Annotated in this window: 57 protein-coding genes, 2 tRNA genes and 1 riboswitch (1 of these 60 only partly in view); of the genes, 35 read left to right on the top strand and 24 right to left on the bottom strand. The window is 60.8% G+C overall.

What is annotated here, in order from left to right:
• Positions 1-40, top strand: the end of a protein-coding gene (locus FFM53_RS10310; protein ID WP_011650365.1) for a carboxymuconolactone decarboxylase family protein. It extends 422 nt beyond the left edge of the window; only the last 40 of its 462 coding nucleotides appear in the window; its start codon lies beyond the left edge, outside the window; it ends in the stop codon at positions 38-40.
• A 68-nt stretch (positions 41-108) separates the two neighbouring features.
• Here FFM53_RS10310 and FFM53_RS10315 read toward each other — a convergent pair whose 3' ends face one another.
• The 3 genes from FFM53_RS10315 to FFM53_RS10325 form a co-directional block, all read right to left on the bottom strand.
• On the bottom strand, positions 109-276 hold the full coding sequence (locus tag FFM53_RS10315; RefSeq protein ID WP_173883515.1) for a hypothetical protein: 168 nt from the start codon (positions 274-276) through the stop codon (positions 109-111).
• A gap of 153 nt (positions 277-429) precedes the next feature.
• Positions 430-1,065, bottom strand: coding sequence for a YitT family protein (locus FFM53_RS10320; protein WP_138388175.1), 636 nt, complete (start codon positions 1,063-1,065; stop codon positions 430-432).
• Positions 1,066-1,277: 212 nt separating this feature from the next.
• Positions 1,278-2,210 (bottom strand): class I SAM-dependent DNA methyltransferase, encoded by a 933-nt coding sequence (locus FFM53_RS10325; protein WP_138388562.1) that lies wholly within the window; start codon positions 2,208-2,210, stop codon positions 1,278-1,280.
• A gap of 201 nt (positions 2,211-2,411) precedes the next feature.
• Between FFM53_RS10325 and FFM53_RS10330 the strand changes: the two genes are divergently transcribed.
• From FFM53_RS10330 to FFM53_RS10340, 3 genes are all read left to right on the top strand, one after another.
• The gene (locus tag FFM53_RS10330) at positions 2,412-2,678 is read left to right on the top strand and encodes a DUF6460 domain-containing protein (RefSeq protein ID WP_012755952.1); all 267 of its coding nucleotides are present in this window, start codon (positions 2,412-2,414) and stop codon (positions 2,676-2,678) included.
• Between the two features lies 1 nt (position 2,679).
• The gene (locus FFM53_RS10335; RefSeq protein WP_128400926.1) at positions 2,680-3,177 is read left to right on the top strand and encodes a CAP domain-containing protein; all 498 of its coding nucleotides are present in this window, start codon (positions 2,680-2,682) and stop codon (positions 3,175-3,177) included.
• 85 nt (positions 3,178-3,262) lie between these two features.
• Entirely contained in the window at positions 3,263-4,609 is a 1,347-nt protein-coding gene (locus FFM53_RS10340; protein WP_138388176.1) for an MATE family efflux transporter, read from the top strand.
• On the opposite strand, the gene FFM53_RS10345 is transcribed toward FFM53_RS10340, so the two are convergent.
• Positions 4,585-5,673: a quinone-dependent dihydroorotate dehydrogenase gene (locus tag FFM53_RS10345; RefSeq protein ID WP_138388177.1), complete on the bottom strand. Its 1,089-nt coding sequence runs from the start codon at positions 5,671-5,673 to the stop codon at positions 4,585-4,587. The genes FFM53_RS10340 and FFM53_RS10345 overlap by 25 nt on opposite strands.
• The gene (locus FFM53_RS10350; RefSeq protein WP_138388178.1) at positions 5,670-6,023 is read right to left on the bottom strand and encodes a DUF952 domain-containing protein; all 354 of its coding nucleotides are present in this window, start codon (positions 6,021-6,023) and stop codon (positions 5,670-5,672) included. Before FFM53_RS10350 ends, FFM53_RS10345 begins: the two co-directional genes overlap by 4 nt.
• Positions 6,024-6,199: 176 nt before the next feature.
• Between FFM53_RS10350 and FFM53_RS10355 the strand changes: the two genes are divergently transcribed.
• The 5 genes from FFM53_RS10355 to FFM53_RS10375 all read left to right on the top strand — a co-directional run bounded on the left by FFM53_RS10355 (position 6,200) and on the right by FFM53_RS10375 (position 9,370).
• Entirely contained in the window at positions 6,200-6,598 is a 399-nt protein-coding gene (locus FFM53_RS10355; RefSeq protein WP_138334510.1) for a hypothetical protein, read from the top strand.
• A gap of 91 nt (positions 6,599-6,689) precedes the next feature.
• Positions 6,690-7,337 carry a response regulator gene (locus FFM53_RS10360; protein WP_003545225.1) on the top strand — a complete coding sequence of 216 codons (648 nt, stop codon included), beginning with the start codon at positions 6,690-6,692 and terminating at the stop codon, positions 7,335-7,337.
• Positions 7,338-7,460: 123 nt separating this feature from the next.
• Positions 7,461-8,138: a S24 family peptidase gene (locus FFM53_RS10365; RefSeq protein WP_138388179.1), complete on the top strand. Its 678-nt coding sequence runs from the start codon at positions 7,461-7,463 to the stop codon at positions 8,136-8,138.
• An 11-nt stretch (positions 8,139-8,149) separates the two neighbouring features.
• Positions 8,150-8,860 carry a thermonuclease family protein gene (locus FFM53_RS10370; RefSeq protein WP_138388180.1) on the top strand — a complete coding sequence of 237 codons (711 nt, stop codon included), beginning with the start codon at positions 8,150-8,152 and terminating at the stop codon, positions 8,858-8,860.
• A gap of 96 nt (positions 8,861-8,956) precedes the next feature.
• The gene (locus tag FFM53_RS10375; protein ID WP_003545221.1) at positions 8,957-9,370 is read left to right on the top strand and encodes a tellurite resistance TerB family protein; all 414 of its coding nucleotides are present in this window, start codon (positions 8,957-8,959) and stop codon (positions 9,368-9,370) included.
• A 22-nt stretch (positions 9,371-9,392) separates the two neighbouring features.
• Here FFM53_RS10375 and FFM53_RS10380 read toward each other — a convergent pair whose 3' ends face one another.
• Positions 9,393-10,268, bottom strand: a complete 876-nt coding sequence (locus tag FFM53_RS10380; RefSeq protein WP_138388181.1) for a transporter substrate-binding domain-containing protein — start codon at positions 10,266-10,268, stop codon at positions 9,393-9,395.
• 575 nt (positions 10,269-10,843) lie between these two features.
• Here FFM53_RS10380 and FFM53_RS10385 point away from each other — a divergent pair.
• Positions 10,844-12,832 carry a methyl-accepting chemotaxis protein gene (locus FFM53_RS10385; protein ID WP_138388182.1) on the top strand — a complete coding sequence of 663 codons (1,989 nt, stop codon included), beginning with the start codon at positions 10,844-10,846 and terminating at the stop codon, positions 12,830-12,832.
• Positions 12,833-12,889: 57 nt separating this feature from the next.
• Here FFM53_RS10385 and FFM53_RS10390 read toward each other — a convergent pair whose 3' ends face one another.
• On the bottom strand, positions 12,890-13,270 hold the full coding sequence (locus FFM53_RS10390) for a VOC family protein (RefSeq protein WP_138388183.1): 381 nt from the start codon (positions 13,268-13,270) through the stop codon (positions 12,890-12,892).
• A gap of 422 nt (positions 13,271-13,692) precedes the next feature.
• Here FFM53_RS10390 and FFM53_RS10395 point away from each other — a divergent pair, with 422 nt between their 5' ends.
• Positions 13,693-13,971, top strand: coding sequence for a hypothetical protein (locus FFM53_RS10395; RefSeq protein ID WP_138388185.1), 279 nt, complete (start codon positions 13,693-13,695; stop codon positions 13,969-13,971).
• A 115-nt stretch (positions 13,972-14,086) separates the two neighbouring features.
• On the opposite strand, the gene FFM53_RS10400 is transcribed toward FFM53_RS10395, so the two are convergent.
• Positions 14,087-15,235, bottom strand: a complete 1,149-nt coding sequence (locus tag FFM53_RS10400; protein WP_138388563.1) for a helix-turn-helix domain-containing protein — start codon at positions 15,233-15,235, stop codon at positions 14,087-14,089.
• Between the two features lie 354 nt (positions 15,236-15,589).
• Between FFM53_RS10400 and FFM53_RS10405 the strand changes: the two genes are divergently transcribed.
• Genes FFM53_RS10405 through FFM53_RS10425 form a run of 5 tightly spaced genes read left to right on the top strand, consistent with a single transcriptional unit; the run spans position 15,590 to position 21,012 of the window.
• A complete protein-coding gene (locus tag FFM53_RS10405) occupies positions 15,590-16,636 on the top strand; it encodes a UDP-glucuronic acid decarboxylase family protein (RefSeq protein WP_138388186.1) in 1,047 nt (348 codons plus the stop codon).
• Entirely contained in the window at positions 16,636-17,622 is a 987-nt protein-coding gene (galE, locus tag FFM53_RS10410; protein WP_138388187.1) for a UDP-glucose 4-epimerase GalE, read from the top strand. Before FFM53_RS10405 ends, galE begins: the two co-directional genes overlap by 1 nt.
• Positions 17,619-19,526, top strand: a complete 1,908-nt coding sequence (locus tag FFM53_RS10415) for a glycosyltransferase family 2 protein (RefSeq protein ID WP_138388188.1) — start codon at positions 17,619-17,621, stop codon at positions 19,524-19,526. Before galE ends, FFM53_RS10415 begins: the two co-directional genes overlap by 4 nt.
• Positions 19,527-19,545: 19 nt before the next feature.
• Complete coding sequence (locus FFM53_RS10420; RefSeq protein ID WP_138388564.1) at positions 19,546-20,484, top strand: glycoside hydrolase family 26 protein; 939 nt, start codon at positions 19,546-19,548, stop codon at positions 20,482-20,484.
• 18 nt (positions 20,485-20,502) lie between these two features.
• Positions 20,503-21,012, top strand: coding sequence for a DUF995 domain-containing protein (locus tag FFM53_RS10425; RefSeq protein ID WP_138388189.1), 510 nt, complete (start codon positions 20,503-20,505; stop codon positions 21,010-21,012).
• 130 nt (positions 21,013-21,142) lie between these two features.
• Here the strand turns inward: FFM53_RS10425 and FFM53_RS10430 are convergent.
• Both FFM53_RS10430 and FFM53_RS10435 read right to left on the bottom strand, forming a co-directional pair.
• Positions 21,143-21,216 (bottom strand) — tRNA-Gly (locus FFM53_RS10430).
• 59 nt (positions 21,217-21,275) lie between these two features.
• Positions 21,276-22,370, bottom strand: coding sequence for a 2'-deoxycytidine 5'-triphosphate deaminase (locus FFM53_RS10435; RefSeq protein ID WP_173883571.1), 1,095 nt, complete (start codon positions 22,368-22,370; stop codon positions 21,276-21,278).
• Positions 22,371-22,443: 73 nt separating this feature from the next.
• Positions 22,444-22,522: riboswitch (SAM riboswitch) on the top strand.
• Between the two features lie 42 nt (positions 22,523-22,564).
• On the opposite strand from FFM53_RS10435, the gene FFM53_RS10440 reads away from it, so the two are divergent.
• Positions 22,565-23,749: an O-succinylhomoserine sulfhydrylase gene (locus FFM53_RS10440; protein WP_138388193.1), complete on the top strand. Its 1,185-nt coding sequence runs from the start codon at positions 22,565-22,567 to the stop codon at positions 23,747-23,749.
• 359 nt (positions 23,750-24,108) lie between these two features.
• The gene (gene apaG, locus FFM53_RS10445; RefSeq protein ID WP_003545191.1) at positions 24,109-24,501 is read left to right on the top strand and encodes a Co2+/Mg2+ efflux protein ApaG; all 393 of its coding nucleotides are present in this window, start codon (positions 24,109-24,111) and stop codon (positions 24,499-24,501) included.
• A gap of 213 nt (positions 24,502-24,714) precedes the next feature.
• Here apaG and FFM53_RS10450 read toward each other — a convergent pair whose 3' ends face one another.
• The 3 genes from FFM53_RS10450 to FFM53_RS10460 all read right to left on the bottom strand — a co-directional run bounded on the left by FFM53_RS10450 (position 24,715) and on the right by FFM53_RS10460 (position 27,954).
• Positions 24,715-25,707, bottom strand: coding sequence for an Hsp33 family molecular chaperone (locus FFM53_RS10450; RefSeq protein WP_138388195.1), 993 nt, complete (start codon positions 25,705-25,707; stop codon positions 24,715-24,717).
• Between the two features lie 90 nt (positions 25,708-25,797).
• Positions 25,798-26,712 carry an ornithine carbamoyltransferase gene (argF, locus tag FFM53_RS10455; RefSeq protein WP_138388196.1) on the bottom strand — a complete coding sequence of 305 codons (915 nt, stop codon included), beginning with the start codon at positions 26,710-26,712 and terminating at the stop codon, positions 25,798-25,800.
• Between the two features lie 42 nt (positions 26,713-26,754).
• Positions 26,755-27,954: an aspartate aminotransferase family protein gene (locus FFM53_RS10460; protein ID WP_138388198.1), complete on the bottom strand. Its 1,200-nt coding sequence runs from the start codon at positions 27,952-27,954 to the stop codon at positions 26,755-26,757.
• A 420-nt stretch (positions 27,955-28,374) separates the two neighbouring features.
• Here FFM53_RS10460 and FFM53_RS10465 point away from each other — a divergent pair, with 420 nt between their 5' ends.
• Entirely contained in the window at positions 28,375-28,914 is a 540-nt protein-coding gene (locus FFM53_RS10465; protein WP_138388200.1) for a GcrA family cell cycle regulator, read from the top strand.
• Positions 28,915-29,488: 574 nt separating this feature from the next.
• On the opposite strand, the gene phoB is transcribed toward FFM53_RS10465, so the two are convergent.
• The 7 genes from phoB to phoR all read right to left on the bottom strand — a co-directional run bounded on the left by phoB (position 29,489) and on the right by phoR (position 37,318).
• Entirely contained in the window at positions 29,489-30,172 is a 684-nt protein-coding gene (phoB, locus tag FFM53_RS10470) for a phosphate regulon transcriptional regulator PhoB (RefSeq protein WP_003545181.1), read from the bottom strand.
• Between the two features lie 132 nt (positions 30,173-30,304).
• Positions 30,305-31,018 (bottom strand): phosphate signaling complex protein PhoU, encoded by a 714-nt coding sequence (gene phoU, locus FFM53_RS10475; protein ID WP_003545180.1) that lies wholly within the window; start codon positions 31,016-31,018, stop codon positions 30,305-30,307.
• A gap of 44 nt (positions 31,019-31,062) precedes the next feature.
• Positions 31,063-31,878: a phosphate ABC transporter ATP-binding protein PstB gene (gene pstB / locus FFM53_RS10480; RefSeq protein WP_003545178.1), complete on the bottom strand. Its 816-nt coding sequence runs from the start codon at positions 31,876-31,878 to the stop codon at positions 31,063-31,065.
• Between the two features lie 15 nt (positions 31,879-31,893).
• Positions 31,894-33,216, bottom strand: coding sequence for a phosphate ABC transporter permease PstA (gene pstA, locus FFM53_RS10485; RefSeq protein ID WP_138388202.1), 1,323 nt, complete (start codon positions 33,214-33,216; stop codon positions 31,894-31,896).
• Complete coding sequence (gene pstC, locus FFM53_RS10490) at positions 33,213-34,694, bottom strand: phosphate ABC transporter permease subunit PstC (RefSeq protein WP_138388204.1); 1,482 nt, start codon at positions 34,692-34,694, stop codon at positions 33,213-33,215. Before pstC ends, pstA begins: the two co-directional genes overlap by 4 nt.
• Positions 34,695-34,864: 170 nt before the next feature.
• Complete coding sequence (locus tag FFM53_RS10495; RefSeq protein ID WP_029875432.1) at positions 34,865-35,899, bottom strand: substrate-binding domain-containing protein; 1,035 nt, start codon at positions 35,897-35,899, stop codon at positions 34,865-34,867.
• Between the two features lie 195 nt (positions 35,900-36,094).
• Complete coding sequence (gene phoR, locus FFM53_RS10500; protein WP_138332412.1) at positions 36,095-37,318, bottom strand: phosphate regulon sensor histidine kinase PhoR; 1,224 nt, start codon at positions 37,316-37,318, stop codon at positions 36,095-36,097.
• 241 nt (positions 37,319-37,559) lie between these two features.
• Between phoR and ppk2 the strand changes: the two genes are divergently transcribed.
• Positions 37,560-38,441 carry a polyphosphate kinase 2 gene (ppk2, locus tag FFM53_RS10505; protein WP_138388205.1) on the top strand — a complete coding sequence of 294 codons (882 nt, stop codon included), beginning with the start codon at positions 37,560-37,562 and terminating at the stop codon, positions 38,439-38,441.
• A 113-nt stretch (positions 38,442-38,554) separates the two neighbouring features.
• On the opposite strand, the gene FFM53_RS10510 is transcribed toward ppk2, so the two are convergent.
• On the bottom strand, positions 38,555-39,739 hold the full coding sequence (locus FFM53_RS10510; RefSeq protein ID WP_138388207.1) for a regulator: 1,185 nt from the start codon (positions 39,737-39,739) through the stop codon (positions 38,555-38,557).
• Positions 39,740-40,025: 286 nt separating this feature from the next.
• Between FFM53_RS10510 and FFM53_RS10515 the strand changes: the two genes are divergently transcribed.
• The 10 genes from FFM53_RS10515 (at position 40,026) to FFM53_RS10560 (ending at position 48,324) form a co-directional block, all read left to right on the top strand.
• The gene (locus FFM53_RS10515; protein ID WP_138388208.1) at positions 40,026-40,985 is read left to right on the top strand and encodes an NAD(P)H-dependent flavin oxidoreductase; all 960 of its coding nucleotides are present in this window, start codon (positions 40,026-40,028) and stop codon (positions 40,983-40,985) included.
• Between the two features lie 120 nt (positions 40,986-41,105).
• Positions 41,106-41,181, top strand: a tRNA-Thr gene (locus FFM53_RS10520).
• Between the two features lie 406 nt (positions 41,182-41,587).
• Complete coding sequence (locus tag FFM53_RS10525) at positions 41,588-42,241, top strand: hypothetical protein (protein ID WP_138388210.1); 654 nt, start codon at positions 41,588-41,590, stop codon at positions 42,239-42,241.
• Between the two features lie 30 nt (positions 42,242-42,271).
• On the top strand, positions 42,272-43,177 hold the full coding sequence (locus FFM53_RS10530) for an HAD family hydrolase (protein WP_138388212.1): 906 nt from the start codon (positions 42,272-42,274) through the stop codon (positions 43,175-43,177).
• A gap of 592 nt (positions 43,178-43,769) precedes the next feature.
• Entirely contained in the window at positions 43,770-44,414 is a 645-nt protein-coding gene (locus FFM53_RS10535) for a DUF433 domain-containing protein (RefSeq protein WP_138388213.1), read from the top strand.
• A gap of 18 nt (positions 44,415-44,432) precedes the next feature.
• On the top strand, positions 44,433-44,813 hold the full coding sequence (locus FFM53_RS10540) for a DUF5615 family PIN-like protein (RefSeq protein ID WP_138388215.1): 381 nt from the start codon (positions 44,433-44,435) through the stop codon (positions 44,811-44,813).
• A gap of 130 nt (positions 44,814-44,943) precedes the next feature.
• Positions 44,944-45,324 carry a hypothetical protein gene (locus FFM53_RS10545; RefSeq protein WP_138388217.1) on the top strand — a complete coding sequence of 127 codons (381 nt, stop codon included), beginning with the start codon at positions 44,944-44,946 and terminating at the stop codon, positions 45,322-45,324.
• A gap of 261 nt (positions 45,325-45,585) precedes the next feature.
• Positions 45,586-47,082, top strand: coding sequence for an MDR family MFS transporter (locus tag FFM53_RS10550; RefSeq protein ID WP_138388219.1), 1,497 nt, complete (start codon positions 45,586-45,588; stop codon positions 47,080-47,082).
• Between the two features lie 47 nt (positions 47,083-47,129).
• On the top strand, positions 47,130-47,696 hold the full coding sequence (locus FFM53_RS10555; RefSeq protein WP_138388221.1) for a phosphotransferase-like protein: 567 nt from the start codon (positions 47,130-47,132) through the stop codon (positions 47,694-47,696).
• Between the two features lie 85 nt (positions 47,697-47,781).
• On the top strand, positions 47,782-48,324 hold the full coding sequence (locus tag FFM53_RS10560; protein WP_138388223.1) for an AAA family ATPase: 543 nt from the start codon (positions 47,782-47,784) through the stop codon (positions 48,322-48,324).
• Here the strand turns inward: FFM53_RS10560 and FFM53_RS10565 are convergent.
• Positions 48,292-49,137 carry a class I SAM-dependent methyltransferase gene (locus FFM53_RS10565; protein WP_138388225.1) on the bottom strand — a complete coding sequence of 282 codons (846 nt, stop codon included), beginning with the start codon at positions 49,135-49,137 and terminating at the stop codon, positions 48,292-48,294. The genes FFM53_RS10560 and FFM53_RS10565 overlap by 33 nt on opposite strands.
• 328 nt (positions 49,138-49,465) lie before the next feature.
• Between FFM53_RS10565 and FFM53_RS10570 the strand changes: the two genes are divergently transcribed.
• Positions 49,466-49,666: a hypothetical protein gene (locus tag FFM53_RS10570; protein WP_017990167.1), complete on the top strand. Its 201-nt coding sequence runs from the start codon at positions 49,466-49,468 to the stop codon at positions 49,664-49,666.
• Positions 49,667-49,787: 121 nt separating this feature from the next.
• Here FFM53_RS10570 and FFM53_RS10575 read toward each other — a convergent pair whose 3' ends face one another.
• Positions 49,788-50,165, bottom strand: a complete 378-nt coding sequence (locus FFM53_RS10575; RefSeq protein WP_138388227.1) for a nuclear transport factor 2 family protein — start codon at positions 50,163-50,165, stop codon at positions 49,788-49,790.
• Positions 50,166-50,293: 128 nt separating this feature from the next.
• On the opposite strand from FFM53_RS10575, the gene FFM53_RS10580 reads away from it, so the two are divergent.
• Complete coding sequence (locus FFM53_RS10580; protein WP_138388229.1) at positions 50,294-50,752, top strand: MarR family winged helix-turn-helix transcriptional regulator; 459 nt, start codon at positions 50,294-50,296, stop codon at positions 50,750-50,752.
• 31 nt (positions 50,753-50,783) lie between these two features.
• Positions 50,784-51,164 (top strand): GFA family protein, encoded by a 381-nt coding sequence (locus FFM53_RS10585; protein WP_138388230.1) that lies wholly within the window; start codon positions 50,784-50,786, stop codon positions 51,162-51,164.
• Between the two features lie 34 nt (positions 51,165-51,198).
• Here the strand turns inward: FFM53_RS10585 and FFM53_RS10590 are convergent, their stop codons facing one another.
• Entirely contained in the window at positions 51,199-53,199 is a 2,001-nt protein-coding gene (locus tag FFM53_RS10590; RefSeq protein ID WP_138388232.1) for an ABC transporter ATP-binding protein/permease, read from the bottom strand.
• Between the two features lie 146 nt (positions 53,200-53,345).
• Here FFM53_RS10590 and FFM53_RS10595 point away from each other — a divergent pair, with 146 nt between their 5' ends.
• Both FFM53_RS10595 and FFM53_RS10600 read left to right on the top strand, forming a co-directional pair.
• Positions 53,346-53,555 carry a hypothetical protein gene (locus FFM53_RS10595; protein WP_130664005.1) on the top strand — a complete coding sequence of 70 codons (210 nt, stop codon included), beginning with the start codon at positions 53,346-53,348 and terminating at the stop codon, positions 53,553-53,555.
• Between the two features lie 292 nt (positions 53,556-53,847).
• Positions 53,848-54,723 (top strand): hypothetical protein, encoded by an 876-nt coding sequence (locus FFM53_RS10600; RefSeq protein WP_138388236.1) that lies wholly within the window; start codon positions 53,848-53,850, stop codon positions 54,721-54,723.
• The last annotated feature ends 102 nt before the right edge of the window (positions 54,724-54,825 follow it).

The following is a 54,825-nucleotide window of genomic DNA, read 5'->3' on the forward strand; positions in this document are numbered from 1 at the left end:
CTCACAGCATCCGCTCGATGCGGCGCAGAAGGCAGCGTGATCGAAATCTGCCTACAGGAATTCATCCTGGCAACCGACCCGAAAATCTCGGGTCGGTCGAATATCGGGTCACTCGTGATCCCTGGTGGCCCGTACGGCAACGGCGTCAAACCGATTGCCCGAGAGGTCGATGCTGTTGAATAGGTCGCGGACGACTTTCGCAATTTCTTCTGCGGAAGTGCCCTTGGCGTATTCTTCCTGCATACGGCGTCTGACAAGTTTTTCCAAATCTGACATAGTTCACCTCATCAAATCCGGCGCGAGAAGAGTTTGGCGCCGCGACCGATCACAGGCAAGTTACGTTTTATTTAGAATGGCTTACCGATTGGTAATGTTAGAGCATGTCGCGCAAAAGTGTGCGGCGGTTTTGCGATAACGACATGCTTAAAACTAAAGCGCGATGTAGCGATCAGCGCGGTGATTGATGGCGACGAAGAGGTTGAGGACGACGGCACCGAGCACCGAATAGAAGACGACGGGCGGCGTGGTGACGAAGAAGGCGGCGGCGAGCACGCATATGTCGATGGCAAGCTGGACGAGGCCGGCACGGATGCCGAAACGCTCCTGCAGGTAGATGCCGAGAATGCCGACGCCGCCGAGGCTGGCGCGGTGGCGATAGAGCGCCAGCAGGCCGAAGCCGAGCAGCAGGCCGCCGAGAAGGGCCGCCCAGGCGGGATGAATGCTCGAAATGGACAAGAAGCGCGACTGCACATCGGCAATCACCGAGGTCAGGCCGATGGCGATGAAGGTCTTGATGGTGAAGGCCATGCCGAGGCGCTTCCAGGAGAGATAGAAGAACGGCAGGTTGAGCAGGAAGAAGGCAAGGCCGAAATTGACGCCGAAGGCATAATGCAGGAGGAAAGCCACGCCGGCGGTGCTGCCGGTGAGAAGGCCGGCGCTGGCGAGCACGTAGAGGCCGAGCGCCGCAACGAGGCTGCCGGAGAATATGCCCTGCACGTCTTCGATCGGCGTGTGGCGCGTCGCGGTCGTATTCCAGAAGCCAAGGGCATTGATGAGCTGTGTCATGTCGCCAGTCTCCACGGCAGACGAGTTCAAAGAACGCGCCTGGGAAGACCCGGGCGCGACGGAATTTTAGATCATGAAAGGAGCTCGAGCGCCTCGGCGAAATATTGCCGGGCTCTCTGCCGATATGGTGCAGTATCGGGTTTTTCGGTCTTCCAATCAAGCGAAATAGGTAAGTAATACTGACCTATTGTAAAATCGCAAGAAGTGTTCGCTCACGCGGGCTTCTGCGCAAGGAACAGAATGCCAGAAACAGGTTTGCCGCCATCTTTGCGAATGACCGACTTGACGGTCCTCAGGGTCTCCAGCCTGTGACGGGCAAGAAGCGTCCTGACATAGCTTTCCGAATGGGCATAACGCAGCGACGGAGCGAGATGGAAGCCGTCGCCCTCCCCCGCATCCTCGACGGAAAAGGCGATATCGGCGCCTGATGCGGCGAGTTCTCCGACGATGGCAAAGACGCTTTCGAGATTGCCGAGATACATCAGCACATCGGCCGCCGTCACCAGGTCGGCGCGATGGCTGGCCGCATCCGCGAAAAGGCCGGAGAGCTCCGGCGCGAGCGAGAGATCGGCCTGGGCGAGACTGTCATAGACATGTTTCTCGGCAGCCTTTGCCAGCATGTTCTGCGAGAGATCGAAGCCTTCGAGGCGGCCGACACGGCCGCGGATTTCAGGGCCGAGCAGGCCGGTGCCGCAGCCGAGATCGACGGCGCGTTCGTAGCGCCTGCCGGTGGAGGCGATAAGCGCTGCCAGTTTCTGCGGGACGCTGTAGTCGAGCTTTTCGACAAGGGCTGATTCGAAACGGTCGGCATAGTCGTCGAAGAGGCGCTCGACATAGCGGCTCGGCGGTTGGTCGGGCATGGCCGCGCCGCCGAGAAGGGCGAGCTTGAGGGTTGCGCCGAAAATGTCATCGGGATCGAGGGCAAGCGTCCGGCGATAGGCCTCGATCGCAGCCTCGCCCCTGCCCGCCTTTTCGCAATAGGTGGCGAGGCGATACCAGCCGGCGGCCCAGGCAGGCACGAGCTCGAGGGCCTGTTCCATCAACTCGGCGGCCGCTTCCGGCTCGCCGCCTTCTTCGAGCATCCTGGCATAGTCGGCGCGGCGGTCGGCGATGACATCGCCGGAGGAAAGCTGGTGGGGTAGCATCAATGGGCCTGTAGCTCTTTGTTTTATGCATGTCGTTTTCCCGGAACCGCTGCACACTTCCGGGCGACATGCATTGGCCCGCATTTGGCGGCGGCCACAAAAAAACTCAAGTCCTATTTCAGAGGCGAAGCGGCCAATTCCGGAAAGGGCTTGCGGGCGTCGCGCCGCGACCTTATTCCAAGGGCAAACAGGAGATGGCTTATGTCCGATCAGGCGAACAGGTTCCTCGGCGATTCAATCGGCCGCACATTGATAAAGCTTATCGTGGTGTCGCTGATCGTCGGTTTCGTCATGACCGTCTTCGGCCTGACGCCGTGGGGCATCATCTACGGCATACGCGATTTCATCCAGGAGATCTGGTACCGGGGCTTCTCGGCGCTTGGGCGCGTCGGCGACTATCTCCTCCTCGGCGCGACGATCGTCATCCCGCTCTTCATCATCCTCCGTCTTTTCAGCTACCGCCGGTAACATGACATCCATCGATCTTTCCAGGCGCGGCCTGCTGCGCCTTTCCGGACTTGCGCTCGCCGCCGGCATCGCCGGCTGCACCACGACCCCGCGGATGGCAGGCACGCCTTCCGACGGCGAGGACGAGACGGCGAGCGTGTTGCCGCTCGTCAACCAGCTGCGGGCCAAAAACGGCCTGCCGCCGCTTGCCGTCGATCCGGCGGCGAGTACTGCCGCCTTGTTCCAGGCGAAACGCATGGCGAGTGCCGGCAAGATGGCGCATCTGATGGGCATGACCGATAGTTTCGGCGCGCGCGTCAAGGCGAGCGGCGTGCGGCTGCCGGCGGCCGAAAACATCGCCTCCGGCCAGCAGAGCGTCGATGCCGTGGTGACGGCCTGGATCAACTCGCCGCATCACCTGGAAAACATGCTCGGTCGTTATGGCGGCCTTGGCGTTGCCGTCGCCCATAATACATCTTCCAGGAACCTGCCCTATTGGGCCATGGTGCTTTCCAGCTGAGGTGATTCCGCCTGCAGCAGTTCAAGTGATGCAGCGCCTTTTGCGCGTCTGAAACGACGCGTGGCGCTGCCGCGACGAGGCCGGCATGGATACACGCAGCAATCACAACGCGCTTGCATTCGACGTGACGCACCTGATGGTGCTGTCGATCGCCCTTCCGATGACGCTCGGCTTCATGACGACGCCGCTGCTCGGGCTGACGAACACCGCCGTCGTCGGCCGCATGGGCAATGCGGAAGCGCTGGCCGGGCTGGCGATCGGCGCGATGCTCTTCGATCTCATCCTCGGCAGCTTCAACTTCCTGCGCGCCTCGACGACCGGGCTGACGGCGCAGGCCTATGGCCGGCGCGACCAGCACGAGCAGCAGGCGGTCTTTTCCCGGGCGATGATTTCGGCGATCGGCTGCGGACTGGCGCTGCTCTGTCTTTCGCCGCTGCTGATGGCGGCGGGGTTGAGGCTGATGGGGGCGGAAGGCGCGATCGCCGAGGCGACCAGCACCTATTTTTCCATCCGCATGCTGGCAGCACCCGCGGCATTGGCGAATTACGCGATCCTCGGCTTCGTGCTCGGGCGCGGACAGGGCAATATCGGACTGCTGCTGCAGGCGATCATCAACGGCATCAACATCCTGCTTTCCATCTATCTCGGCCTGACGCTCGATTGGGGCGTGGCGGGGGTCGCCTGGGGAACAATGGCCGGCGAAACGGCTGGCGCGCTTGTCGGGCTTGTCATCGTGCTGCGCGGCTTCAACAAGACCGAGCGGCCGGCATGGTCCGAAGTCTTTTCCCGGCACCGGCTGGCCGAGCTTTTCGCGCTCAACCGCGATATCTTGATCCGTACCTTCGTGCTGATCGGCGCCTTCACCATCATGACGCGGATCGGCACCAGTTTCGGTGCGGTGACGCTTGCCGCCAATGCGGTGGTGATGAATTTCTTCCTGCTATCAGGCTATTATCTCGATGGGCTTGCCAATGCCGCCGAACAGATCATCGGCCGGGCGATCGGCGCGCATTACCGGCCGGCCTTCGACCGGGGGCTGAAGCTCACGACCTTGTGGTCCTTCGGGCTGGCAGCGCTCGGCTCCGCCTTCTTCTTCCTCGCCGGCCCCTGGCTGATCTCGGTGCTGACGACCTCACCCGAGGTACGGCAGGCGGCCGAAACCTATCTGCCCTGGGCGGCGGTGACGGGACTGACCGGCGCGCTCGCCTTCCTGATGGACGGGGTCTTCATCGGCGCCACGTGGTCGGCCGACATGCGCAACCGGATGCTGATATCTTTTGCCGGTTATCTCTTGATGCTCGCGGTCTTCGTGCCGCTCTTCGGCAATCACGGCCTGTGGCTGGCGATGAACGCCTTCCTGCTCTTCCGGGGCTTCTTCCTGGCGATGCTGGTGCGGTCGCGGGCCGATCAGACTTTTCGCGCTGCCCAATAATCCAGCCGGGTGTCGCGCAAGTCGCGGATCGAGGCGGCCTTTTCGCGGTCCAGGAGTTTCGACAGGCCGCGGACGATATCGCCGGCCAGACCAGGGCCTTCATAGACCATGCAGGAATAAAGCTGGACGAGATCGGCGCCCGCCCTGATCTTCTCCAGCGCGGTCTCGGCCGAGGAGATGCCACCGACGCCGATGATCGGCAGATCAGGGCCGACGCGCTTGCGCATCCTGGCGAGCACCGCCGTCGACTTTTCGAAAAGCGGCACGCCGGAAAGGCCACCCGCCTCCTTCGCCTGGCGCTGATCCCTAAGGCCGTCGCGCGACAGCGTGGTGTTGGAGACGATCAGCCCGTCGAGCGCATGCGAAAGCGCCTCGGCTGCGATATCGTCCATGCCTTCCTCGGTCAGATCAGGCGCGATCTTCAGAAAGACCGGGATCTTCCGGCCGGATGCCGCCGCCATCTCGTCGCGCGCCGCAAGCACTGATGACAACAGCCCCGCAAGGCTTTCGCGCCCCTGCAGGTCGCGCAGGCCAGGCGTGTTCGGCGAGGAGATGTTGGCGGTGAAATAGCGCGCGACGGAATAAAAGCGGCGGATGCCGACGACATAATCGGCGATGCGGTCCTCGCTATCCTTGTTGGCGCCGATGTTGACGCCGATCATGCCACCGCCCCTTAGCGCGGCGAGGCGCCCGAAGGCGGCATCATGGCCTTCATTGTTGAAGCCGAGACGGTTGATGACGGCTTCATCCTCCACCAGGCGGAAGATGCGCGGGCGCGGATTGCCGGATTGCGGCTTCGGCGTCACCGTACCGATCTCGGTAAAGCCGAAACCGAGCTTCAGCAGCGCCTCCGGCACCTCAGCATTCTTGTCGTAGCCGGCGGCCATGCCGAGCGGATTTTCGAAGGTAAGGCCGGCAACGGTCTGGCGCAGGCGCGGATCAGGCGTCAGCTGGCAGGCGGGCACGAGGCCGGATTTCAAGGCGGCGATCGACATGCCGTGCGCGGTTTCCGGATCGAACAGGAAGAGACCCTTGCGGGCGAGACGCTTGAAGGGATCGATCATGGCTGCAGCTCCGGGAAGATATGGGCGCCGGCTTCGTCGAGCGGCAGCGGCGCCTCCCAGAGCACGGCCGCAAGCGGCAGATCGGCGTAGAGATGCGGGAAGAGATCGCCGCCGCGCGAAGGCTCGAAGACCAGCTTGTCGCCAAAGCCGCGGCCATCAACGGCAATCAGCAGCAGGCCGGACTGGCCGGCAAAATGCAGGGCGGCGGTCTGCTTTACCTGTTCCGCCGTCGAGAAATGGATGAAGCCGTCCTTGAGATCGATGCCGGCGCCATGAAAAGTGCCGGTTTGTCTGGCTTGCTGCCAGAGCGTTTCCGTCACGATCTTGTAAAGGGTCGGTGTCAGGGTCATCATGGCCTCACGATAGGCTGTTCCTTGGTCACGAGGGCTTTGCCGGAAAGAGGCGGCGATGTCCACGCCCCGGCGCCGAAAAACGGGACAGCTGGAACAGAATTAGAGCATGATGTCGTCCGAAAACCGCGCACACTTTTCGGCATCATGCTCCAAAAAATCCGGAGGATGAGACGATGAAGGCATTCGTTATCACGCTTGGCGTTTTTCTGATGCCGTTGGCGGCCGCGGCGGCCGAAGCGGATGCGAGCCGCTTCCAGCTGGAGAAGAGCGGCGACCATTTCGTCCGGCTCGACCGGCAGACCGGGGCAATGTCGATCTGCCAGGACAAGGACGGCGCCCTCGTCTGCCGGATGGCGGCCGACGAACGGGCGGCCTATGAGGACGAACTCGACCGGCTGGCAAAGCGGGTGACGGCACTCGAACAGGGCGGTGTCGCCCAGCGCGCGCTGCCGAGCGATGCCGAGGTCGACCGTTCGATCAGCATCATGGAGCGGATGATGAAGAGTTTCATGGGGATGGTGAAGGAGTTCCAGGCCGAGGAAAACACCAATCCCCTTCCGCAGAAGACCTGATCTGATATAGTCGATATGAGCAAGCTGGCGTGCAACGCGGAGGGGCGGAGGCACATGCCGGCATGATCGGGCTCTTGGGAGGGAGTTTTTGATGCAGGAACAGACCATCATCATTGCGGACGATCATCCGCTTTTCCGCGACGCGCTGCGCCAGGCGGTGATCGGCATGGAAGGCCGGCAGTCGATCGTCGAGGCCGGCGATTTCGCCGCCGCGCGCCGGGCGGCCGGCGCCCATGCGGATGCCGACCTGATGCTGCTCGATCTCGCCATGCCCGGCGTCAGCGGCTTTTCCGGCCTGATGGCTCTGCGCTCCGAATTCGCCAGCCTGCCGATCGTCATCGTCTCGGCAACCGACGATGCGACGACGATCCGCCGGGCGCTGGAACTCGGCGCGTCCGGCTTCATTTCGAAATCCTCCGGCATCGAGGACATTCGCCGCAGCATCCAGACGGTGCTTGCCGGCGACATCGCCACGCCGGAAAGCTATCGCGACGGGCAGGAGCAAGATCCCGATGTCGCCGATCTGATCCACCGCCTGCATACGCTGACGCCGCAGCAGAGCCGGGTGCTGACCATGCTCGGCGAAGGGCTGCTGAACAAGCAGATCGCCTACGAACTCGGCGTCTCCGAGGCGACGATCAAGGCGCATGTCTCGGCGATCCTGTTGAAACTCGACGTCGACAGCCGGACGCAGGCCGTCATCCAGCTCGGCAAGATCAATATGGCGATGGTCGCCTGAGCGCAGCCGACTGCCCGGCGACAGGATTTTATTCCTCCTTTATCTTTACTCCGCCAGCGCGGTCGGTTAATATTCCGCTTGGTTTGAAGCGCGGCGCTTGATCAGCCGCACGGAATCGCGCGCATGCTGTCACACAACCAGATCTGGGAAGCGCTCGACAGGCTTGCCGAACGGCACGAACTGACGCCGTCCGGTCTTGCGCGGCGCGCCGGCCTCGACCCGACCTCCTTCAACAAATCGAAACGGCTCTCCGCCGACGGGCGGCTGCGCTGGCCCTCGACGGAATCGATCGCCAAGGTGCTCGACGCCACGGGTGCGAGCATGGAGCAGTTTCTGGCCTTCATGCGGGCGGACACCGGTCCCTCCGAGCAGCAGGCCAGGCAGCAGGAAAACGCGTTTCAGCCGCAAGGCGGCTCCATTCCGTTGCTCGGCTTCGCCCAGGCGGGCGCCGGCGGTTTCTTCGACGATGGAGGCTTTCCGGCCGGCCAGGGCTGGGACGTGGTGGAATTTCCGGCCGCCCCGTCGCAGAAATCAGGCGTCTATGCGCTGGAGGTGCAGGGCGAGAGCATGATGCCGCTCTACCGCGACGGCGACGTGCTGATCGTCGAGCCGGGGGCGCAGGTGCGCCGCAACGACCGCGTCGTCGTGCGCACAAACGAGGGCGAGGTGATGGCCAAGGTGCTGCTGCGCCAGAGCCCGCGGTCGATCGAGCTGATGTCGCTCAATCCCGAACATCCCAACCGCACCCTCGAGCTTTCCGACATCGACTGGATCGCCCGCATCATCTGGGCCAGCCAATAGGAAGATATTCCATGCGCCCTGCCGCCTTCATCACAGGTATCACGGGGATGGCGGTGGTGGCCGGCCTGCTGCTGGCAGGGCAAGCAAGGCTTGGCGGCAACACGGCCGGGGAAGAGATGGCGTCCGCAGAGGAGACGGCGACGGCAGCGGCGGATGCTGCTCCCAAAGCCGGCGAACGTGCGACAATCTCGGACGATCGTGCCGAGATGATCGCTCGCTCAGCGGAGCCGGCGGCTCCGCCCTCTCAGGCGCCAAGCGAGGGCGGGACACCCAAATCGGCCAATGCACCGCAACAAGCGGAGACGCCCGCCGGGGAAACGGCACGTCCGGCTGCGAAAAAGGCGATGGAGCTGACGCGGCCGATGGTCGAAAATGCCGGCATTCTTTCCTTTGGCGAGCGCCGGCTTCTGCTTGCCGGCATCGTGCCGACGCCGACCGACAGGATATGCGGGCCGACGGGCCGGCAATGGCCCTGCGGCATGATGGCGAAGACGGCGCTGCGCCTGCTGTTGCGCAACCGCAGCGTCAGCTGCGATCTCGAGACGGTGGAATGGAAGGAAACAGTAACGACTGCCTGCCGGCTCGGCACGGAGGATCTCGGCTTATGGCTCGCCGAAAACGGCTGGGCGGAAGCAGCAGTGGGTTCGCCGCTTATGGCTGCCGCCGAAAAGGCCAGGCAGGCAGGAAAAGGCCTCTACGGCGATGATCCGCGCCGCAAATAAACCGGCAGCCAGCGGTCGGACAGCCCGGATCGGGCCGATCCCTTGTAATGGCTGTCGCCAATTCCTAATCTCGGCTGATCGAAAAAGGAATCAGAGATGAACAAGCCGCTTTCCGCCCATGACGCGCTGATCTACGTGATGGTGATGGCATCCGCCGTCGACAGCACGATGAACGACAGGGAGATGACAAGGATCGGCCAATTGATCGGATTCCTGCCGGTTTTCCGGGATTTCGACGACGACAAGCTGATTGCGGTGGCGCGCGACTGCGCCTCGCTGCTGGCCGGACCGGAAGGCCTCGACGTCGTCCTCGAAACCGTGCGCGATACCTTGCCCGCAAAGCTCTACGACACGGCCTATGCACTGGCCGTCGAGGTGGCATCCGCCGATCTCTCGGTCAAGGCGGAAGAGTTGCGGCTGCTCAGCCTGCTGCGCGACCGGCTCGGCCTCGACAAGCTCACCTGCGCGGCGATCGAGCGCAGCGCGATTGCCCGCTTCCGCAAGGGCTGAACGCACAATTTGGACTGCAGCTTCAATAAAGCCCGTAGGGGAAATACCGCAGATAGATTTCCTGGAGGCGGCCGTTGCGCGACAGCGTGGCGAGCGCGTGGTCGATGGCTGATGTCAGCACGCTGTCTTTCTGCCGCAGCATGATCGTCATGCCCTCGCCGAGGAAATGCTCGGAAAGATAGGGGCCGTCGAACAGCGCGCAGCATTTGGCTGAGGCCGGCGAAGAGACCCAGAAGGAAAGCTGCAGCGCATCAGCAAAGGCGGCATCGACCTTGCGGTCCTTGAGCGCCGCAAGCAGGGCGTCCTTCGTATCGAACGGCTCGGCCTTGAGCGTGGGGAAAAAGGCTGCCAGCATCGCCTCGTGCACCGTCCCCCTGACGACACCGACCGGATGGCTGGCAAGCGCCGCAGCGGTCTTTCCGTCGAGCGGCACGGCGAGATTGCGCACGAAGCGCGCCGGCAGCATCAGATAAGGTCTGGAGAAGAGGAATTGCCGGCGCAGCTCCGGCGTCACGGCAAGACCGGCGATGACGGCATCCCCCTGCGAGGCGGCGAGCGCATCCCTGAGGTCGGCGAAGGGGATCGCCTGGATCTGGCACTTGTCCGATATTTCCAACTCGCTGCAGATTTCGCGGGCGAGGTCGACATTGAAACCGGAAAGCTTGCCGTTCTGATCGGTGAAATTGAACGGCGGGAAATCGACCGACGTCAGGAAGCGCAAGCGCACCAGCGAGGAGAGATCGGGCCTCGCAAGACGCTCGCGCGCATCGAAGAGCAGCGGCAGCGAGGGCGCCGCCTGCTGAGCCGATGCGGCAAAACTCGAAAAAAGCGCGCCGAGAAACAGGCCGAGCGTGAAAAAACCCTTCAGAGTCAGGGATGCCGGCTTGGATTGCATCATCGTGATCGTTGTCTCTGGGTTAAGCGCGAAGCGTGCGGCGTCGGCGAGATGTATCAGAGTCATGCGTGGTGGGGAATATGGGTGGGAGTGAGGGGAGCGGCGCCGCGCAGAGGAATAGCCTTCATACGACATCCTCGGCCCAGGGAGATCGCCGACGCCAGCCCCTCATCCGGCTACCGCCACCTCTCCCCGTAAACGGGGCGAAGGGGGATAGCCGCGACCTCTCCGTTTCTCGCCAGCCTCTCGCGGGGCGCGTCCCCTCGCCCCGTTTACGGGGAGAGGGTTAGGGTGAGGGGCAGCCATCGGCGCCAACCGGACAGCCCTGGCGCAAGACTCGAGACGACAATTCAGTCCCTAAAAATCACAGCCAACCACCGCCTCGTGTTAGCGCGGAATTAAAGAATATCGCCTTTATTTGTTGCGACGACATCGGACCCCGCCAGCCGATCGCATGATGCAAGCGTCAGCCCAAACGTAATCCCTAAACCGCGATATTGAAGCAGCGTTTTTCTGCAACAATTGATTTCAAAAGCACCGGGCGCGCGAGCACGCCCCGTCAATCGGGTGACATTTCTATGCTGAAACATCTGAAAATCCGCACAAAAATCATATCCGTCGTGGCGCTCCTGGGGCTGATCACGATGGCCGGGCTGATCTATGTCATATCCGAGTTCCGCCGTGCGGACGCCGCCTACAGCGCCTTCATCGATCATGAGGCGCAGGCCTCGATGCTGAGCGCGCGTGCCAGCGCATCGGCGGTGGCCTCGGTGCTGCAGGTAAGCCTGCTTGCCGACATGAAACCCGATACGCCCGAATTCCAGAAGGCGCTCGCCACACCGAGCAAGCTGCCACAGGCGCGTGACCGCATGAAGCAGGCGCTGGCACTGGTGCCCAGCCGCAAGCCGGCGATCGATGAAATTCAGGCGGGCATCGATGAGATCGAAACGCTGGCGAACAAGATCATCGAACAGAGCAAAGCCAAGGACGACGCCGGCGCCCAGGCGAATGTTGCCCTGATCAATGCCAAGCTCGATGCACTGACGCCGAAGATGATAGCCAACAATGATGCGATGATGGCGATGCTCAACGATGGCGGCGACGCGCTCTCGGCTTCCGTCAACGAACGGATCGTCTTCTGTCTCGTTCTGATCGGCATCGCCGTTCTCGCTGCCGTCGGCTTCAGCGTGGTCGTGGCCCAGATAGGCATCGCCGGCCCGATGATGCAGCTGCGCCAGCGCATGACGCGGCTTGCCGAGGGCGATACGACAAGCGATGTCAGCGGCCTCGACCGCGGCGACGAAGTCGGCCAGATGGCAAAGGCCGTTTCGGTCTTCCGCGACAATGCGATCGAGCGCGCCCGGATCGAAGCGCGCGCCGAAACAGACCGCGACGTCAGCGACAGCGAGCGCCGCGACCGCGAGGCGCAGAAGGCCCGCGAAGCATCGGAACTCGACCGCGCCGTCACCGCGCTCGGCGACGGCCTGCGCCGCCTTGCCGCCGGCGATCTCGCCTCGCATATCGCCGAGCCCTTCGTCGCGCATCTCGATGCGCTGCGTGAGGATTTCAACAACTCGGTCGAGAAGCTCAACGAGACCCTGCATACGGTCGGCGCCAATGCCCGGGCGATCGGCGCCGGCGCCAACGAGATTCGTTCCTCCGCGGACCAGCTTTCCCAGCGAACGGAACAGCAATCGGCCTCCGTCGAAGAGACGGCAGCAGCGCTGGAGGAGATCACCACGACGGTGCGCGACGCCGCCAAGCGAGCCGAGGAGGCGAGCCAGCTCGTCGCCCGCACCCGCCTTGGTGCCGAAAAGTCGGGCGAGGTCGTCCGCAAGGCCGTCTCCGCCATGCAGCAGATCGAGAAGTCCTCGGGCGAAATCTCCAACATCATCGGCGTCATCGACGACATCGCCTTCCAGACCAACCTTTTGGCTCTGAACGCCGGCGTCGAAGCTGCCCGTGCCGGCGACGCCGGCAAGGGCTTTGCGGTCGTCGCTCAGGAAGTGCGCGAGCTCGCCCAGCGCTCAGCGAAGGCGGCCAAGGAGATCAAGGCGCTAATCAGCACCTCCGGCTCGCATGTGCAGACCGGCGTCTCGCTGGTCGGCGAAACCGGCAAGGCGCTCGACGCAATCGTCCACGAAGTGCAGGAGATCAACCAGCACGTCCACGCGATCGCCGAAGCCTCCCGCGAACAGTCGATCGGACTGCAGGAGATCAACACCGCCGTCAACACCATGGATCAGGGCACGCAGCAGAATGCGGCGATGGTCGAGGAATCCACAGCCGCCAGCCACAACCTGGCAACGGAAGCGGCAGCGCTCAACAACCTGCTCGGCCAATTCAGGCTGACCGGCACCGGCGGCTTCACCGCCAGCGCGCCAATCGCCACGGCACCACGCGCTGCCGCCCGCCCGGCAGCCAGGGCGCCGGTCCGCGTCGCCCGCGAAGGCACCGCCCGCCCGGCCGCCTCGCCGGCCCGCGCGCTCGGCCAGAAGATCGCCAACGCCTTCGGCGCCGGCAGCAGCACATCGCCGAGCCAGGATCCCGACTGGACGGAATTCTGAGCCGGTCAAGACAGGCATTGGCAAGGGCGGCTGCGGCCGCCCTTGCTATTTGGGGACCTAACCCGGCCGCCAGCCGATCTCGACGAGGATATTTCCGGGCGCCGTGCAATAGAATAGCCAGCCGCCGCGCATGGCGGCCGGCGGACCGGACCGGTCAGCACCGGCAGCAGCAAGCCCGGCATGGACCGCATCGACATCCGCCCTTTCGCGTAGGATGAAGCCGATGTGATAGGTCTGGCGTCCCATTTCCACCTGATCGGCGGTGCCGAATTTTGCGATTGCGTGGCTGAGGACGATTTCGAGGCCGGCATCGTCTTCCAGGATCGCGAGGCCGTTCTGGCCGCGCATATCCTTAAGCCTCAGGCCGAAATGGCGGATCAAGAAATCCGCCGTGGCAGCGATATCGGGAACGTGGAAGTCGAGATGGTTCAAGCGCATGACAGTCTCCGTTCGAAAAAATCCCGGGACTGCCTTTTTGCCGTCTCCGCACGCCGCCGGGATCCCGCATCTTCATGCGGATCACGTCGCGGGTTCTCGTGCCGTGGCACGGAGCAGAGCTTCGCCACAGCGCTTAACGCTCCAGCGGAAGGGATCGGGCTTACCTCAACCGATCCTGCCTTTTTCGACGAGGCCGATCTAGCAGACGGCATCGGTTTCGGCAATGGATGGGTCGGCGCATCTGGAGGATCCGGATTTTCACCCTAATATCAACAGGTGGATGTCGCGTCCCGCCGGCCGCTCGATCACGGCGCCCCCGGCGACGCTTCCCGAAGGATTGAAGCGCGGCATGGGCATTCGTGTCGTGAACTCTATCCGGTGAGGCGTAGAGTGATATTATTCAGGCATTGGGAGGGATGGACATGAAAGCTGCAATCATCGGCCTCGTCGGCACGCTCGTTCTGGCGGGATGCAACACCGTCAGCTATAGCGGACCGGGCCTCGAACCCATCCCCGGCAGCATTACCTATAACGGCCAACCGCGCACCAAGCTCACCAAATCACCCCCCGGCTCCGCCTTTCCGCATGATTTCATCGACCAGTACGGCCGGCAGGTGGAGGAAACCTATATCATCCAGCCCGACCGGAGCCTGATCATCGCGCATCGGCAATACAAGCCGATCCGGTTCTTCGGGGATTAAGCTTACGAGGTGTCGTTTGAGGGAGATGGATCGGTGAAGGGAAATATTCCCTCTTCGGCAAGCGCGTCGACCGCCGCTAAACGGACTTCGAGTCTGGATTTCAGCCCGAGCCGGATCAACCCGTCAGGGCCAGCCAATCACCGATCGTTTTTCCGGAACGCCGCGTGGAGTGGATGGCCGGAGCCGGCCGCTGTTGGGTTGCCATCGTCCTTCGGATTTCACGCGGGCTCAGCCCGAATTCGTGGATGAAGGCGCGCGTAAAATTGGCGGCGACCTCGAAACCGGCGGCTTCTGCGATTTCTGAAATCGGCCTGTGGTCGGCCGAATTGCTGAGATCCGCATAGGCCTGCAGCAATCGCCGCTTGCGAATATAATTGAGCACGCCTCCGCTCGCCTCAAACAGTTGGTAAAGCCGCGTACGCGAAATCCCCAACGCGCGGCACATCACGTCCGGTGTCAGGTTTTCCGAACGGAGATTGACGTGAATGTAGCGGTGCGCCCGCTCCATCAGTCCCATGTTGGCCTGGTTTTGACCGGTATCAGTCCTTGTGGACGATGCGGCGCCCGCAACGACCATATCGCCGATGGTTTGGATGATCCGGGGCACTTCCTCTATCGTCAGATTGCCGAGGTTCGTTTCGAGGCCCGTCAGATAGCCCGTGAGCAACTCGGCGTGGCTGCCCGAAAGAACCGTGTTGCCGGCGCTCTGGAGAAGGCTCGCATCGCGAGCCAGCATCTCATACGGCAGGAACACGAGCAAAGCTTCGGTATCGGTCGTCCGTCCGCGATAGGGGCTGCCGAGAGACATGAAAAATATCTCGCCGGCACCGGTCTCGGTGACACGACGGTTGACCTCGGTCCAGGCCTGGCCGCTGCGCTGCAGGCCGACGTTCCAATGGTCGATGGGGCTCGATCGAAGCATGGCCTGATCGCGGATATATCTGTGGGCATGCGCGCGCTGCTGGACGATGAGGATATCGCCGAGCTGCCAGCCGGTCTGCTCCGCGAGGAATCCGTCTTCGGGTGATTTTCCCTCCGGCAGATGAACATCCACGAGCGGCGCCATATGTGCCCGCCAGGCCTGGAATTGTTCTGCCGGTGGCAGGTCCTGCGTCGAGAATCGCAGCGGCTCGAGTGCAGGGGAGGCATGGGGTGGGCGTTCCTTGCGCATAGCCGGTTCACGCGGCCAGCGCCGCCGCTCCATATGCGCCGGCCGTTCCTGTTCCGCGGCAGGATCATCGTCGGATTCAGACCCTGTAGCCATCCAATTCCTCCAGCGCATAACCCGACCCGAGCCATGGAAATTGAGAAAAGCAATTGTTTTTGCGGCTGAAATCTCCGCAGAACTCCGTCTGAAAAATCGGAAGTGCCCGAAGATTCTCCTGCATAAGTTGTTTATCATATTCCTTTTCGCTCTGAAATGTACGGAGCGATAATTTCCAGGACGCGAGGATAACGACAATTGCCTTTCTTAGCTGTATCTAAATAAGCATCGGTTCATTCCAAAAGAAAAACCGGACGAATAAAATATTCGCATGATCGAACGACTTGGTTTCGCGATATGTCAAAGTAAATATCGAATATCCCATAGCAAACTCTGAAAACACGGGAGGTAGTCGTGAACTATCTTGGCAGGATTCGTGCGCGCTCTGTAAAATCTTCGGCTCGTGATGCAAATTGTCCATCCGGAATACACCACGCTCCCAAGAGAGTTCTTGTCACCGGCGGTGCAGGTTTCCTCGGATCCCATCTCTGCGAGACGCTTTTGGCCTCCGGACACCAGGTGATCTGCCTCGACAATTTTTCCACCGGCATGCGGCGCAATATCACCCATCTGAAGCGAGTCGATCGCTTCAATGTCATCGCCCACGATATCGTCCACCCGCTCGATCTGGAAGTCGACGAGATCTATAACCTCGCCTGCCCGGCATCGCCCCCGCATTATCAGGCCGATCCGATCCATACGACTAAGACCTGCGTGCTGGGCTCCCTCAACCTTCTGGAGCTGGCCGCGCGCACCGGCGCACGTATCCTTCAGGCATCCACCTCCGAAGTCTACGGCGACCCGAACGTCCACCCGCAGGTCGAAAGCTACTGGGGCAACGTCAATTCGTTCGGGCCACGCTCCTGCTACGACGAGGGCAAGCGGTGCGCCGAGACGCTGTTCTTCGACTTCCACAACACGCACGGCGTCGAGATCAAGATCATCCGCATCTTCAACACCTACGGCCCGCGGATGCGTCCGGACGACGGCCGCGTCGTCTCGAATTTCATCGTTCAGGCCCTGACGGGGCAAGACATCACGATATATGGCGACGGTTCCCAGACCCGCTCGTTCTGTTTCGTCGATGATCTCATCGGCGGCATGGTCCGCATGATGGCCTCACCGTCGTCGCTGACGGGGCCGGTCAATCTCGGCAATCCTGGCGAATTCACGATCCGGGAGCTGGCCGAGCAGGTGATCGGATTGACCGGCTCCCGGTCGCAAATCATCCATCGCGCTCTGCCGGTTGACGATCCCCGTCAGCGTCGCCCCGATATTTCGCTTGCCATGCAGGAACTCGACTGGCGGCCGAAGATCGACTTGTCGAGCGGCTTGCGTCAGACGATCGACTATTTCGATGGCGTTCTCACCCGTCCGGCACGCGAACTGGAGGCGGTCTGATGGCTGCGCCCCGGGTCCTTGTCACGGGCGGTGCCGGCTATATCGGCAGCCACACCGCCAAGCTCCTCCGCTCGGAGGGGATTGAGCCTGTCGTCTACGACAATCTCACGACCGGAAACCGTTCGTCCGTGCGCTGGGGCCCTTTCGTCGAAGGTGACGTCCTCGACTCGTCATGCCTGATCGAGGTCATCGAGAAATATGCTCCCGATGCCGTCATCCACTTTGCCGCCTCGGCCTACGTCGGCGAGTCCGTGGAAAACCCAGCGAAATATTACAATAACAATGTCTGCGGTGCATTGTCGCTTATCGATGCCTGCCGGCAGACGGGGCTTCAAAACGTCATCTTCTCATCGAGTTGTGCCGTCTACGGCGTCCCCTCCGTGCTGCCGATCGATGAGACGTTGCCGAAGGCTCCGATCAATCCCTACGGCAAGACCAAGCTGATCTTCGAGCATATGCTCGCCGACTATGCGGCGGCCTACGGCCTGCGGTATGTTGCCCTGCGCTACTTCAATGCCTGTGGAGCCGATCCGGACGGCGAGCTTGGCGAATGGCACGTTCCGGAAACCCATCTCATTCCGCGGGCGTTGCTGGCCGCGGCCGGCCGGATTTCGCATCTGGAGATATTCGGCGATGATTACGATACCCCTGACGGCACCTGCATAAGGGACTATATTCACGTCGCAGATCTCGCGCGCGCCCATGTTCAGGCCTTCACCCATCTCGCCAAAGGCGGAGCAAACCTCGCTGTCAACCTCGGCACCGGGCGGGGTTTTTCCATCAGGGAAGTCCTGCGCGTGATCCAGGAAACGACCGGGTGCGAAGTCCCGGTCGTCATCCATCCACGCCGGCCGGGCGATCCGCCCAGCCTCTACGCCGACGCCAGCCTGGCCCGCGAGACGCTCTGCTTCCAGCCTCGATATTCCGACCTCGAAACCATCGTGCGGACGGCGGCTCCGTTCTTCGGACTGGAGGCGCGCGCGTGACCGAACTTGCGATTACCCAAGCGATGCATGCTCCGGGACCCTCCCACGAGCCGCTTCTTGTCCCGGTTCTGACCGGACATCGGCGGGCCGAATATCTGTTCTTGGCGGCCGTATGGGCCTGCGCCTTCGCCTATTTCTGGATCTGGTGGCTGGAGCCGCGCCATCACGTCGATGCTTTCGGCACGATTACGGTGAGCCTCGTTCTTGCCTGGGTTACCGCTCTGCCGGCCTATTTCATCGTCGTCTTCTATCGGGCGGCAAGACCGAACGGTCCCTTGCGCCTGCCGGCGGGCAGTCGAGTGGCCATGGTCGTGACCAAGGCGCCGGCCGAACCCTTCTCGGTCGTCCGTGAGACCCTGCTGGCAATGCTTGCCCAGGAGGTGGAACACGACACCTGGCTTGCCGACGAAGACCCTTCCCCCGAGACTCTCGACTGGTGCTCCGGGCACGGGGTCCTCGTCTCGACCCGCAAGGGGCGATCCGATTATCATCGGACGTCGTGGCCCCGACGCACGCGGTGCAAGGAAGGCAACCTCGCCTTCTTCTACGACCACTACGGCTACAGCCGCTACGATTTCGTGGCGCAACTCGATGCGGATCATGTTCCCGCGCCCGACTATCTCTTCCATATGCTGCGTCCGTTCGCCGATCCAAAGGTCGGCTATGTCTCCGCCCCCAGCATTTGCGACAAGAACGCTTCCGAAAGCTGGTCGGCACGTGGAAGGCTCTATGCCGAGGCCAGCATGCATGGCTCGCTCCAAGCCGGTTACAATGGCGGCCTGGCGCCGATGTGCATAGGGTCGCATTACGCGGTACGTACCGTCGCCCTCAAACAGATCGGCGGCCTCGGTCCGGAGTTGGCTGAAGACCATTCGACGACATTGATGATGAATGCCGGCGGCTGGCGGGGTGTGCATGCGCTGGATGCCATCGCCCATGGTGACGGCCCCAGAACCTTCAGCGATCTCGTGACGCAGGAATTCCAGTGGTCGCGCAGCCTGGTCATGGTGCTGTTGCGGTACTCGCCCAGCCTCCTCGGCCGGCTGCCGCCCCGGCTCAAGTTCCAGTTCCTCTTTTCGCAACTCTGGTATCCGCTTTTTGCGTTCTTTATGTTGCTCATGTTTGCATTGCCGATCATCGCGCTCGTGCGCGGCCAGAACTTCGTGACGGTGACCTACCCCGATTTCCTGGCGCATTTCGCACCGCTTTCTATCGCTCTCGTGGTGATGGCTTATCGCTGGCGCGCCAGCAGCTCGTTCCGCCCCTACGACGCCAAGATCCTGAGCTGGGAATGCATGCTCTTTCTCTTCGCGCGCTGGCCCTGGGCGCTCGCCGGCACGCTGGCTGCGGTGCACGATTTTGTGACAGGCTCCTTCGTCGATTTCCGCGTCACGCCGAAAGGCCGGTCCGAAGTCGATCTGCTGCCGGTGCGTGTCCTTGCGCCCTACGCTTTGCTGGCGCTCATGGCGGTATTGCCTGCCCTGGCAATCGGCGATGCCGGCGCCTCCAAGGGTGGCTACTTCTTTACCATCCTGAACGCCGCAATCTACTGCGCGCTGCTGTTGGTCATCGTCGGGCGCCATTCGAAGGAAAATACGGTTGCGGCGGCCCCGCGTTTCTACCGTCCGGCGATGGCGACCGTGCTTCTTGCGCTTGTCGCGTTGCCGGGCGCTGCAACCATCATGCGCGGAAAGGATGCGACCGAGGCACTCGCCTGGGGCAGCGGCCGCCTTCAGCTGTTCGAAGAGCGCTACGCCGCCTCCGGTGCAGGCCGGGGCGGGACCGCCCTGCGCACGATCTTCTTCAAACCACGATGGATTTCCGATCCGGAGGAGATCCAACTGAGAACGGATGCCGCTCACCCGGATGTGCGGCCGAGCGTGGAGGAAATACACAATGCATAGCCCATCCAAAATAGCCCTGTTGTCGTTAACCGGCCTGTTGCTGTCGGGAGTCGCGGTCCTGCCTACCGCTCTGGGCAGTTCTGCCGAAGGGCAGCCGCTTGCAATGACGATATCGTCCATTGCGCCGCCGACCAAAATGCCGGTCGTCACGAAGGAGTCGATCACGTTCGGCGCCTATGATCCGCACGGAGATTTAGGCGCCTCGCCCGATTCGAAGATCGAACACCTCTTCCTGCCCTGGGAAGATGTCGATCTGCGCACGCTCGTCCTCGCCGACGATTATGCGCAAGCGCGTGGCCGCACCCTGCTGATCTCGGTCGAGCCCTGGACCTGGTCGACCGGTTCGCGCCAAACCTCGCAGGAACTGCTGCACAGCATCCTCAACGGTTCGCGCGATGCGAACATGGCCGCCGTCTGCTCGACTGCTGCCAAGCTGAAAAGTCCGGTCATCATTCGCTGGGGACAGGAAATGGACGAAACCGACAGCCAGTTCTCCTGGTCGCATTGGCAGGGCGACGATTATGCCAAGGCCTATCGCCGGATGGTGGAGGTCTGCAAGGTCCACCTGAAGACGGCCAAATACATGTGGTCACCGAAGGGCAATGAGGGGCTTCAAGCCTTTTATCCCGGCAACGATGTCGTCGATCTTATCGGGCTCTCGGTCTTTGGCCTGGAGCAATACGACAGGGACAAGACTGGCCGTGACCAGACGTTTGCCGAGCACCTTGCGCCCGGATACGCCCGTGTCGCTGGTTACGGCAAGCCCATCATGGTTGCCGAACTCGGCTACGAAGGCGGCGATTCCTTCGTGCGAAACTGGGCTGAGAGCGTAACGAAACGCTATCCCCAGTTCCCGGCCCTCAGCGCCGTTATCTACTTCAACGACCGTGAAGTCTATCCGTGGCCGGACGGCTATGGCCGCCCCGACTGGCGGGTCGTCCGCGAAAGCATCAATTGAACAACAAGGAACCTGAACATGTCCATGCTTCAAAAAATGTTCCTGGCCGTGGCCCTGACCAGCGGTATCGCCACGGCCGCGTCCGCTGCCGGAACCAATGAGCCTGCGGGGATCGAGACCGCAAAGCCGATGAGCAGCGCGGAAATCTATCGGCTCTACAACCAGAATTCCTGGATGTGGAAAGCCGGCGCCGGCTACTTCTCCGCAAAGGCGCGTCGCTTTACCGCCTGGTCGCGGGAAAATGGCTCGCCGTCCTTCGGCACGGGCCGCTGGTTCATCACGGAGTCGGGTAAACTCTGCTTCAACGCCGACTGGCACGCCAAGACCGGAACGGCGACGGCGATCACCTGCTTCAGCCACCGCAAGAAGGGTGGCCTGATTTATCAGAAACGCGAACCGGACGGTGAATGGTACGTTTTCAAGAGCGCACCGGCACAAGCCACCGACGAATTCGCAAAGCTTCGCCACGGCGACTACGTGAGGTCTCAATTGGGGGGAATTGAGACGAGCGTCAGTAAGACCAAATAAAGGCGAAGCTAGGGGTTGCGCGCGGCCGAGGCGCCATCTGTATCCTTGTAGGAGCCGATGCCTGCGCGCAACCCTTTTCATAAAAGATTGCGAAGCGCCTTCAAAAGGCGGCGAACGGGCTGAGGGTGAGTGGAGCGGGTGAAGGGAATCGAACCCTCGTATTCAGCTTGGGAAGCTGCTGCTCTACCATTGAGCTACACCCGCGACGAAGCGAGATTTCCAACAGATGGGGGCCGCTGTCAAGTCGCGCCGGGTGCAACGCTTCAGATGCGGAAGTGCTTCGACAGTTTCAGGCCCTGGGCCTGGTAGTTGGAGCCGAGGCCGGAGCCGTAGAGGCTGGCCGGCTTTTCCTGCATATGCTCGTAGACAAGGCGGCCGACGATCTGGCCGTCTTCGAGAATGAAGGGCACTTCGTGGCTGCGCACTTCGAGCACCGCGCGGCTGCCGCGTCCGCCGGCAGGCGCATGGCCGAAGCCCGGATCGAAGAAGCCGGCATAATGGACACGGAATTCGCCGACCAGCGGATCGAACGGCGTCATCTCGGCTGCATAATCCGGCGGCACGTGCACCGCCTCGCGCGAGACGAGGATATAGAATTCGTCGGGATCGAGGATCAGCTCGTTGCGGCCGCGGCTGTGGAGCGGTTCCCAGAAATCGAAGAGGTCATGCTCGGCCTTCTTGTCGACGTCGACGACGGCGGTGTGATGTTTTCCGCGATAACCGATCAGGCCGTCCTTGTCTCCGGCGAGGTCGATCGACAGGGCGATGCCGCCGCCGGAAACGTTGGGCAACTTGCTGGCGACCAGCGTCTCGCTCTCGTGCAGCTTCAAAAGTTCCGGCTCGCCGAGCAGGGCCTGGCCGACGCGGAAACGGATCTGCGACAGGCGTGAGCCGCGGCGCACGACGATCGGGAAGGTGCGCGGGCTGATTTCGAGATAGAGCGGGCCGGAATAGCCTGCCGGGATCTTGTCGAATTCCTGGGCGTAATCGGTGATGACGCGGGTGAAGATATCGAGGCGCCCGGTCGAGCTCTTCGGGTTGGCCGAGGCCGACATGTCGGCCGGCAGCGCTAAGCTCTCCATCAGCGGCACGATGTAGACGCAGCCGGTTTCGAGCACCGCCCCTTCGGAGAGGTCGATCACGTGCAGGCTCAGCCGGTCGAGCTTGTCGGACACCAGATGCGAGGGGCCTGGCATGAAGCTGGCGCGCACGCGAAAAGCCTTGCCGCCCAAGCGCAGATCGAGGCTTGCCGGCTGGATCTGGTCGCGGTCCAGCTCCCGCTCGGAGAGCAGACGCCCCGTTTCGAACAGCGCGGAGATCGCGCGATCCGCCAGAATTCCCGTTTCGCGAGCCATCATGCCTCATCCATCATTTGCCGCCGACAAAACCAAACTCGGGGAATTGACGCAAGCAGCTAACAGCAGTATTGCAGAATTATCCCGTGGTGATTTGGCCGGTCGGCTTGCAGCCACGTTAAACAAGTGGCTAAAAAGACCGGGTTGAAACCGGTCTGCTTTTGCGACCGGTTTTTTTGTTATGTGAAGGTGATGGCATGAGCAAGACCTGGCGCCCCGCAACCCAACTCGTCCACGGTGGCACGCTGCGTTCGCAATATGGCGAGACGTCCGAGGCAATCTATCTCACCCAAGGCTTCGTCTACGAGACGTCGGAGGCGGCCGAAGCCCGCTTCAAGGGCGAGACGGAGGGCTTCATCTACGCCCGCTACGGCAGCCCCACCAACGACATGTTCGAAAAGCGCATGTGCATGCTCGAAGGCGCCGAAGACGCGCGCGCCACCGCTTCCGGCATGGCCGCCGTAACCGCGGCGATCCTCTGCCAGCTGAAATCAGGCGATCATATCGTCGCTGCGCGCGCTCTCTTCGGCTCCTGCCGCTGGGTCGTCGAGACGCTGGCGCCGAAATACGGCATCGACTGCACGCTGATCGACGGCCGGGATCTGGCGAACTGGGAAAAGGCGATCACTTCGAAGACCAAGGTGTTCTTCCTGGAAAGCCCGACCAACCCGACGCTCGAAGTGATCGATATCGCCGGCGTCGCCAAGCTCGCCAACCAGATCGGCGCCAAGGTCGTCGTCGACAACGTCTTCGCCACACCGCTCTTCCAGAAGCCCCTGGAGCTCGGCGCTCATATCGTCGTCTATTCCGCCACCAAGCATATTGACGGCCAGGGCCGCTGCCTCGGCGGCGTCGTGCTTTCCGACAAGGAATGGATCGACGAGAACCTGCACGACTACTTCCGCCATACCGGCCCGGCGATGTCGCCTTTCAATGCCTGGACGCTGTTGAAGGGCATCGAGACGCTGCCGCTGCGCGTGCGCCAGCAGACCGAGAATGCGGCAAAGATCGCCGATTTCCTGGCCGAGCAAGGCAAGGTCGCCAAGGTGATCTATCCCGGCCGCAAGGACCATCCGCAGGCCGATATCATCGCCAAGCAGATGACCGGCGGCTCGACGCTGGTCGCCTTCGAGCTGAAGGGCGGCAAGGATGCGGCCTTCGCGCTACAGAACGCGCTCCAGATCATCAAGATCTCCAACAATCTCGGCGACAGCAAGAGCCTGATCACCCATCCGGCAACGACGACGCACAAGAACCTGACCGAAGAGGCGCGCGCCGAACTCGGCATTTCTCCGGGCACGGTCCGCCTTTCGGCCGGCATCGAGGATACCGACGACCTGATCGAGGATTTCGCTCGGGCGCTCGCCAAGGTTTCGGCCTGATCGACAGATAAACGGCCGGACCTCACCAGGGTTCGGCCGAATCTCATTAAAGCGCGTCGCGATCTTTCAGATTCGCTCCTCGCGCTTTAGTTTTTGTTTTTACGCATGTCGCGCAAAACCGCTGCACACTTTTGCGCGCCATGCTTGGGGTTCGGCCGTTCCGGATCTCACCAAGGTGAGACCGGGGGAACAAGTTTGCCCGCCGTGGCGTTCCGAAACGGAATTAACACTGACAATTAGGCTTAACGATCGAAAGCCCTGCGGATCACAGCCATTTCAGCGATGATAATTGTTCCGTTTCTTGACGGACAGGGCCTCTTATAAGATACGGGTAACATATCTTGACTAAGGTGCAAGGCATGTATCGCGCCCTCACAAGAGAGATCGAAGTAGTCGTCGAGCCGTTCTATCTGGAGGAGCAATCCGATCCGGAAGACGATCGCTATGTCTGGGGTTACCGGATTGTCATCAGCAACAATTCCGGCATAGCCGTTCGGCTGGTCAATCGTTACTGGAACATCACGGACCAGAACGGCCAGGTGGACGAGGTGACCGGCCCCGGCGTCGTCGGCGAGCAGCCGCGGCTCAGCCCCGGCGACACCTACGAATATTCCTCCGGCTGCCCGCTCGACACGCCCTCAGGGTTGATGTTCGGCCATTACCAGATGGAAACGGACGACGGCGAGATGTTCGATGTCGACATCCCCGCCTTCTCGCTGGATTCGCCTGGGCTGCTGCGCGTGCTTAACTGACGTGTAACGCCGAAATCGATCGTGCCCGCTCAAGAGATTGCCGTGGCCCGCCCCTCCTCCGCCTGCCGGCACCATCCTTCGGACCCGTAAACGGGGCAAAGGGACATGCCGCCGACCTCTCCGTTCCTCGCCCACCTCTCGCAAGGCACGTCCCCTCGCCCCGTTTACGGGGAGAGGGTTAGGGTGAGGGGCAGCCGTCCATGCGAACTGAGCCTATTCCGCCGGCTGAAGCTCGGCCGGCTCAAAGCGATAGGTGGTCGAGCAGAATTCGCAGGTGACGGCGATTTCGCCGTTTTCCTGGCTGGCCTCGATCTCTTCGGCCGAAAAACCCTTCAGCACGCCTTTAATCTTGTCGCGCGAGCAGCTGCAGCGGTCGAAGACGGCGCGCGGTTCGTAGACGCGAACGCCGCGCTCGTGGAACAGGCGGAACAGCAGCCGCTCGGTGCCGACAAGCGGATCGGTCAGTTCATCGGCGTCGATGGTCTCGACCAGCGAACGCGCTTCGAGCCAGGCATCGTCCTCGCCATGCGGGCGGCTGCCGGTATCGCCGTCGCCGCCGTGGAGATCCGGCTGGCGCATGCGCTCCGGCGCTTCCGGCAGGAACTGGGCGACGAGGCCGCCGGCCCGCCAGCGATGGCGTGGCTTGCCCGTATCGTCACGGTCGAAGAGTTCGGCCGCGGCGAGGCGCACGCGCGTCGGGATCTGCTCCGACTGGCGGAAATAGACGCCGGCAATTTCTTCCAGCGTGGTGCCGTCGAGCGGAACGATGCCCTGGTAAGGCTGGCTGAACTTGCCCTGGTCGATGGTGAAGGCGAGCACGCCCTTGCCGAGCAGTTGCTCCGGCTCGGTTTCACCCGACTCGATCGCCTTGTTGAGCAGCGCCTGATCGAAACGGGCATAGGCGCGGACATTTTCCGGCGTCGAGAAATCGGCGACGAGAAGATCGACCGGGCCATCGCCCTTGGTCTGCACCGTGAACTTGCCGTCGAACTTCAGCGAGGTGCCGAGCAGCACCGTCAGCACGACGACTTCGGCAAGCAGCCGGGCAACGGGTGCGGGATAATGATGACGCTCGAGGATCGCATCGAGCATCGGGCCGAGCTGGACGGCGCGGCCGCGCACATCCAGCCCCTCCACCTGGAAGGGGACGACATGGTCATCGCCGGCGAAATCAAACTGGCCGAGGGCGGCTGCAGCTTCTGCCATGGCTTTTCACTCCTAGTTTCAGAGCGATGGGCCAGCGTGCCCTTCGCTCACGCGGTCGCGAGTCTGTCTCTCGCGACGTCCGATTATGGTTCAGATCGCGCCCAGGCACCAAGCAAGAATCGACTTCTGCGCATGAAGACGGTTTTCCGCCTCATCGAAGACCACGGATTGCGGACCGTCGATCACTTCGTCCGTCACTTCCTCACCGCGATGAGCGGGCAGGCAATGCATGAACAATGCATCATTGCCGGCTTTGGCCATCAAGGCCGCGTTGACCTGATAAGGCTGGAAGACATTGTGACCCCGGGCCCGATGTTCCTGATTCATGGAGACCCAGGTATCGGTCACCACGCAATCGACGCCGGCGACCGCACGGTCGGCATCATGGCAGAGCATGATTTCGGCGCCCTCATTGCGGGCCCAGTTCAGATAGTGATCCTTGGGCTCCGAGCCAAGAGGCACGGCCATGTTCATGCGATAGCCGAAGCGCGCGGCACCCTCGACCAGCGAATGCAGCACATTGTTGCCGTCGCCGGTCCAGGCGATGGTCTTGCCCTTGATCGGGCCGCGATGCTCTTCGAAGGTCATGATATCGGCCATGATCTGGCAGGGATGGGTGTCATCCGTCAGCGCATTGATCACAGGCACGGTCGCATGCTGGGCCAGCTCGACCAGCCTGGAATGCTCGGTGGTGCGGATCATGATCGCATCGACATAACGCGACAGCACCTTGGCGGTGTCGCCGATCGTCTCGGCGCGACCGAGCTGCATCTCGGTGCCGGACAGGAACAGCGTTTCGCCGCCGAGCTGGCGCATGCCGACGTCGAAGGAGACGCGGGTGCGCGTCGAGGGCTTTTCGAAGATCATCGCCAGCATCTTGCCGGCGAGCGGCTTGTCGCCCAGACCTGCCTTGAAGGCCTGCTTGCGGGTGAGCGCATCGTTCATGATGGTTCTGAGATCGGCTGATGTGACCGCCGAAAGATCGAGGAAATGTTTAGGGCTCATATCGTCTTCTTACCTGTGCTGCGCCCGAAGGCGGCAATCTCTTCAAGCCGTCTTCTTGACCTTGGAGGCGCGAATGCTCTCGGCGGCGCGTTCGACGCGGGCAAGACCCTCGCGGGCTTCCTCGGCGGTGACGACGAGCGGCGGAAGAAGGCGGATGACATTATCGCCGGCAGGCACGCCGAGCAGATGGGCGGCGCGGATTGCCTGCAGCAGCTCGGCTGAGGGAACGGCAGCCTTGATGCCGAGCAACAGCCCCTCGCCCCTGATATCCTCGATCACATCGGGATAACGATCCTTCAGCGAGGCTAGGCCCTGGCGGAAGACAAGTGCGACGTCGCGCACCTGCTGGAGGAAGCCATCGGCAAGGATGATGTCGAGCACGGCGCTGCCGACGGCCATGGCAAGCGGATTGCCGCCATAGGTCGAGCCATGGGTGCCGGCCTTCATGCCGGAGGCGGCCTCGGCCGTTGCGAGGCAGGCGCCGAGCGGGAAACCGCCGCCGATGCCCTTGGCGACAGCCATGATATCGGGTGTGATGCCCGACCATTCATGGGCGAAGAGCTTGCCGGTGCGGCCGACGCCGGTCTGGACCTCGTCGAGGATCAACAGCAGGCCGTTGTCGTCGCAGAGCTGGCGAAGCGCCTTCATGAACTCAGGCGTGGCGGGGCGAACGCCGCCCTCGCCCTGCACCGGCTCGATGAGGATGCCAGCCGTGGCATCGGTAATCGCGGCGCGGACCGCTTCGATATCGCCGAAAGCCACCTGATCGAAACCCGGCGCCTTGGGGCCGAAGCCTTCGAGATATTTCTCCTGGCCGCCGGCGGCGATCGTCGCCAGCGTCCGTCCGTGGAAGGCGCCTTCGAAGGTGATGATATGGAAGCGCTCGGGATGGCCCTTGGAAAACTGATAGCGACGCGCCGTCTTGATCGCGCATTCGAGCGCCTCGGCACCCGAGTTGGTGAAGAACACCTTGTCGGCGAAGGTGGCGTCCGTCAGGCGTTTTGCCAGACGCTCCTGTCCGGGGATCTCGTAGATGTTCGACAGGTGCCAGACCTTGTCGGCCTGCTCCTTCAGCGCGCCGACCACATGCGGATTGCTGTGGCCGACGGAGGTGACGGCGACGCCGGCGCCGAAATCGAGATATCGCTCGCCAGTTTCGGTGATCAGCCATACGCCCTCGCCTCGCTCGAACCGCAGCGGGGCACGAGAATAGGTGTCATAAAGCGGCGCGGCTTCAGCCATGGCGCGATCTCCATCAAAGTTGCCGGGCAATGACTCCGGCTAAGGAAACCAGGCCCGAAAAATCAAAAATGCCGCCTTGCGGCGGCGAGTGGCACTATTTCCTTTTCGCGCTGCAATGTCAACAAAACGGCGCCCTTAGCGTATGCAGCACAGGTGTACAGCGGCATTTTCAGTCTTCAACAGGCATTATTGCAGAAATGACACGCAGGGGCAGCAAGTTGGGGAAAACTACGAATTCGATTCATCCGGATTCATGCGACTCTTGTCACGGAGTCAGGCTCACACTAGGTTAAAGATCAATTACTAGACTGCATGCGGCGGAACTAGTCACCAAAATTGATCAAGCGTTTCTTGTTTCGGAGCTCCCGGGACAACGGTGAGGGATTCTGCCATCACCAACGCAAAAGGTGGAGACAGGGCATGAACTGGACAGACGAGCGGGTCGAGAAACTCAAGAAACTTTGGGCCGAAGGACTGAGCGCCAGCCAGATCGCTGCGCAGCTTGGCGGGGTCAGCAGAAACGCGGTCATCGGCAAAGTGCACCGGCTGTGCCTTCCCGGCCGTGCCAAGGCCGGCGGCACCAACACCGCGGCGCGAACGCCGAAGCGCAATACATCGGCGCCGCGCGCGCCGAACTTCGCCTCTCGCATCACCACCCGCACCGTTACCCGCCAGCAGGGCGCGACGATGCTGAAGGAAGAGATCGAGATCGAGATCGAAACGATCGAGGAAATGGAATACGTGCCAAGAGGCAATGTGGTGGTGCCGATTTCGCGCCGCCTCGGCCTGACGGAACTGACCGAGCGCACCTGCAAGTGGCCGGTCGGCGATCCGCTGAAGGACGACTTCCATTTCTGCGGCTGCGAGTCCCCCGACAATTCGCCCTATTGCAGCTATCACCAGAAGCTTGCCTACCAGCCGGTCAACGAACGCCGCCGGGCGGCAGCGCGGGCCAGCTGAGCGGGCTGACCATTGCTAGAATGCAGAAAACGGGCCGATTGGCCCGTTTTTTTATGCGCGGATGGGAGCGCTTGGGTGTTCAGTTCGTTGAGAACGCCGACTTGCCCTCATCCGGCTGCCGCCACCTACCAGGGTCGAGCCATGGGTCTCGACCTTTCCTTCGGTTCTCAAGGGGCGAAGTGACATGCCGCAACATCTCGATTCCCTCTTCTCCCCTCGGGGAGAAGGTGCCCGTAGGGCGGATGAGGGGGCCAGGGAAGCCGGTCTTTCTTACAACGCCATGCGGGTTTCGACCGCGTTGGCGTCGTTTCGATCGTGGTCAGGGCGCAGCCATTCGGCATGTGGGATAGGTTATCACGGAAAGAGTGTGCCGTGTGGCCCCCTCATCCGCCTGCCGGCACCTTCTCCCCGAGGGGAGAAGAGATTGTGCCGCAACCCTCTCCGTCCCCACCAACCCTTTCGCAGGGCACGTCCCTTGCCCCTTTTACGGGGACGGGGCGAGACGAGTGGCTTAACCCTGGCAGGTTAGGACATTCGCGCGAGCGGCTTTGTCAGCAGGCTCAGATGGAAGCCCTCAGGCTTCCATCGAATAACCGGCGCCGCGGACGGTGCGGATGACGTCCTGCATGTTGGAGAAATTCAGCGCCTTGCGCAGGCGGCCGACATGGACGTCGACGGTGCGCTCGTCGACATAGATATCGTGGCCCCAGACGCCGTCGAGAAGCTGCGAGCGGGAGAAGACCCGGCCCGGCGACGACATCAGGAATTCCAGGAGGCGGAATTCGGTGGGGCCAAGGCGGACTTCGCGGGTCTTGCGATGGACGCGATGGGTCTCGCGGTCGAGCTCGATATCGCCGCACTTCAGCACCGTCGACAGCACCTCGGGGCGGGCGCGACGTAGCATCGCCTTGACGCGGGCAACGAGCTCGGGGGTCGAGAAGGGCTTGACGACATAATCGTCGGCGCCCGTCGACAGCCCGCGGACGCGCTCGCTCTCTTCGCCGCGCGCCGTCAGCATGATGATTGGCAGGCGCTCGGTCTCCGGCCGCATGCGCAGGCGCCGGCAGAGCTCGATGCCGGAGACACCCGGCAGCATCCAATCGAGGATGAGAAGATCGGGCGTGCGCTCCTGGAGCCGCATTTCGGCTTCGTCGCCACGAAGGATGGTATCGACCTCGAAGCCTTCCGCTTCGAGATTGTAGCGAAGAAGCACGCTGAGGGCTTCCTCGTCTTCAACAACTGCAACTCTCGGGATCATGCGTGTCGGTCTCCTCGCGCATGATCCTTAAACCAGGGTGATTTAAGCAGTGCATCCTGCGCAAATTCAAAAATTGGCTGCGACCTCTTTGCGCGCCCGGACGGGCGCGCACGCAATTGACTGTGCGGGCGGTTATTCGGTGACCGCGCCGACGGTGTTGGCGCTGTCATCCTTCGGACGATCACCTTCCGGCTGCGCGCCTGTCGCCATGTAAAAGATCGTCTCGGCGATGTTGGTGGCATGGTCGCCGATGCGCTCGATGTTCTTGGCGCAGAAGAGAAGATGCGTGCAGCTGGTGATGTTGCGCGGATCTTCCATCATGTAGGTCAGGAGTTCGCGGAACAGCGAGGTGTACATCGCGTCGATCTCGTTGTCGCGTTCACGGATCGCATTCGCCTTGTCGGCTGAACGATTGGTGTAGACATCGAGCACTTCCTTGAGCTGGACGAGCGCCAGCTCGGACAGATGCTCGAGGCCGCGGGCAAGCTTGCGGGGAACGCCGGTGCTTTGGACGGCGATGACGCGCTTGGCGGTGTTCTTGCCGAGGTCGCCGACGCGTTCGAGATCGGCGGCGATGCGGATCGAACCCATGATTTCACGCAGGTCCGAGGCCATCGGCTGACGGCGGGCGATCGTGACGATCGCCTTGTCGCCGATTTCGCGTTCGGCGTGATCGAGGATCACATCGTCCGAGATGACCTTCTGCGCCAGCGCCGTATCGCCGTTGACGAGGGCGCGCACGGATTCGCCGACCATCTGCTCGGCCAGGCCGCCCATTTCGGAAATCCGCCTGGACAGGAACTTCAGATCATCATCGTAGGCAGAAAAAATATGTGTCGATGCCATGGGGCTTTATCCTCGAATAACGGGAAGGCTTGGTGTCGCCAAAATCAACCGAAGCGACCCATGATGTAGTCCTGGGTGCGCGGATCGTCGGGATTGGTGAACATCTTGTCGGTGTCGTTCTCCTCGACGAGGTTGCCGAGGTGGAACATGGCGGTGCGCTGCGAGACACGCGCGGCCTGCTGCATGGAGTGGGTAACGATGACGATCGTATAGTTCTCGCGCAGCTCGTGGATCAGCTCCTCGACCTTGGCGGTGGCGATCGGGTCGAGCGCCGAGCAGGGCTCGTCCATCAGGATGACTTCCGGGCTGACGGCGACGGCACGCGCAATGCAAAGGCGCTGCTGCTGGCCGCCGGACAGGCCGGTGCCAGATTCATGCACGCGGTCCTTGACCTCGTTCCAGAGACCGGCGCGCTGCAGGCTGGTCTCGACGATCTGATCGAGGTCGGCCTTCGACTTGGCAAGGCCATGGATGCGCGGGCCGTAGGAGACGTTTTCGTAGATCGTCTTCGGGAACGGGTTCGGCTTCTGGAAGACCATGCCGACGCGGGCGCGAAGTTCGACGACGTCGATATCGGGATCATAGACATCGTCGGTGTCGAGGGTGATCTTGCCGGTGACGCGGCAGCCGTCGATCGTGTCGTTCATGCGGTTGAGGCACCGCAGGAAGGTCGACTTGCCGCAGCCGGACGGGCCGATCAGGGCGGTTACGGTGTTTTCGCGGACGTTCAGGTTCACATCGAAAAGCGCGCGCTTCTCGCCGTAGTAAACCGAGACATCCTTTCCGATCATCTTATACGGGACGTTGCTCATCTTGTGATCCAGCGCCTTTTCAACTGCAGCTTCCGTCAACATGTTCATGATGTGTAACTCCGTTTACCAGCGGCGCTCGAAGCGACGACGCAAGAGGATGGCGCCCATGTTCATGACGATCAGGAACAGGAGCAGGACAATGATGGCACCCGAAGTACGCTCAACGAAGGCACGTTCTGCCTCGTTGGCCCACATATAGACCTGTACGGGCAGAGCCGTCGAGGGATCGAGCGGTGTCGTCGGCGTGTTGGCGACGAAGGCGACCATGCCGATCAGGAGCAGCGGCGCGGTTTCGCCGAGCGCGTGCGCCAGGCCGATGATCGTGCCGGTCAGGATGCCGGGCATGGCGAGCGGCAGCACATGGTGGAACACCATCTGCATCTTCGAAGCGCCGAGGCCGAGCGCTGCGGCGCGGATCGACGGCGGCACGGCGCGCAGTGCCGCACGCGTCGCGATGATGATCGTCGGCAGGGTCATCAGCGTCAGCACCAGGCCGCCGACCAGCGAGGCCGAGCGCGGCAGGCCGATGAAGTTGATGAAGACGGAAAGACCGAGCAGGCCGTAGACGATCGAAGGAACCGCGGCGAGGTTGTTGATGTTGACCTCGATCAGGTCCGTCAGCTTGTTCTTCGGCGCGAACTCCTCGAGATAGATCGAGGCGGCGACGCCGATCGGCAGGGCAAGCACGAGCACGATCAGCATCAGGTAGAGCGAGCCGATCAGGGCGACGCCCAGGCCTGCGGCTTCCGGACGGCTGGAATTGCCGTTGACGAAGAGGCCGGTGTTGAACTGCTTGTGGAGAGCGCCGCTCGCCTTCAGTTCGTTCATCCAGCCGACCTGCTTGTCGTTGACCTTGCGGTTCTTCTCATCGACCGAGAGGTCGATCTGGCCCTTGTTGGCGCTGTCGACATTGGCGTCGGCAAGCACCGTGACATTGACCGTCTTGCCGATGATCGACGGATCGGCCATCACCATATCGCGCAGCTGGATCGGCGCACCCTTGGAGAGCATGGCGGATGCATCGCGCACGTCGGGACGGCTCGAGGCATTGACGTTCAGCTGCTTGACGATCGCGTCGCGCAAGAGAACCGGGTAGTTGGCGGCGATCAACACCGAAGGGTCGGTCGCACGCTTGTTGTTCGGGTCGATCGTCTTCTCGGAGAATTCGATCGGCAGGGTGACCGCCGTCTGCTGGAAGGCGGTGTAGCCCTTGCCGATCACCGTCCACAGCAGGATAAAGAGGAAGACGAGACCGAAGGTGATGGCGGCAATGCCATAGGCCTGGAACCGGCGCTCGGCGGCGTAGCGGCGCTTGATACCGATATCGCGGCGCGCTGGCGCCTTGGAAACGGTGACGCCTGATGTGGGAGAAACAATATCCGTCATTCGTACTGCTCCCGGTATTTGCGCACGATGTAGAGCGCATAGATATTGAGGCAAAGCGTGATGCAGAAGAGGGTGATGCCGAGGGCAAAAGCAACCAGCGTCTGCGGCGAGGTGAACTCAAGGTCGCCGGTCAGCTGGTTGACGATCTTGACGGTCACCGTCGTCATCGGCTCGAAGGGGTTGATCTGGATGCGGGCAGCCACACCGGCGGCCAGCACGACGATCATGGTTTCGCCGATGGCGCGCGAGGCGGTCATCAGCAATGCGCCGACGATGCCGGGAAGGGCTGCGGGCAAGACCACTTTCTTGATGGTTTCGGAGCGTGTGGCGCCAAGACCGAGCGAACCGTCACGCAGTGACCCCGGCACGGCGGTGATGATATCGTCCGACAGCGAGGACACGTAGGGGATCAGCATGATGCCCATGACGATGCCGGCCGTCAGAACGCTCTGCGCCTGGATGAAGTTGCTGTAGTTGCCGGAGAGGAGGCCGCTGACCTGGGCGGAAAAGTCGCGCAGGAACGGGCCGACGGTGACGAGCGCGAAGAACCCGTAGACGATCGTCGGAATACCGGCGAGCACTTCGAGGAGCGGCTTGGCGACCCCACGCACCTTCGGCGAGGCGTATTCGGCCATGTAGATGGCGGCGAAGAGGCCGACCGGCACGGCGACCAGCATGGCGACCAGGCCGATATAGATCGTGCCGAGCAGCAGCGGGATCAGGCCGAACTGACCGAAGGACGAGCTGCCGGCGCCGGCAAAGCGCGGATCCCAGACGGTGCCGAAGAAGAAGTCCATGGCGGGAACGGCCGCGAAGAAGCGGGCGGCTTCCGACAGCATGGAGAAGACGATGCCGATCGTCGTCAGAATAGCGATCGAGGAGGCAAGCAGCAGGCCCCAGAGCATGACGCGCTCGACCCGGTTGCGGGCGCGGAAGCGCGGCGCGATGGAGCGCAGTGCGTAGAAGGCGCCAGCAACGGCGAGAGCGAAGACGATCGCCGTCATGGCGATGCGGCTCGTCATGCTCATGGCGTTGAGCTTTTTGGCGGCATCGAGCATGTAAGGCAGCGGCTGGCTGGCAAGCGGCACGCCCTTTTCGAGGAGCTTGGCCTGCAGGGCAGCCGGATCGTTGCCGACCGCGGCAGTTTCGTCCGAGGTCAGCATCGTCAGGCCGCGGGCAACCGTCGCCACCGTCGAATAGCCGAGATCCTGCTCGACCGAGGCTTGAGCCTTGATATCGTCGGGAAAAGCGCCGCGAACCGAGGACTGGATGATGCCGGGGCTGACGGAGAGCCAGAGGCCAAGCACGATGAGGGCGGGAAGAATTGCCCAGATCGCCGCATAGGCGCCGTAATAGGCCGGCCGTGAATGCAATGCGGAGGACCGGCCTCCGGCAAGCGCCGTGGCGCGGTTGCGCGCGACCAGATAGGCGGCGACTCCGATCACCACAAGGCACAAAAGTATGATGGATGTGCTCATTCGTTACGTCCCCAGGCCCATAGCCCCAAAAAGCCCGGCAGCTTGATCAGCCTGCCTTCAGCTTCCAATCATGGAGAAGGAATTCCAACCCTGCAGCTCCGGAACCGCCGGCGCGCAGGGACATAAGGCAATGCCGGCGCGGGCCAAAAGGCACCGCGCCGGCAGAGTCATTACATGGACTTGCCGGCTTCGACGTCCTTGCGGATCGCTTCGCGCTCGGCATCCGGAGCGGCAACGAGGCCGTATTCGACGAGCGGGCTGTCAGGGCCGATCATCTGGTCGGATACGAAGAAGTTGACGTATTCCTTCAGGCCCGGAACGGCGCCGAGATGTGCCTTCTTGACGTAGAAGAACAGCGGGCGGGAAACCGGGTAGGTGCCGTTGGAGATCGTTTCGGTGGACGGAACGATACCGCTCATGGTCGCAACCTTGAGCTTGTCGGCATTGTTTTCGTAGAAGGAAAGGCCGAATACGCCGACGCCGGTCTTGTTGGCGGCGATGCGTGCCAGGGTTTCCGGATAGTCGCCGTCGATGTCGACAGCAGCGCCGTCCTTGCGGACTGCGACGCAGGCCTTCGTCTGGGCAGCCTTCTCGGAGATTTCCTTGGCGATGACTTCCTGTGCGCCAGCGGCCTTGCAGCCGGCAGCGAGAACGTTCAGTTCGAAGACTTCGCGGGTGCCGTGCTTTTCGCCCGGGATGTAGGCAGCGATATCAACAGCCGGAAGCTTCGGGTTGACTTCCGACCACTTCTTGTAGGGGTTGGCGACGAGCTTGCCGTCGACGACGACCTGGGCTGCGAGGGCCTTGTAGATGTCGGCAGGAACGTAGGCAACGTCAGGGTTCGACGAGTCGGTTGCGAAGACGATGCCGTCGTAGCCGATCTTGACTTCCTGGATGTCGGTTACGCCGGCAGCCTTGCAGGCTTCGGCTTCGTTCTTGTTGATCGGACGCGAGGCGTTCGCAATGTCGATGGTGTCTTCGCCAACGCCCTTGCAGAATTCCTTCAGACCAGCGCCCGTGCCGCCGGATTCAACGACCGGCGTTTTGAAGTTGGTGAAGGTTTCGCCGAAGGACTCGGCAACGATCTTTGCGTAAGGCAGGACGGTGGACGAGCCAGCGACCTGGATCTGGTCGCGGGCGACGGCGGCGCCAGCGAAAGCAGCAGTTGCAGCCAGCGCGGCAACGGTGAGCTTGAAGGTGTTCATGTAAATCTCCCGGCATTTGGGCTTGTGTGAGTGCGGCCTTAGAGAGGCCCTCGCATTGCCTTTTTTCATCGGCGAGACTCTCTTAGCGCTGTAAGCACCGTCCTTTTATGTCAAAGCCGTGAAACATTTGTGACAGCTTAAGTAATTGATTTAAAATAATAAAATTATGCAACGTAAAAGTGTTGCGACATATCGTCAAAAACGGACGGTAAAATCGGTGCCCTTGCCGACTTCCGACTTGACGATCAGCCGCGCCCGGTGGCGGGTGAGGATGTGTTTGACGATGGCAAGGCCAAGGCCGGTGCCCTTCTTCGAGCGGCTGTCCTCGATGCTGACGCGGTAGAAACGCTCGGTCAGGCGCGGCACATGTTCGGCCGGAATGCCCGGACCCTTGTCGACGATGCTGACCTCGACCGGCTGGCCGGTGCCGTTCTTCAGCCAGACATCGACGATCTCGCCCTCCTGGCCGTATTTGCAGGCATTTTCCATCAGGTTCTCGAAGACCTGGACAAGTTCGTCGCGGTCGCCCAGCACCTCGACCTTGCCGTCGGGCAGATGCAGGTTGATGTCGACGCCGACATCCCTGGCGAGCGGCACAAGCGCATCTCTGACATGGCCGAGCAGCGGCACCAGATCGATCTTCTCATCCGGCGCGATGTGCGACTTCAGCTCCAGGCGCGAGAGCGACAGCAGGTCGTCGACCAGCCGGCTCATGCGCGTCGTCTGGTCGAGCATGATATTGAGGAAACGCGCCTGCGCCTTCAGATCGTTCTTCGCCGGCCCCTGAATGGTCTCGATGAAGCCGCGCAGCGAGGCCAGCGGCGTGCGCAGCTCATGGCTGGCATTGGCGACGAAATCCGACCGCATGCGGTCGATGCGGCGGACCTCCGATATATCGCGGAAGGACAGGATGAAATAGCGTTCACGCGGCCCGTCATCGGCCGCGAATTCGACGGGCGCGCTGCGCACGATATAGACGCGCTCGGAGGGCAGCCGCTCGGCATGCTCTATCTGGTTCGGCGCATTGGTGGCGATGGTTTCGCGCACCATGTCGAGCACGCCGGGCGAGCGCAGGCGGGCCGATATATGGGCACCGAGCGCCACCTCGCCGAAGGCCTTTTCGGCAGCGCGGTTCTGGAAGAGCACCGAGGCATCGTCCGAGAGCACCATGACGGGGATATCGAGGCCGGCAAGCGTGGCGGAAACTTCAGGCAGGCGGCTGGGTGGCAGCTCCGGCTCGATCTCGACCGGCTCGGCGGGATCCGCCTTGATGATGGGCGCCTCGTTGAAAAGCGCGGTGAAGATCATGACCAGCAGCAGGACAAGCACAACCCACTTGTTCATGCCGGCGGCAAGCGCGGCGAGCGCGCTGAGGATTGCCGCAAGCAGCACCGGCCGTTCGCGCCTTATGCGCGCCAACAGGCTTTTTCTCCATGGAGTTTCGTCTGGCAAGTGCCCTCGCGGCGTCGATTCGTTTTTCTTATATTGAACTCTGCCTGATAGCGGCAATTCATGACAGAAGTTTTCGGGCTGCCGCATCTCAAGCGAAAAGCCGCAGCCGAACCCACGAAAAATTGCCGGCCGCCTGCGAGAGATTTGATTTTCAACGGTAAATATGTTCGCTTGCGGGAAGAGAAGCGATCGGGCGGTGGAGGCTGATATGGACGAGGACGTCGAAAACAGGGCCGTGGAGCTGGATATCCGCGGGAAGAAGCGGATCTTCGATGTCAACGATCCCACCCTGCCGGCCTGGGTGGACGAACGCGCGCTGGAATCCGGCAACTTTCCCCACAAGAAGAAGCTCAAGGAAGAGGACTATCTGGAGCAGCTGGAAAAGCTGCAGATCGAACTCGTCAAGGTGCAGTTCTGGCTGCAGGCGACCGGCAAGCGGGTGATGGCGCTGTTCGAAGGGCGCGACGCTGCCGGCAAGGGCGGCGCGATTTCGGCCTCCTCGGCGAATATGAACCCACGCCTTGCGCGGGTGGTGGCGCTGACCAAGCCGACCGACCGCGAGCAGGGACAATGGTATTTCCAGCGTTATGTCGCGCAATTTCCGACAGCTGGCGAATTCGTGCTGTTCGACCGCTCCTGGTACAACCGCGCCGGCGTCGAGCCGGTCATGGGCTTCTGCACGCCGCAGCAATATGAGGATTTCCTCAAACAGGCGCCGCAACTCGAAAAGATCATCGCCCATGAGGGCATCTTCTTCTTCAAATTCTATCTCGATATCGGCCGCGAGATGCAGCTCAAACGTTTCCACGACCGCCGGCACGATCCGCTGAAAGTCTGGAAACTGTCGTCGATGGATATCGCGGCGCTGACGAAATGGGACGACTACAGCGACAAGCGCAACCGGATGCTGAAGGAAACCCATACGGATTTCGCGCCCTGGACGGTGATCCACGGCAATGACAAGCGGCGGGCGCGCCTCGAAATCATCCGTCACATGCTGAACAAGATGGATTATGACGGCAAGGACAAACAGGCGCTCGGCACGGTCGACGCGGAGATCATCGGCTCAGGGCCTGGCTTTCTGAAATAGAGCTTTCGGAACAGGCTGGCCTCCTGAAATCGAAGCCGGGGTCACCGGCTCAGCCGGGACCGGGGTCACCGGCTCAGCCGGGACCGGGGTCACCGGCTCAGCCGGGACCGGCCTTACTGCCCCGGCAGGATGCGGATGGCGAAGAGATTGATGCCGCGCGCCTTGCCGTCGAGATCGCTGTTGATCGTCAGCGTGCCCGGCGAATTCGGCGCGAGTGAGCGGTCGAACTTCACCTGCAGCAGCGCATCCGACTTTTCCCGGGTGACGTTGAAGCGATGGCGGGCGCAATTGCCGAGCGTCTGGAAATTGCATTCGACAGTGATCTGCGTCGGCTCGTCGGTGGTGGATTGCAGCGTCAGCGCGATCGTCGAAGATTTGCCGGCCAGCTGCTGCAGCACCGACGGCGGCACGCTGATCGAAATATTGCCATCGGCTGCACCGCTTTCGGAAATCAGCCGGACGGCGGGGCCGTCATTCTCGGCGATTTTTTCGGTGCGCGCCCGCGGGCCGCTCTGGATCTTGTCGGCGTCCTCAGGCTTGAACAGGGGGATCCAATCGGCCGAGAAACTGTTCTGCGGATCGATGGTTACCGGCTGATCGGTGTGGGAAGCAGCATTCCCGGCGCTATCGTCATTGCCGGTAAAATCCTCGGGCTGCGTGCTTGCCGGCGGATTGGCAACGCTGGTGTCGCGCTCGGCTGCCGTCATCAGCAGGCCCGACGTATGCGCCCACCACGCGCCGATGCCGATGAAGGCCAGCAGGACGCACCAGACGAGCAGCCTCGAAAAGAATTTTCTAGGCTTGCGGCGGCCTGCCGCCCGCTCCGGGCGGAAATCCATATTGGTGGCGCGCTGGCCGCGGGCAAGGCGTTCCTCGCCGACGGGGGCGGCAGCCAGATGATCGGCACTGCCGGCATGCACGTCGTCGAGGCTGGACTCGTCACCGCGATGCATAACCTCGGGCGCGCGGGTCTCACCTGATACCACGGGGCCGTCGAACTCATCGGCTTCGGCTTGGTGAACCGGTGGCGCCGGCATTTCCACCACCGGCGGCACGGGCACTTCAGGCGGCCTCTGGCGGGGGTGAAGGCGGTCGCGCTCTTCGCCTTCGATGGCGTGGATGGTGCTTTCCAGGCGGTGGCGGTGATGGGCGACGACCTCGGTGTCGGTGATGTCCTGCTTGCGCAACCCGGCTTCCAACGCCTGGCGGGCCGACTGATAGATCCTCGCTCGAACCTCCGGATTGTCGCGATCGGAATTCTCGAGCGCTGTTCTGATGGCCGTTTCTAATCCGCTCACATTCAGTCCTTCACCTTGAATTCGGCATTGGACTGCAATCCCTGCCGTTCTCCATCAAAATTCGGTAGCGGCAAGTGCGGCAAACCGCAAGCCTTGCAGGCCCTGCTGCGGTTGATCGGCGGAGATATCGGCAGGTTTCACCGCTTGCCGGCCTTATTCTATTAGCTTTCTCGGACGTATATATTCGGGCTGAAATCGACGAAGGCATGGCAGCCGCTCTTTTATCGCCTTTTCATCTCTGTTATGAGATTGACGTTTTCGTAAACGTCAATGGAAGCGACGAACCATGGCCCTGCCCCCGATCCTCAAGGACAGATTGAGACTGCCGGTCATCGGCTCGCCACTGTTCATCATCTCGCATCCGGCGCTGACGCTGGCGCAATGCAAGGCGGGCATCGTCGGGGCGTTTCCGGCGCTGAACGCCCGGCCGGAAAGCCAGCTCGACGAATGGCTGGCGGAGATTACCGAGGAGCTCGCCCGCCACGACGCCGCCCATCCCGAGCGGCCGGCCGCCCCCTTTGCCGTAAACCAGATCGTCCACATGTCGAACAAGCGGCTGGAGCACGACCTCTCGCTCTGCGTCAAATACAAGGTGCCGATCGTCATCTCCTCCCTCGGCGCGGTGCCCGAGGTCAACGCCGCCGTGCATTCCTATGGCGGCATCGTGCTGCATGACATTATCAACAACCGCCACGCCCATTCGGCGATCCGCAAGGGGGCCGACGGGCTGATTGCGGTGGCCGCCGGCGCCGGCGGCCATGCCGGCACGCTGTCGCCCTTTGCGCTGATCCAGGAAATCCGCGAATGGTTCGACGGGCCGCTGCTGCTCGCCGGCGCAATCGCCACCGGCGGCGCGATCCTTGCCGCAGAAGCGATGGGCGCCGACATGGCCTATATCGGCTCGCCCTTCATCGCAACGCAAGAAGCCCGCGCCGCAGACGCCTACAAGCAGGCGATCGTCGAAGGGGCCGCCAGCGATATCGTCTATTCCAACTATTTCACCGGCGTGCACGGCAACTATCTGAAACCCTCGATCGTCGCCGCCGGCATGGACCCGGACAATCTGCCGCTTGCCGATGTCTCGAAGATGGATTTCGAGCAGGCTGTCGGCGGCGCCAAGGCCTGGAAGGACATATGGGGCAGCGGCCAGGGCATCAGCGCCATCAAGGCCGTCGAGCCGGTGGCCAAACTCGTCGACCGGCTGGAGGCCGAATACCAGGCGGCGCGTGCCCGGCTAACGCTCTGAGGCGCCCTTCCCGCGCCTCCCCTCTTTTTTGCCAAAGGCATGACAGGGTGCTTGAAATCTTCCAACAATGCCTGTATCAGCGCCATGCAAATCGCAGGCCGCATGCTTCGGCCGTGAAATGCCGCTTTAGCTCAGGTGGTAGAGCACATCATTCGTAATGATGGGGTCGCAGGTTCGAGTCCTGCAAGCGGCACCATTTATCTAAATCAACGATTTGAAGTTTGGGTTTCGCCGGTGGGACACCCGACAGGGACGTTCCGTATTCAATCCTGGCTATTGGGCCAAGTCCAAAGACCGCATTTTCCATTTTCCTGGCCGGTGTAGTAACCCGCATAGCTAGGACCGTGCTGCCAAATCAGCACGGGGAAACGCAGATCGTCAATTCGTAGATAGCCGCTCGAAATTTTGTAGTTTGCAAGGTCTCCCCAGGTGGCTCGTCGGCAACATGTTTGCGCCAATCAACTCTGGCTGCTTAAGAATGGGTCGATCAAGGGGGGCAACTGTTTAAACGACCTTCGCCCAACTCAAAAATCAGCTCGCTCTTAAGTAGTTTGAAATGTAGACGTGCAAGAAATGGAACCTGCACACGCAGGGAAACCGAAATGACCGAGACGACAACACCTCTCCCGGAGCCCACGGGATTTTCCGATGAAATGCTTCTTAAAATTTGGGAGAAAACAGTAGACACTCAGATGCACTTCAATGAGATGTCAGCAAAATCGCGACAACTTGGCCTCACATTTGTAGCTGCAGCACTTGGTGTAGCTGCATTTCTCCTGGCAAACTCAAGAGATTATTATATTCACCTTCCGGTGTATTATACGACACTACATATTCATATCAGTGCGCTCATTTTTTGCGCAGCAGCGGCAGGCATATACGCGGTCAGAGAACTCGATGTAAATGTGTATCACAAAATGCTGCGCGGCGCGGTTGTATTTGGTGAAGACTTCGAAATCAAATTTATGGCTCCTCGCCTCGGCCTCAGTAAGGGTATGACGCAGGCGATATCACACTTCAGTCGGTTTTCTGACGCTCATACGCATGACGGCAACGTTCCATACCAATATTGCGGTAGCAGGCGAACGACAGCGGGCGACAAAGTGAAACGGTTTTACTCGGTTACAATCGGTTTCCTTATAGTCGCTGCGGCTGTCACATTTTACGCGACAGATGTAAGCTATAATGCGGGAGTCGCGGGCAAGACTAACGTAACCGCTTCTCCACAGGTTGAGGCTCCTTCCTCCAACAAATGAGATGCGCCTGGCTAAGAAAGCGGACATCACGTGCAGGCAAAGGCTACGTTGATATGCGACCTAGACAATACCCTCTATGACTGGGTGGCGTTTTTTGTCCCATCATTTTATGCCATGGTGAACGTGGCAGTCAGCCTCATAGGATGCGATCAACCGGCGCTATTGAGCGAGCTTCGTGAAGTCCATCAGCGCCACCACAATTCAGAGCACCCATATGCACTGCTGGAAACGAATATCGTCCGCAACTGGTTGTCCTCTGGACACGATGTAGGCGAACTGGAGCCAGCATTTCGTTCTTTCAATAGCGAACGCAAAAAACGTCTCTTGGCTTACCCCACCGTCCATCAAACGCTCAACTGTTTGAAAGACTATGGCGTGCGACTAATTGCTCACAGTGATAGCAATGCTTTGGGCGTAATCGATCGATTGATGCGCCTACATTTGGTTGATTATTTCGATTTCATTTACTGCGTGGAGAGTCCGACTACTGACCATCCGCGCGGCGGACCCTACTCATCCAGGTTTCGGGAATTCCCTTTTTCTAAGCTGCGTCTTCTTGGAGGCCACGAGAAGAAGCCTAACCCGGAGGTACTCGAACACATAATAGCCGAGAACAAGCTCGACAAAGGCCGCGTGGCCTACATTGGCGACAGTCTAGCCAAGGATATTGCAATGGCCGCAAATGCGCAAATATATTCAGTTTGGGCAGAATACGGCGCATCCGTAGATCCAGGATACTACGCTCAGCTTGTTAGAGTTTCACACTGGACGACATACGATATTCAACATGAGAAAGCTCTACGCGAAGCTTCTCTGGGCGTGGCGCCAAACTTTACGTGCGACCGTGGCTTCGACCAAGTCGTGCAGCCTGTTCTGGCGATGCTAGGCGACAGCATATACACACCTGACCGATTATCGCCGAAGAACTTCCTATAGGCGCGTGCTGTCGCTGGTATGCTCGTTCAGAGACGAACACACCCTATCCCCACGCAGACGGCCAAGGTTAAAAAGCCTGATTATTTGTCTTGCCAATAATGACTTCCGTAACTTCATCATTTCGCTCGCGGCCTGGCGTGCCTGTCTGCTTTTATCTGTTTCTCGTTGTAGAGAGTGAACACCAAGCGTGCTGAAAACCGATTATGCGTGCAGCTCGTCAACCGCGAAATACTCCCGTGCTAGCCCTCGAACTTGCTCACCAGAGATCTCGTTAGAACAAGTATGATCAGGGTACTTCACGACGACAGTTGCTCCAGCCTCAGCTATTCTCGATAGCAGTTCCCGCAGCGCAGAAGCAGACTGCCGTTTTAAGCTATATGGATTTGGAACGTCGGCTAGGGTCAGGATACCGTCCTACCCCCATGACCTCGCCGCATTCCCCCTAGTCTTAACTACATGATAGAGGCGACTATAATGTACGCCAGAGTTCTATTCTTTTCAAAGACCTGCAGGATCGCGATTGCTCCGTGAGAAAAAGCAATGTGGATATTTTAACCGGATAGGACTACCTATCATCTGAAAGAGACAAATTATGGTGCTGGATAAAGACAATTCCGTAATTGCGGCGTTCACCGAGGAGCAGGTGGAACGGCTGACGGGTGTTACCTTGCGCCAACTCAGGCACTGGGACCGGACCAAGTTTTTTGTTCCAAGCCTTGCTTATGAGGATAGAAGTCAGCCCTTTAGTCGCCTGTATTCCTTTAGGGACTTGGTGTCGCTGAAGGTCCTGAACGCTCTGCGTAATGATGCGAAAGTTTCGTTGCAACATCTTCGCGGGGTTAAAGACAAGCTCGCTCATCTCGGTGATGCTTTATGGTCTAAAACGACGCTCTATGTGCTCAAGCACAAAGTCGTTTTTGACAACCCGGAAAGCAAGACGAAGGAGGAAGTCCTTTCAGGCCAGGGTGTCCTACAGATTCCGCTAGAGGTTGTGACGGGCAACATGAAGGATGCCGTCGCGAAGATGCGGGAGCGGAAGAGCTCATCTATCGGTAAGATCGAGTCGAAGAAAGGTATTGCGAACAGCAGGCCAGTGATCGCCGGAACGCGTATTCCGGTCGACACGATCAAAGCTTTCGCAGCCGAGGGATATTCCATCGATCAAATCCGGAAGGAGTATCCCACCCTCACTACCGAGGACATTGCCGCCGCCATCAGCTATGAGGCGGCTGCTTAATGATCAGGGGATGTCGGGTTGCGCTTCTTCCTTGATGCGAGCGTACCCGATTCCGTGGGACAGGTGTTGGCTGCCGCTGGCTATGAAGTCATTTATCATCGGGAGGCGCTTGAAGAAGGCGTAAAGGACCCCGTCGTTTGCCGAACCGCTTTGGCAAACGACGCAATCTTGATCGCGGTCGATAAAGATATGAAACAGCTTACTAAGCGCTTCGGGATCACGGATGAGCGGTTCAAGAACCTTTCCATGGTCTTTTGTGGCTGCAGTATCCCAATCTCCGCGAACCGCGTTGAACAGGCTCTTTCCCTAATCGAACATGAGTGGGTGTATTCTAAGCAGAAAATCGGGCGGCGCTTGCTGGTTGAGATTACCAATCATCAGATTTCAACACATCGCTAAATCCCGACACTTAACCTGCTTCTCCTCCTCCTCGGTTCCGATCAAACGACCGTGAAAACCGCAACCCCGACAGGAACAATGCCCCCGCCCAGCAGGTTTTCTCCCTGAGACAACAAGCATGGAGAAAATCATGTCCTGCAAGTTCATCGTGATATCACTGCTATCGATCGGTCTGGCCGGCCCGGCGCTGGCGCAGACGGCCGGGGGTGCGGATGCCAATGGGCGGCTTTCGGTGGCGCCTGTTATCGGCGGAGCGGGGAGTTCGGGCGCCGGTTCCGGCGGCGCCGGGTCGACTGGAGCTGGTTCTGTTGGCGGCGTAGCAACGGGCACCGGGTCTGTCGGCACCGATGCCGGCACCACCGGCAGCACGACCGGCAATGGCGGCGTCAATCTCAACAGCGGTCGCAGCACAATCAATCCCGGCGGGGTCAATCCCAACCTGCAGCAGACGCCGGGTTGCACCAGTGGAAGCGCGGATACCGGTTCGCTCGGCGAGGCATGCCCGCAATGAGGATGAGGTGATTGTTCGCCCTTCCTTCACTGATAAAGCGAAGGCCCGGAGCGGAATGGGGCCGAGCCTTCGCTTTCGGCCGAAACTTCCCTGACATCACGCGAAAACAACCGGTGCTGTCAGAAACCGGTCGCGGCCTGCTTTACCGGCCGGGCTTGAGGTCGTAAAAGGACGGCATCACTCCGCAAGCGGCGCATCGCCCCACATCTCGTCAGCCTGCCGATATTTCCGGCATCTGCGGAGCACCCGAAGAGGATCGTCATGTCGAATGCAGCGCAACGCTCGAACCGCGTGCTTATCGTCGCCACCATCATGCTCGCGACCTTCATGGTGGCGATCGAGGCGACGATCGTGGCGACCGCGATGCCGCGCATCGTTGGGGAGCTCGGCGGCTTTTCCTATTACAGCTGGGTGTTTTCGGCCTTCCTGCTGGCGCAGTCGACGACGACTGTTATCTACGGCAAGCTTTCCGACATTTTCGGGCGCAAGCCAGTGCTGATCGGCGGCATCCTGATCTTCCTCGTCGGCTCGCTGCTCTGCGGGCTTGCCTGGTCGATGATGTCGCTGGTGCTGTTCCGGCTGCTGCAGGGGCTCGGCGCCGGCGCCATCCAGCCGGTGACGACGACGATCATCGGCGATCTCTTCAAGCTCGAGGAGCGCGGCCGCGTGCAGGGCTTCATGGCGACCGTCTGGGCGACGTCGGCTGTCGTCGGGCCGCTGGCCGGAGGCATCATCGTCGACAACATCTCCTGGGCCTGGATCTTCTGGATCAACCTGCCGATCGGCATCATCTCGATCATCGCCTTCATGATCTTCCTGAAGGAGGACGTGGCGCACAAGCAGGCAAAGATCGATTACCTCGGCTCGGTGCTGTTTTCGATCTCGATCGTGGCACTTCTCGTCATGCTGACGGAAACCGACGCCAGCGCCTGGATCCTGCTTTCGCTTTTCGCCGTCTTCGTGGTCTCGGGCATCCTTTTCCTGGCCCAGGAGAAGCGGGCGCCGGAGCCGATCATCTCGATCCCGCTGTGGAGCCGAAGGCTGATTGCGACCAGCAATACGGCGACGCTGCTGGCCGGCATGGCGCTGATCGGGCTTTCGACAATCCTGCCGCTCTATGTGCAGGGTGTGCTCGGCCGCTCGCCTCTTGTCGCGGGGTTCACGCTCACCATGCTCGTCGTCGGCTGGCCCTTGGCGGTGATGCTCTCCAGCCGCCTCTACAAGGCCTTCGGCATCCGCCGCACTCTGCGCGTCGGCAGCCTGATGTTTCCTTTCGGCGCCTGTTTCCTGTTGTTCCTGACGCCGGAAAGCTCGCCGATCGTTGCCGGCGCCGGCTCGTTCTTCATGGGCTTCGGCATGGGTCTCATCAGCCTCACCAGCATCGTGCTGGTGCAGGACAGCGTCGAATGGTCGATGCGCGGCAGCGCCACTGCCTCGATCATCTTTTCCCGCAGTCTCGGCAATACGCTCGGCGCCACCGTGCTCGGCGCCATCCTCAATGCCGGCATCAACCATTATGCGAGCGGCGAGGCGGCGGCGGGCCTGCACGAGGTGCTGAACCAGCCGACCGGGCTCTCGGCGCTCGCCGCCGATCCTGCGATCCGCTCGATCTTCAATGCGGCCCTGCACTGGAGCTTCTGGGGCGTGGTCGTCGTCGCGGTGCTGACCTTCTTCACCACCTGGCTGATCCCGGTCGGGCCGAGCCAGAAGCGCGAGGGGACAGCTCCGGCTGCGGCAAGCGAGGCGGCTTCGCATTAGAGCGGTTCAGCCTATGGAAGCGCAGGCACTGGGAGGGTTGCCGGACGATGAGTGTTTTCGTGTTGCTCTTGGGGTTTCCGGGCGTGGGCAAGCTGACGATCGCCAAAGAACTCGGTTCGCTTATATCAGCAAAGATTGTTGATAATCACTGGTTCAACAACCCGATATTGCGACTCCTCGACGAGGATCAGACCGCTCCGCTGCCTAAGGGTGTCTGGGAATACACGGCAAGAGTCCGGCAGGCCGTCCTGGATGCAATCACCGCCTATAGCGGCCCGTCGGCGAATTTCATCTTCACCCATGCCGGTGTCGAAGGCGATGAGCGGAGCACGCGGACGTACCAACAGTTCGTCGACGCCGCCGGACGGCGCGCCGCGGTCTTCGTGCCGGTGCGATTGCTGTGTGCCGAAGAAGAATTGGCGCGTCGCGTTTCGTCCCCCGCACGGCGCGACCAGTTGAAAACCACCGACGTAGAGACCTCAAGACATCGAAGCCAAGAGGCTATGGTTCTAGATATCCCGCACCAACACGCTCTGACGTTGGATGTGACCTTCATGTCGCCCTTGGAAAGTGCTGCGGCAATACGGGATCATGTTGCGAGACGCAGGGTCTGAGGAGAGCAGCCCCTCGCGCCGATAGCGGAAGATCTGCCTCCGGCCGGAATGCGCCGCGTGATGGAACGGATCAACGAGAGCGAAAATGGGCGTCAAAAACTATTTGATCGAAGGCGTTTCCGGCACCGGCAAAACCACGGTGGCGGAGGAACTGCAGCGGCGCGGCTACCACGTCATCCACGGGGACCGGGAATTGTCTTATGTCGGCGATCCCGAATCTGGCGAACCGCTGGATGGGCTTGCCGATGAGAGCCTGACGGACAATGTCACATGGGTGCACGAGCATCACATTTGGGATGTCGACAAAGTCAAATCCGTGATCGCCGATCACCGCAACGCGACCTCCTTCTTCTGCGGCGGCTCTCGAAATCTCTCCCGCTTTATCGATGTGTTTGACGGGGTTTTCGTTCTCGACGTCGATCTCGACACGTTGAACCGGCGGCTTGCCTTAAGACCGGAAGACGAGTTTGGCGGAAGGCCTGCCGAACGGGAGCTGATTGTGCGCTTGCATGCAACGAAAGCGGATATTCCAAAGTGTGGCGTCGTCATCGACGCCACACTTCCGCTGACGGTCGTTGTCGACGAGATTCTGAGGCTATCGCGTGCCTGTGACTACCGTTGCCGTTGAGCGAAGGCGAACCTTGCCATCGCTGACGGATTGGAGAGCTAGCTCCAGGACCTCGCCGCGGATTTTCTCCCGTGTTGCCGCATCTGCCCTGGATAGTCCGGCGACGACAGGCGCGGCGACCTCAGTCATGAAGTCCCAGTAGCGCGCCGGGGTATCGTGCACCATCATCGCCGACACCTCTTCCACGGCGACATCGAGAAGGCCCGCCTCTCTGAAGGTCTCGACCATCATGCCTTCTCCAGCACAGCGGAACAGGCCCGGAGAGCCGGGTGGTGGCGAGGGCATTTCCACGTGGCGGGCGATCGTGCCCATGATCGTGGTCGCCCATGAATTTTTGGCAGGAGTGCTCCAGACTGCGGCGCAGACGCGCGCACCGGGCTTTGCCACGCGTGCCATCTCCCTGGCGGCGGCGGCGATATCAGGGAAGAACATAAACCCGAACCGGCACAGAACGGCGTCGAAACTGGCATCGGCAAAAGGCAACGCTCCCGCATCGCATAGGCGAGTTTCGAAGTTTTTGAGGCCACGTCTGGCCGCATTTTCGGCGGCAGCAGTCAGCATATTTTCCGAGAGATCGGTGACGACGACATGACCCTCGGGGATTGCTGCCGCCGCCGTCAGGCCGGGTTCGCCAGTGCCGGCGGCTATGTCAAGCACGCTAAAGCCGTTGGAGAGGTTTGCGCGCCGGAGCATGGCGTCACCAAACGGGGCGAGCCAGCTGAGAACCAAGCTGTCCCATTTCTTCCAGCCGGCGGAAAACTTGTCCCAGGTCTCACGTTGCTGGTTACGGATATCGTCGAGATTTGCTGACATGCACCGGCTCCCCCATCCGTTCAACCGGCAAAGCCGGGAACGTCGACACTATGCGCCGCTGATGTCGGGATTCAATGCAAATAAGCGCCATCGGGCCAATCGCCAGGCATGACCAAACTTGTTGGGACGGAGTGATTGAATTGACCAAGACTATTGGAGCTTTTATACAATAGCTTTTGCGAAACTCCGGATTAGCCAAAAATAATCCTTTTAAATCAATGGGCTTCTCCTGGATGGTGCCAAATCAAGAATACGGAACCAGCGGATTGCTGAAGCGATGCAGCCCGGCTGTATGCATCAGCCATGGAGAGTCAAAATTATAAAGATCATGGTCTTGCTGCACAGCGCCGATGGCATGGCTTGGCAGTCTCCCCCTAAAGGCACCAGCCTGAAGACATTGAGCGAAGCCGAAGAGCAAGGTTTCATCTTGATCCGCGGGGAATTTCAGAAACGGCAATTCCGTCTGACGGAGCTGGGCTCCGACTATGTCGAGCGCGACAAGCGGCGTCTGGAAGCGCGCAGGCTCTGAATCGATAGCGCCGGCTAAGCGCGAATTGGACGCTCGAGCCAGGCCGCCCGACGGCCGAAAGGCAGGCCTGACAATGGCGCGTCGCAACAGGAGCGGTCATCCCCGCATAGGGAGTACCAGCTTACAGTGCATGCTGGATATCGAAGCGGACGATCTTGTCGCCTTCCATGCGGAAGATGTGCGTCACGGTCTTGTCCTTCAGGCCATGGGCCTGCCCCTCCAGCGGCCGGCCATCGAGGTCGAAGACCGACTGGATCACCTCGACAGCGATAGCGCCGTCTGGCGTTTCCTCAAAGGCCACCGGCTCGACATGCGGACTGATGACGGCCCATTGGCGTGTCCAATACTCGCGCACCGCCTCACGACCATGAACATGGCCACCATCCATGCCGTTGGCCCAGGCGACGTCATCGGAAAGCACGGCAAGGACAGCATCAATGTCTCTGGCGTTGAAGCTGGCATAGATGCGCTTGATCATTTCGACGTCATTTTGAGACATGTCGTTTCCTCAGTGGAGATTGAAACATTCGCTGTGCGGCATCGAAACGCCATTGCCTCATGCCGCGCATCAAGTTACATACGTACATATATATCTTACGGTCAAGCGCGGGCAAGGGGTCAATCGGAATGGACGAAGACGTGCTTTCAACGCCGGGGCATCTCGTCAGTCTTGCGGCGCGGGGGTTCGCCCGTCTCAGCGAGTCACGCCTTAAACCGCTCGGCTTCGGTATCGGCCAGCTGCCTGTCCTGGTCGCGCTGCAAAATGGCAAGGCCAGCACGCAGCGCGACCTCGCCCGCTTTGCCAGGGTGGAGCAACCGCCGATGGCGCAGATGCTCGCACGCATGGAAAGGGATGGCTTGATCGAGCGGACACGCCACCCGGCTGACGGTCGCAGCAGCCGTATCGTGCTCACGAAAACCGCACAGGAATGCATGCCGAAGGCAATTTCGGCCCTATTCCAAGGGAATCGTGAGGCACTGGCCGGGTTCACGGATGCGGAAGCGGGACAACTGGTCGATTTGCTCAAGCGGCTGATCGACAATCTGGATCAGATTGCAAGCGCGGAGTCTTCGGCGCAGCTTTAGAAGCACGACTTGGCTTATGAGAGGAAGGCTTATGCACAAAGGATCCTGCCTGTGTGGTGCAGTAACTTTTGAAATCGAAGGCGATCTGCGAGCGCCGGACGCGTGCCATTGCTCCAAATGTCGAAAACAATCCGGCCACTTCTTCGCTTCAACCGACGTGCCAAGGCGTCAGATCACCATCCAAGGAGGCGAAAGTGTTACCTGGTATCAATCCTCAGAAAAGGTGAGGCGTGGATTTTGCGGGGTATGTGGATCATCGCTGTTTTGGGATCCAACCCATCACGACTGGATTGCTGTCGCGATGGGTGCATTTGATAGTCCGACCGAAACCAAACTGAAAATGCATATCTTTGTCGCTGATAAAAGCGACTACTACGACATCACCGACGACCTGCCCCAGAATGAGCAATAAGCAACTGTTGCTCACCGCGAGCAGCCTTCACTTTCTATTCGGGGACGGTGCCGCCTTCATTCGAGGTCGTACTGCCTTTCGGCGGGGAGCGGCGCTTCTCCAAAACGCGTGACAGCAAGTTCCGTTTTCTCTTGCGCTTGATCAGATCGATATCGCTGACAAGCTTTGCGCCGCCCTCGCGCCGCTCGAGCGTGATCTTGCGGCTATGGAAGACTTCCAGCTCAGCGCGATGCGCGACGCTTAGGATGGTGACTTCAGGCAATTCATCGATCACCATCTGCATCATCTTATCCTGGCTCTTCTCATCGAGCGCTGCCGTTGCTTCATCCAGCACGATGATATCGGGTTGGTGCAGCAGCAGACGCGCAAATGCGAGCCGCTGCTTTTCGCCGCCCGACAAGGTCTGGTCCCAGGGGGCATCTTCCTCGATCTTGTCGTTCAGATAATCCAGTCCCACCTTGGCAAGCGCCGACTTGATCTCATCCAGCGGCCAGCTATCGGCGGCGCCGGGATAGGCGACGGCGCGGCGAAGCGTCCCGGACGGGATATAGGACCGTTGCGGCAACATGAACAATTGTCTGTCGGCGTGGAAATTGACGCTACCGCTACCCCACGGCCAGAGACCTGAGATGGCCCGCACCAGCGTGCTCTTGCCGGACCCGGATTCGCCGGACACAAGCACCCGCTCGCCGGGTTCGATCTCGACCCGGGTTTCCGTGACCACGGCGGTGCCATCGTCAAGCGACACGGAGAGATCGTTGAGGCTGAGCATCGCCTCGCCTTCGGTTTCACCATGCTTGATGCGCCCGAGCGAGTCGCTCTGTTCGGCGCGCTCCAGCCCGTCGAGCGACATCATCAGCGAGGCGATGCGCCGTGCACAGGCATTCCAATCGGCAAGACGGGGATAGTTGTCGACCAGCCAGCCGAACGCGCCCTGAACGATGGCAAAAGCAGAGGCCGCCTGCATGACCTGTCCAAGCGTCATGCTGCCTTCGAGAAATTTTGGTGCGCAAAGCAGGACCGGCACGACTGGCGCAATCAGCATCGACCCATGCGACACAAGCGTCGTGCGCATGTGCTGGCGGGCAAGCAGCGCCCATTGCCTGAGCACATTGGCGAAGGTCTTATCGAGATCGTTACGCTCCTCCTCTTCGCCACCGAGAAGCGCGATGCTCTCGCCGTTTTCCCTGACATGCGTCAGCGTGTAGCGAAACTCGGCTTCTGCTTGATTTTTGGCCTCGGAGACGTGGACGAAATAGCGGCCGATGACCGCCATCGAAGTAGAGGTGATCGCGGCGTAGAGGACCGCAGTGATGACGAGAAAGCCGGGAATGGTAACGGTGAAACCTGCGATCGGCAGAGTCAGGGCCCCGCCGATCGTCCAGAGCACCACGATGAAAGTCGAAGCCGCCAGAAATGCGGATATGACACCGGCGACGAAATCGACGGGTGCTTCGGTGGCAATCCGCAAATCCTCGGAAATGCGCGCTTCGGGGTTCTTGTGGTCGCCGCCGATGAGATTCAACTGATAGTAACGGCCGTTTGCGAGCCAGCGCGCGATGACGGCTGTTGTCAGCCAGGAACGCCAGCGACGTTGGATCATCATGCGAACGGCGACTTGTATCGTGACAATGGCGACAGTTCCGAGCACGAGCGGCACGAATACGGCGCTCAGGAAATAGACGGTGCCGGCATCGTGGCGCTCTATGGCGTCGAAGATCCCGCGGTTCCACAGATTGATTCCGTACTGGAAGGCGACATTCATGCAGATCATCGCCAACAGCCCGATCGAGAAGGGCCAAGCGAACTTGTCGCCACCGCGGCCCCAGTAACGTCGCGCACTGATCCAGAAACGCTTAAGCAAGTACCGCTTGCGCGCCTGCTCGGCCTCTTCAGGCGTCAACTCGGGATCGGGCTCGATGGCATCTGGCGGCGGCATGACTTCGACAGTCGATGCCGTCTCCTGGGGCGAGTTTCCGGCACCGTGCGGTTCGGTGCCGTCGACCGATTTCGGATTGAGTTTAGCGTCGGCCATAAGCGCCATAACGGCTTACACATCGAAATGTTTCATGGTGTGGGTGTCGAACGTTGCGGCGGAGCTGCTCGCTCCCGCGCCACCACTGCAAAAGTGGTGTGAGCTGGTGTATAATTAGTCTCCAATGAAACAGGAGAACACAATTGGTGGCGGTCGAACTTTCCGAGCAGCAACAGCTGGCTCTATTTGACGTTCTGCGCGAGGCTAATATCGCTCTGCAAACCGCAAAGGATCAATTGGTTTCGCAGCCCAATGGGCGGGAGCAAGCAATCGAAAAAAAGCTTCTTCAGAAAATCGCCAACCTTGAGAACGCGGAAAAGATCTTGAGGCCTCTGGCGAAGAAAATCAACGGATAATCCCCACTACATCATCATGTGGCGGTAGGCTCGCTTAGGGCCGAGAGCAGTCACTGGCCTCGCTGCCGGGCAGCATTCATTACAAGGCCGGACAGGCGCAGGCACCGCCCCTACCCCTGCCCGGCCCCCGCCGCTCGCTCAGAAATCCTGCGCGGTCGGCCCGCTGCTCGATTGCATAGGCGACCGCCCGGGTGACGGAACTCGCCGGGATGGTGATCTGGCGCGAGGCCGGTCTGGCGGCTGTATACCTAGTTCTGCTATTCATTGATGTCTGATCGGGTTGGAGCACACAGTGAACATCGGCACGAAGGCAAACAAAACCCCAGTAGCGGCAGGATACCACGAGGCGCAGCTCAAGCGACAGATTGGGTATCTCGAGAGATCGTGTGGGGATTTCGATAGGGGTGACCACGATGAGGCTATTCGCATCGCGGTTACACTGCGGGTACTTCTCCACGATACGAACAATTCAACTTCATTGCTCACCCATCTTGGCATCAAAAACACGATTGAGTACGTTGATACCGGTATATATCGGCCTCTTCTGGATGCGGCCCTGGCAGAATGGGCAAAACAAAATTCGTCTGGTCTAAGTGTTGTCAGTCGAACAGCAAGTGATGTGGGATTGGTAGAGCTTGGCGATGCGGGCGCTGGCCGCGTCGGGTGGTTTGCGCCTCTTCGTCTGCAGCGATTTGCTCAAGGGACACCGTCCTACAATGCGTGCCCGAGAATAAGCGACTTTGATTTCTGGTGGCGCTCGCCTTTGGTAGAAGCTTCATTGGGAAAGAGGTTCTCGCGCTGGGATTTGGTGAACATCATGGCGAACCAGGATGGCGGTGCTCACGTTGATCAGGTCGGCCTCGACGCCGACTATCAAGATCTAATGGTCGACTTCTTAGGCGTGGGAATGGCCCATGGCGTGGACCTACATTTTGAGAACCTTCCGGAGTCACTGCACAACGTTCCAAAGGCACTGCACAACGTTGCATTCGCGTCAGTAAGGCAGATCGCATTCGAGCTGATGGTGAGCCTTCGGCGCCGTGAATGGGTCCGACAGACGTCAGGTATTTTCGCGTTCTCCGAACCATTTCGAGATATTAATCTGCCCGAGCCGCCTCATCGCCCCATGCTGGAGCCCCAGTCGATTGTCCTGGGGAAATATATCTAGCCACCCCATCATCATGTGGTGGTCGAATAGGCTCGCTTAGGGCCGAGAGCACTCACCTGCCCTCCGCGGCGGCAACAGCGGACGGAAAAGCGAAAAATGCCA

Origin of the sequence: Rhizobium indicum, from assembly GCF_005862305.2 — a bacterium.
GTDB lineage: Bacteria > Pseudomonadota > Alphaproteobacteria > Rhizobiales > Rhizobiaceae > Rhizobium > Rhizobium indicum.

What these genes read in the sequence shown, in the direction of transcription:
- FFM53_RS10450 (WP_138388195.1), bottom strand. Translation starts at nt 25,707, where the DNA reads ATGGCAGAAGCTGCAGCCGCCCTCGGCCAGTTTGATTTCGCCGGCGAT.
- apaG (WP_003545191.1), top strand. Translation starts at nt 24,109, where the DNA reads ATGTATCGCGCCCTCACAAGAGAGATCGAAGTAGTCGTCGAGCCGTTC.
- FFM53_RS10525 (WP_138388210.1), top strand. Translation starts at nt 41,588, where the DNA reads ATGACCGAGACGACAACACCTCTCCCGGAGCCCACGGGATTTTCCGAT.
- FFM53_RS10535 (WP_138388213.1), top strand. Translation starts at nt 43,770, where the DNA reads ATGGTGCTGGATAAAGACAATTCCGTAATTGCGGCGTTCACCGAGGAG.
- FFM53_RS10370 (WP_138388180.1), top strand. Translation starts at nt 8,150, where the DNA reads ATGCGCCCTGCCGCCTTCATCACAGGTATCACGGGGATGGCGGTGGTG.
- FFM53_RS10400 (WP_138388563.1), bottom strand. Translation starts at nt 15,235, where the DNA reads ATGGCTACAGGGTCTGAATCCGACGATGATCCTGCCGCGGAACAGGAA.
- FFM53_RS10575 (WP_138388227.1), bottom strand. Translation starts at nt 50,165, where the DNA reads ATGTCTCAAAATGACGTCGAAATGATCAAGCGCATCTATGCCAGCTTC.
- FFM53_RS10345 (WP_138388177.1), bottom strand. Translation starts at nt 5,673, where the DNA reads ATGATCGATCCCTTCAAGCGTCTCGCCCGCAAGGGTCTCTTCCTGTTC.
- FFM53_RS10390 (WP_138388183.1), bottom strand. Translation starts at nt 13,270, where the DNA reads ATGCGCTTGAACCATCTCGACTTCCACGTTCCCGATATCGCTGCCACG.
- FFM53_RS10550 (WP_138388219.1), top strand. Translation starts at nt 45,586, where the DNA reads ATGTCGAATGCAGCGCAACGCTCGAACCGCGTGCTTATCGTCGCCACC.
- phoU (WP_003545180.1), bottom strand. Translation starts at nt 31,018, where the DNA reads ATGGCATCGACACATATTTTTTCTGCCTACGATGATGATCTGAAGTTC.
- FFM53_RS10385 (WP_138388182.1), top strand. Translation starts at nt 10,844, where the DNA reads ATGCTGAAACATCTGAAAATCCGCACAAAAATCATATCCGTCGTGGCG.
- FFM53_RS10350 (WP_138388178.1), bottom strand. Translation starts at nt 6,023, where the DNA reads ATGACCCTGACACCGACCCTTTACAAGATCGTGACGGAAACGCTCTGG.
- FFM53_RS10460 (WP_138388198.1), bottom strand. Translation starts at nt 27,954, where the DNA reads ATGGCTGAAGCCGCGCCGCTTTATGACACCTATTCTCGTGCCCCGCTG.
- FFM53_RS10395 (WP_138388185.1), top strand. Translation starts at nt 13,693, where the DNA reads ATGAAAGCTGCAATCATCGGCCTCGTCGGCACGCTCGTTCTGGCGGGA.
- FFM53_RS10440 (WP_138388193.1), top strand. Translation starts at nt 22,565, where the DNA reads ATGAGCAAGACCTGGCGCCCCGCAACCCAACTCGTCCACGGTGGCACG.
- FFM53_RS10330 (WP_012755952.1), top strand. Translation starts at nt 2,412, where the DNA reads ATGTCCGATCAGGCGAACAGGTTCCTCGGCGATTCAATCGGCCGCACA.
- FFM53_RS10315 (WP_173883515.1), bottom strand. Translation starts at nt 276, where the DNA reads ATGTCAGATTTGGAAAAACTTGTCAGACGCCGTATGCAGGAAGAATAC.
- FFM53_RS10340 (WP_138388176.1), top strand. Translation starts at nt 3,263, where the DNA reads ATGGATACACGCAGCAATCACAACGCGCTTGCATTCGACGTGACGCAC.
- FFM53_RS10365 (WP_138388179.1), top strand. Translation starts at nt 7,461, where the DNA reads ATGCTGTCACACAACCAGATCTGGGAAGCGCTCGACAGGCTTGCCGAA.
- FFM53_RS10515 (WP_138388208.1), top strand. Translation starts at nt 40,026, where the DNA reads ATGGCCCTGCCCCCGATCCTCAAGGACAGATTGAGACTGCCGGTCATC.
- FFM53_RS10585 (WP_138388230.1), top strand. Translation starts at nt 50,784, where the DNA reads ATGCACAAAGGATCCTGCCTGTGTGGTGCAGTAACTTTTGAAATCGAA.
- FFM53_RS10335 (WP_128400926.1), top strand. Translation starts at nt 2,680, where the DNA reads ATGACATCCATCGATCTTTCCAGGCGCGGCCTGCTGCGCCTTTCCGGA.
- galE (WP_138388187.1), top strand. Translation starts at nt 16,636, where the DNA reads ATGGCTGCGCCCCGGGTCCTTGTCACGGGCGGTGCCGGCTATATCGGC.
- FFM53_RS10325 (WP_138388562.1), bottom strand. Translation starts at nt 2,210, where the DNA reads ATGCTACCCCACCAGCTTTCCTCCGGCGATGTCATCGCCGACCGCCGC.
- FFM53_RS10380 (WP_138388181.1), bottom strand. Translation starts at nt 10,268, where the DNA reads ATGATGCAATCCAAGCCGGCATCCCTGACTCTGAAGGGTTTTTTCACG.
- FFM53_RS10580 (WP_138388229.1), top strand. Translation starts at nt 50,294, where the DNA reads ATGGACGAAGACGTGCTTTCAACGCCGGGGCATCTCGTCAGTCTTGCG.
- pstA (WP_138388202.1), bottom strand. Translation starts at nt 33,216, where the DNA reads ATGACGGATATTGTTTCTCCCACATCAGGCGTCACCGTTTCCAAGGCG.
- FFM53_RS10495 (WP_029875432.1), bottom strand. Translation starts at nt 35,899, where the DNA reads ATGAACACCTTCAAGCTCACCGTTGCCGCGCTGGCTGCAACTGCTGCT.
- pstC (WP_138388204.1), bottom strand. Translation starts at nt 34,694, where the DNA reads ATGAGCACATCCATCATACTTTTGTGCCTTGTGGTGATCGGAGTCGCC.
- argF (WP_138388196.1), bottom strand. Translation starts at nt 26,712, where the DNA reads ATGAGCCCTAAACATTTCCTCGATCTTTCGGCGGTCACATCAGCCGAT.
- FFM53_RS10320 (WP_138388175.1), bottom strand. Translation starts at nt 1,065, where the DNA reads ATGACACAGCTCATCAATGCCCTTGGCTTCTGGAATACGACCGCGACG.
- FFM53_RS10570 (WP_017990167.1), top strand. Translation starts at nt 49,466, where the DNA reads ATGGTCTTGCTGCACAGCGCCGATGGCATGGCTTGGCAGTCTCCCCCT.
- phoB (WP_003545181.1), bottom strand. Translation starts at nt 30,172, where the DNA reads ATGATCCCGAGAGTTGCAGTTGTTGAAGACGAGGAAGCCCTCAGCGTG.
- ppk2 (WP_138388205.1), top strand. Translation starts at nt 37,560, where the DNA reads ATGGACGAGGACGTCGAAAACAGGGCCGTGGAGCTGGATATCCGCGGG.
- FFM53_RS10555 (WP_138388221.1), top strand. Translation starts at nt 47,130, where the DNA reads ATGAGTGTTTTCGTGTTGCTCTTGGGGTTTCCGGGCGTGGGCAAGCTG.
- FFM53_RS10360 (WP_003545225.1), top strand. Translation starts at nt 6,690, where the DNA reads ATGCAGGAACAGACCATCATCATTGCGGACGATCATCCGCTTTTCCGC.
- FFM53_RS10545 (WP_138388217.1), top strand. Translation starts at nt 44,944, where the DNA reads ATGTCCTGCAAGTTCATCGTGATATCACTGCTATCGATCGGTCTGGCC.
- FFM53_RS10590 (WP_138388232.1), bottom strand. Translation starts at nt 53,199, where the DNA reads ATGGCCGACGCTAAACTCAATCCGAAATCGGTCGACGGCACCGAACCG.
- FFM53_RS10565 (WP_138388225.1), bottom strand. Translation starts at nt 49,137, where the DNA reads ATGTCAGCAAATCTCGACGATATCCGTAACCAGCAACGTGAGACCTGG.
- FFM53_RS10355 (WP_138334510.1), top strand. Translation starts at nt 6,200, where the DNA reads ATGAAGGCATTCGTTATCACGCTTGGCGTTTTTCTGATGCCGTTGGCG.
- FFM53_RS10435 (WP_173883571.1), bottom strand. Translation starts at nt 22,370, where the DNA reads ATGATGGCTCGCGAAACGGGAATTCTGGCGGATCGCGCGATCTCCGCG.
- FFM53_RS10560 (WP_138388223.1), top strand. Translation starts at nt 47,782, where the DNA reads ATGGGCGTCAAAAACTATTTGATCGAAGGCGTTTCCGGCACCGGCAAA.
- FFM53_RS10425 (WP_138388189.1), top strand. Translation starts at nt 20,503, where the DNA reads ATGTCCATGCTTCAAAAAATGTTCCTGGCCGTGGCCCTGACCAGCGGT.
- FFM53_RS10465 (WP_138388200.1), top strand. Translation starts at nt 28,375, where the DNA reads ATGAACTGGACAGACGAGCGGGTCGAGAAACTCAAGAAACTTTGGGCC.
- FFM53_RS10375 (WP_003545221.1), top strand. Translation starts at nt 8,957, where the DNA reads ATGAACAAGCCGCTTTCCGCCCATGACGCGCTGATCTACGTGATGGTG.
- pstB (WP_003545178.1), bottom strand. Translation starts at nt 31,878, where the DNA reads ATGAACATGTTGACGGAAGCTGCAGTTGAAAAGGCGCTGGATCACAAG.